The 57,671-nt window shown below is 43.7% G+C and carries 49 protein-coding genes (1 of these 49 running past the window's edge); 12 read left to right on the top strand and 37 right to left on the bottom strand.

Going from position 1 to position 57,671, the window contains the following annotated elements; genetic code table 11:
- Together AC0YOD_RS19910 and AC0YOD_RS19905 are read right to left on the bottom strand one after the other, a co-directional pair.
- Positions 1-693 carry the 5' portion of a mannose-1-phosphate guanylyltransferase gene (locus AC0YOD_RS19910; protein ID WP_475801082.1) on the bottom strand. It extends 384 nt beyond the left edge of the window, so the window shows 693 of its 1,077 coding nt (coding positions 1-693); its start codon is at positions 691-693; its stop codon lies beyond the left edge, outside the window.
- Between the two features lies 1 nt (position 694).
- Entirely contained in the window at positions 695-1,999 is a 1,305-nt protein-coding gene (locus tag AC0YOD_RS19905) for a glycosyltransferase (RefSeq protein WP_475801081.1), read from the bottom strand.
- A 312-nt stretch (positions 2,000-2,311) separates the two neighbouring features.
- Between AC0YOD_RS19905 and AC0YOD_RS19900 the strand changes: the two genes are divergently transcribed.
- The 3 genes from AC0YOD_RS19900 to AC0YOD_RS19890 all read left to right on the top strand — a co-directional run bounded on the left by AC0YOD_RS19900 (position 2,312) and on the right by AC0YOD_RS19890 (position 6,264).
- The gene (locus AC0YOD_RS19900) at positions 2,312-4,573 is read left to right on the top strand and encodes an O-antigen ligase family protein (protein ID WP_475801080.1); all 2,262 of its coding nucleotides are present in this window, start codon (positions 2,312-2,314) and stop codon (positions 4,571-4,573) included.
- A 176-nt stretch (positions 4,574-4,749) separates the two neighbouring features.
- Positions 4,750-5,757: a peptidoglycan DD-metalloendopeptidase family protein gene (locus tag AC0YOD_RS19895; RefSeq protein WP_475801079.1), complete on the top strand. Its 1,008-nt coding sequence runs from the start codon at positions 4,750-4,752 to the stop codon at positions 5,755-5,757.
- Between the two features lie 60 nt (positions 5,758-5,817).
- On the top strand, positions 5,818-6,264 hold the full coding sequence (locus AC0YOD_RS19890; protein ID WP_475801078.1) for a bactofilin family protein: 447 nt from the start codon (positions 5,818-5,820) through the stop codon (positions 6,262-6,264).
- A gap of 87 nt (positions 6,265-6,351) precedes the next feature.
- Here the strand turns inward: AC0YOD_RS19890 and AC0YOD_RS19885 are convergent, their stop codons facing one another.
- The 8 genes from AC0YOD_RS19885 to kapB all read right to left on the bottom strand — a co-directional run bounded on the left by AC0YOD_RS19885 (position 6,352) and on the right by kapB (position 16,693).
- A complete protein-coding gene (locus tag AC0YOD_RS19885; protein ID WP_475801077.1) occupies positions 6,352-7,146 on the bottom strand; it encodes an ABC transporter permease in 795 nt (264 codons plus the stop codon).
- A complete protein-coding gene (locus AC0YOD_RS19880; RefSeq protein ID WP_475801076.1) occupies positions 7,139-8,065 on the bottom strand; it encodes an ABC transporter ATP-binding protein in 927 nt (308 codons plus the stop codon). The genes AC0YOD_RS19885 and AC0YOD_RS19880 overlap by 8 nt, the downstream gene beginning before the upstream one ends.
- Positions 8,066-8,153: 88 nt before the next feature.
- Positions 8,154-8,447, bottom strand: a complete 294-nt coding sequence (locus AC0YOD_RS19875) for a hypothetical protein (RefSeq protein WP_475801075.1) — start codon at positions 8,445-8,447, stop codon at positions 8,154-8,156.
- Between the two features lie 75 nt (positions 8,448-8,522).
- Positions 8,523-8,984, bottom strand: coding sequence for a S24/S26 family peptidase (locus AC0YOD_RS19870; RefSeq protein ID WP_475801074.1), 462 nt, complete (start codon positions 8,982-8,984; stop codon positions 8,523-8,525).
- Positions 8,985-8,995: 11 nt separating this feature from the next.
- Entirely contained in the window at positions 8,996-10,378 is a 1,383-nt protein-coding gene (locus tag AC0YOD_RS19865) for a sugar phosphate nucleotidyltransferase (protein ID WP_475801073.1), read from the bottom strand.
- A 46-nt stretch (positions 10,379-10,424) separates the two neighbouring features.
- On the bottom strand, positions 10,425-10,865 hold the full coding sequence (locus AC0YOD_RS19860) for a PilZ domain-containing protein (protein WP_475801072.1): 441 nt from the start codon (positions 10,863-10,865) through the stop codon (positions 10,425-10,427).
- A gap of 254 nt (positions 10,866-11,119) precedes the next feature.
- Positions 11,120-15,724 carry a glutamate synthase large subunit gene (gene gltB, locus AC0YOD_RS19855; RefSeq protein WP_475801071.1) on the bottom strand — a complete coding sequence of 1,535 codons (4,605 nt, stop codon included), beginning with the start codon at positions 15,722-15,724 and terminating at the stop codon, positions 11,120-11,122.
- Positions 15,725-16,297: 573 nt separating this feature from the next.
- Complete coding sequence (kapB, locus tag AC0YOD_RS19850; protein WP_475801070.1) at positions 16,298-16,693, bottom strand: kinase-associated lipoprotein KapB; 396 nt, start codon at positions 16,691-16,693, stop codon at positions 16,298-16,300.
- A gap of 204 nt (positions 16,694-16,897) precedes the next feature.
- On the opposite strand from kapB, the gene AC0YOD_RS19845 reads away from it, so the two are divergent.
- The 3 genes from AC0YOD_RS19845 to AC0YOD_RS19835 all read left to right on the top strand — a co-directional run bounded on the left by AC0YOD_RS19845 (position 16,898) and on the right by AC0YOD_RS19835 (position 20,450).
- Complete coding sequence (locus tag AC0YOD_RS19845) at positions 16,898-18,013, top strand: MGDG synthase family glycosyltransferase (RefSeq protein ID WP_475801069.1); 1,116 nt, start codon at positions 16,898-16,900, stop codon at positions 18,011-18,013.
- A gap of 96 nt (positions 18,014-18,109) precedes the next feature.
- The gene (locus tag AC0YOD_RS19840; protein WP_475801292.1) at positions 18,110-19,513 is read left to right on the top strand and encodes an NAD-dependent malic enzyme; all 1,404 of its coding nucleotides are present in this window, start codon (positions 18,110-18,112) and stop codon (positions 19,511-19,513) included.
- Between the two features lie 310 nt (positions 19,514-19,823).
- Positions 19,824-20,450: a YqaA family protein gene (locus tag AC0YOD_RS19835; RefSeq protein WP_475801068.1), complete on the top strand. Its 627-nt coding sequence runs from the start codon at positions 19,824-19,826 to the stop codon at positions 20,448-20,450.
- Positions 20,451-20,506: 56 nt separating this feature from the next.
- On the opposite strand, the gene AC0YOD_RS19830 is transcribed toward AC0YOD_RS19835, so the two are convergent.
- Both AC0YOD_RS19830 and AC0YOD_RS19825 read right to left on the bottom strand, forming a co-directional pair.
- Positions 20,507-21,535, bottom strand: coding sequence for a C40 family peptidase (locus AC0YOD_RS19830; RefSeq protein WP_475801067.1), 1,029 nt, complete (start codon positions 21,533-21,535; stop codon positions 20,507-20,509).
- Between the two features lie 447 nt (positions 21,536-21,982).
- Positions 21,983-22,981 (bottom strand): ABC transporter substrate-binding protein, encoded by a 999-nt coding sequence (locus tag AC0YOD_RS19825; protein ID WP_475801066.1) that lies wholly within the window; start codon positions 22,979-22,981, stop codon positions 21,983-21,985.
- A gap of 204 nt (positions 22,982-23,185) precedes the next feature.
- Here AC0YOD_RS19825 and AC0YOD_RS19820 point away from each other — a divergent pair, with 204 nt between their 5' ends.
- Genes AC0YOD_RS19820 through AC0YOD_RS19810 form a run of 3 tightly spaced genes read left to right on the top strand, consistent with a single transcriptional unit; the run spans position 23,186 to position 26,108 of the window.
- A complete protein-coding gene (locus AC0YOD_RS19820; RefSeq protein WP_475801065.1) occupies positions 23,186-24,190 on the top strand; it encodes a FecCD family ABC transporter permease in 1,005 nt (334 codons plus the stop codon).
- Positions 24,191-24,192: 2 nt separating this feature from the next.
- On the top strand, positions 24,193-25,239 hold the full coding sequence (locus AC0YOD_RS19815) for a FecCD family ABC transporter permease (protein ID WP_475801064.1): 1,047 nt from the start codon (positions 24,193-24,195) through the stop codon (positions 25,237-25,239).
- Between the two features lie 56 nt (positions 25,240-25,295).
- A complete protein-coding gene (locus AC0YOD_RS19810) occupies positions 25,296-26,108 on the top strand; it encodes an ABC transporter ATP-binding protein (RefSeq protein WP_475801063.1) in 813 nt (270 codons plus the stop codon).
- A gap of 477 nt (positions 26,109-26,585) precedes the next feature.
- Here AC0YOD_RS19810 and AC0YOD_RS19805 read toward each other — a convergent pair whose 3' ends face one another.
- The 9 genes from AC0YOD_RS19805 to AC0YOD_RS19765 form a co-directional block, all read right to left on the bottom strand.
- Entirely contained in the window at positions 26,586-27,677 is a 1,092-nt protein-coding gene (locus AC0YOD_RS19805; RefSeq protein WP_475801062.1) for a carbohydrate ABC transporter permease, read from the bottom strand.
- Position 27,678: 1 nt separating this feature from the next.
- Positions 27,679-28,761 (bottom strand): carbohydrate ABC transporter permease, encoded by a 1,083-nt coding sequence (locus AC0YOD_RS19800; RefSeq protein ID WP_475801061.1) that lies wholly within the window; start codon positions 28,759-28,761, stop codon positions 27,679-27,681.
- Positions 28,762-29,023: 262 nt separating this feature from the next.
- The gene (locus AC0YOD_RS19795; RefSeq protein ID WP_475801060.1) at positions 29,024-30,403 is read right to left on the bottom strand and encodes an ABC transporter substrate-binding protein; all 1,380 of its coding nucleotides are present in this window, start codon (positions 30,401-30,403) and stop codon (positions 29,024-29,026) included.
- Positions 30,404-30,590: 187 nt separating this feature from the next.
- Positions 30,591-31,613, bottom strand: coding sequence for a LacI family DNA-binding transcriptional regulator (locus AC0YOD_RS19790; protein ID WP_475801059.1), 1,023 nt, complete (start codon positions 31,611-31,613; stop codon positions 30,591-30,593).
- Between the two features lie 225 nt (positions 31,614-31,838).
- Positions 31,839-33,458, bottom strand: coding sequence for an ABC-F family ATP-binding cassette domain-containing protein (locus AC0YOD_RS19785; RefSeq protein ID WP_475801058.1), 1,620 nt, complete (start codon positions 33,456-33,458; stop codon positions 31,839-31,841).
- Positions 33,459-33,504: 46 nt separating this feature from the next.
- The gene (locus AC0YOD_RS19780; RefSeq protein WP_475801057.1) at positions 33,505-34,086 is read right to left on the bottom strand and encodes an MFS transporter; all 582 of its coding nucleotides are present in this window, start codon (positions 34,084-34,086) and stop codon (positions 33,505-33,507) included.
- A gap of 18 nt (positions 34,087-34,104) precedes the next feature.
- Complete coding sequence (locus AC0YOD_RS19775) at positions 34,105-35,535, bottom strand: FAD-binding oxidoreductase (protein WP_475801056.1); 1,431 nt, start codon at positions 35,533-35,535, stop codon at positions 34,105-34,107.
- Between the two features lie 111 nt (positions 35,536-35,646).
- On the bottom strand, positions 35,647-36,714 hold the full coding sequence (locus AC0YOD_RS19770) for a Gfo/Idh/MocA family protein (protein ID WP_475801055.1): 1,068 nt from the start codon (positions 36,712-36,714) through the stop codon (positions 35,647-35,649).
- 133 nt (positions 36,715-36,847) lie between these two features.
- Positions 36,848-37,912: an MBL fold metallo-hydrolase gene (locus AC0YOD_RS19765; protein ID WP_475801054.1), complete on the bottom strand. Its 1,065-nt coding sequence runs from the start codon at positions 37,910-37,912 to the stop codon at positions 36,848-36,850.
- 247 nt (positions 37,913-38,159) lie between these two features.
- Between AC0YOD_RS19765 and AC0YOD_RS19760 the strand changes: the two genes are divergently transcribed.
- Positions 38,160-39,314 carry a virulence factor gene (locus AC0YOD_RS19760; protein WP_475801053.1) on the top strand — a complete coding sequence of 385 codons (1,155 nt, stop codon included), beginning with the start codon at positions 38,160-38,162 and terminating at the stop codon, positions 39,312-39,314.
- Between the two features lie 232 nt (positions 39,315-39,546).
- On the opposite strand, the gene AC0YOD_RS19755 is transcribed toward AC0YOD_RS19760, so the two are convergent.
- The 4 genes from AC0YOD_RS19755 to AC0YOD_RS19740 form a co-directional block, all read right to left on the bottom strand.
- Positions 39,547-40,728: a transglutaminase domain-containing protein gene (locus AC0YOD_RS19755; protein ID WP_475801052.1), complete on the bottom strand. Its 1,182-nt coding sequence runs from the start codon at positions 40,726-40,728 to the stop codon at positions 39,547-39,549.
- Between the two features lie 229 nt (positions 40,729-40,957).
- Positions 40,958-41,590 (bottom strand): bifunctional 4-hydroxy-2-oxoglutarate aldolase/2-dehydro-3-deoxy-phosphogluconate aldolase, encoded by a 633-nt coding sequence (locus AC0YOD_RS19750; protein ID WP_475801051.1) that lies wholly within the window; start codon positions 41,588-41,590, stop codon positions 40,958-40,960.
- A gap of 28 nt (positions 41,591-41,618) precedes the next feature.
- Complete coding sequence (mutY, locus tag AC0YOD_RS19745) at positions 41,619-42,854, bottom strand: A/G-specific adenine glycosylase (RefSeq protein ID WP_475801050.1); 1,236 nt, start codon at positions 42,852-42,854, stop codon at positions 41,619-41,621.
- A gap of 47 nt (positions 42,855-42,901) precedes the next feature.
- Positions 42,902-43,765, bottom strand: coding sequence for an AraC family transcriptional regulator (locus tag AC0YOD_RS19740; RefSeq protein WP_475801049.1), 864 nt, complete (start codon positions 43,763-43,765; stop codon positions 42,902-42,904).
- Positions 43,766-43,932: 167 nt separating this feature from the next.
- On the opposite strand from AC0YOD_RS19740, the gene AC0YOD_RS19735 reads away from it, so the two are divergent.
- Positions 43,933-44,301 (top strand): c-type cytochrome, encoded by a 369-nt coding sequence (locus tag AC0YOD_RS19735; RefSeq protein ID WP_475801048.1) that lies wholly within the window; start codon positions 43,933-43,935, stop codon positions 44,299-44,301.
- Between the two features lie 108 nt (positions 44,302-44,409).
- Here AC0YOD_RS19735 and acpS read toward each other — a convergent pair whose 3' ends face one another.
- The 5 genes from acpS to AC0YOD_RS19710 all read right to left on the bottom strand — a co-directional run bounded on the left by acpS (position 44,410) and on the right by AC0YOD_RS19710 (position 53,006).
- Positions 44,410-44,802 carry a holo-ACP synthase gene (acpS, locus tag AC0YOD_RS19730; protein WP_475801047.1) on the bottom strand — a complete coding sequence of 131 codons (393 nt, stop codon included), beginning with the start codon at positions 44,800-44,802 and terminating at the stop codon, positions 44,410-44,412.
- A gap of 92 nt (positions 44,803-44,894) precedes the next feature.
- The gene (locus AC0YOD_RS19725) at positions 44,895-47,042 is read right to left on the bottom strand and encodes a copper resistance CopC/CopD family protein (protein ID WP_475801046.1); all 2,148 of its coding nucleotides are present in this window, start codon (positions 47,040-47,042) and stop codon (positions 44,895-44,897) included.
- A gap of 9 nt (positions 47,043-47,051) precedes the next feature.
- Positions 47,052-48,116 carry a DUF4198 domain-containing protein gene (locus AC0YOD_RS19720; protein ID WP_475801045.1) on the bottom strand — a complete coding sequence of 355 codons (1,065 nt, stop codon included), beginning with the start codon at positions 48,114-48,116 and terminating at the stop codon, positions 47,052-47,054.
- 111 nt (positions 48,117-48,227) lie between these two features.
- Entirely contained in the window at positions 48,228-51,248 is a 3,021-nt protein-coding gene (locus AC0YOD_RS19715; RefSeq protein ID WP_475801044.1) for an EAL domain-containing protein, read from the bottom strand.
- Between the two features lie 126 nt (positions 51,249-51,374).
- Positions 51,375-53,006: a hypothetical protein gene (locus tag AC0YOD_RS19710; RefSeq protein ID WP_475801043.1), complete on the bottom strand. Its 1,632-nt coding sequence runs from the start codon at positions 53,004-53,006 to the stop codon at positions 51,375-51,377.
- Between the two features lie 159 nt (positions 53,007-53,165).
- Here AC0YOD_RS19710 and AC0YOD_RS19705 point away from each other — a divergent pair, with 159 nt between their 5' ends.
- Positions 53,166-54,305, top strand: coding sequence for an SGNH/GDSL hydrolase family protein (locus AC0YOD_RS19705; RefSeq protein WP_475801042.1), 1,140 nt, complete (start codon positions 53,166-53,168; stop codon positions 54,303-54,305).
- 89 nt (positions 54,306-54,394) lie between these two features.
- On the opposite strand, the gene AC0YOD_RS19700 is transcribed toward AC0YOD_RS19705, so the two are convergent.
- The 7 genes from AC0YOD_RS19700 to AC0YOD_RS19670 form a co-directional block, all read right to left on the bottom strand.
- Positions 54,395-54,784, bottom strand: a complete 390-nt coding sequence (locus AC0YOD_RS19700) for a ribosomal maturation YjgA family protein (RefSeq protein ID WP_475801041.1) — start codon at positions 54,782-54,784, stop codon at positions 54,395-54,397.
- A gap of 1 nt (position 54,785) precedes the next feature.
- Positions 54,786-55,241, bottom strand: coding sequence for an NUDIX domain-containing protein (locus tag AC0YOD_RS19695; RefSeq protein WP_475801291.1), 456 nt, complete (start codon positions 55,239-55,241; stop codon positions 54,786-54,788).
- 187 nt (positions 55,242-55,428) lie between these two features.
- Positions 55,429-56,238, bottom strand: a complete 810-nt coding sequence (gene nadE / locus AC0YOD_RS19690; RefSeq protein ID WP_475801040.1) for an ammonia-dependent NAD(+) synthetase — start codon at positions 56,236-56,238, stop codon at positions 55,429-55,431.
- A gap of 15 nt (positions 56,239-56,253) precedes the next feature.
- Positions 56,254-56,688 carry a BrxA/BrxB family bacilliredoxin gene (locus AC0YOD_RS19685; RefSeq protein ID WP_475801039.1) on the bottom strand — a complete coding sequence of 145 codons (435 nt, stop codon included), beginning with the start codon at positions 56,686-56,688 and terminating at the stop codon, positions 56,254-56,256.
- Positions 56,689-56,768: 80 nt separating this feature from the next.
- Positions 56,769-57,119: a DUF3905 domain-containing protein gene (locus AC0YOD_RS19680; protein ID WP_475801290.1), complete on the bottom strand. Its 351-nt coding sequence runs from the start codon at positions 57,117-57,119 to the stop codon at positions 56,769-56,771.
- 93 nt (positions 57,120-57,212) lie between these two features.
- Positions 57,213-57,353: a hypothetical protein gene (locus AC0YOD_RS19675; protein WP_475801038.1), complete on the bottom strand. Its 141-nt coding sequence runs from the start codon at positions 57,351-57,353 to the stop codon at positions 57,213-57,215.
- Positions 57,354-57,430: 77 nt separating this feature from the next.
- Positions 57,431-57,671 (bottom strand): hypothetical protein (locus AC0YOD_RS19670; RefSeq protein WP_475801037.1); only part of this gene is annotated, 241 nt, incomplete at its 5' end.

Raw genomic sequence — 57,671 nt, 5'->3', positions numbered from 1 at the left:
TCTAAACCCTATTTTCATTGTTTCAATTAAATCATGCATTTCTGGCATTAGTTTTTTGATATATTCACGTATAACTTCAACCTTCCATACAAAAATACCACTATTCCAATAATAGTTCCCTTCTAATAAATACTGTTTTGCTTTTGCTTCATTTGGTTTTTCAATAAATTTATTTACTTTATGTACTAAAGAATCATTAACACGAAGAGAATTTGATGTACTTTCCACATAGCCATATCCTGTTTCAGGATATGTTGGAGTAATACCTAATGTAACTAGTCTATCGTCAACACTACTTACTTCAACAGCTGTTTTCAAAACTCTAATAAATTCTTCTTCATTTTTTATAATATGATCTGATGGAATAACAATCATCGAGCTATCTGGATATTTTTCTTCAATAATTATAGAAGCAAGACCCACACAAGGTGCCGTATTACGTCCTATAGGTTCGATTATAATATTTTCAATCGGTAAGTCAGGTATTTGAGCTTTTATTAATTCTGCATACAACTCATTTGTGATAATAAAAATTTGTTCCACGGGAATGAAAGTTTTTAACCGATCAATTGTTTGTTGAATCATAGACTTGTTACCAGAAATATTTAAAAACTGTTTTGGTAAATTAACTCTGCTTCTCGGCCAAAATCTTTCGCCTTTTCCACCAGCCATTATTAAACAAGTTGTTTTCATACTAGCCTCCGAATTTCCACTTATATATATAGTCTAGTCTTTTTCTAACTAATTCACCTACTATTAATGGTGAGTAATGTTCTCGAATATATGCTTGGCCAGAAGAAGCAACTGTACTATAGAAAGTACGATCAATCACTAATCTGTTCATATATTCAGCAGCATGATTAATATCAGGATTAGCCCAATGTTGATATGCTTTATATGGACCATAATCTCTCTCCAGAGGTACAAGCTCATAATTAACAAGACATGCGTTTGTATGTTTCATGAAATCAGTGTTAGATGACCAGTTAGTCCCAATTACAGGTTTTCCTAAATACATAGCTTCAGCAAAACCAAGTCCAAATCCTTCGCTCCTATGTAATGAAATAAAACTATCTACAACATTAATTAAAGAATTAATATCATTCCGGCTTATCGTACCATCTATAATATAGACGTTTTTGTAATTATCTATAAGTTCACTGAGATAACTATTCTCTTTTAAATTTGCTATAGAACCATTTACTTTCACTACTAGCCCTACACTCATATCATCTGGAGCAAATGCCAGCTTGAAGGACTCTATTGATGCCTTTGGATTTTTACGTTCTTGAACACTGTTTATGTCATACATAGTTAAAAACAAAAAAGATTGCTCAGGTAATCTAAAAGATGTACGATTTCTTTGCTCATGAATTTTCACTTCAATTGAATGAGGGATTTTCACAACTGGGACTGGGCTCTTCATAGATATAGATTCTGAGACAAAAGTAGAAGGAACCCAAATTTCATCTACATAATTAAAGCTCTCAAGCCAATCATCAGGAAAGTCTGGTAATTCCCAATGCCAATAACCAATATTGTATCTATTTGAGAAAAGTGAGTCACCATATATCAAATTAATCTCTGGCATCTGTTCAGCATTTATGTGAAATATATTAATACTGTATAGCGGTTTATCCACTTCATTCTGAATCCACGTTAAGTCCGTTTTCCTTGAGCTATTCGTCCCTGAAAAGTTAATAATACCAAATGGAATATCTGTGTTTTTTAATGTATTAGCAGCAAGTCTACAAGACTCTCCAATACCCATCTCTGCTCTGGCATAACCAATTAAATTTACACCCTTACTCTCAATTTCTTTAAGCGTCTTATTACTACCTTTGTATTCCGAGTTATTTAAATTTAATATTTTTTTTTTTATTTTTTGTAAAGTATTAGCTGGAATTATAGGTGATACAACTCTTTTGAATGGGATTGCTAATTTATATAATATTTTTACAAAATTTCTCTTTATATTATTCACCGCCGTATTTTCCAATTTAACATCCCAACAAGAGTATAACAACTTTGAATGCTGGTATATTCTATTTCATTAAATTTATCTATACTACCCCTGTTATCTTACCAAAGTTCCTTCCATATTAATACCTTATTATGACTCAAATACAGAACAAATTGTAGAATTATTGAAGATTGTGTTAGTTATCGACAAAACCTCCATTCCCACAAAAATGTAAACTTCATACAAATTACACCTTCTAATATAGTAATCTATTCCCTCATTTGCTAAAATACACTTAGTAGTGACATTGTTTTTTATATACATAAACAGGAATGAGGAGTCGTACGAATGAGCGCACGAAAGAATGAAACAAGCATTGACTTGGCTTTAAAATCAGATTTTTCGCTTTTACAGTGGCTGGGAACCATCGCCATATCCTTTTTTCTCCTTATTTCACCTTATAATCGAGCATTATTTAATGGATATGAACTAGGGTTTGACTCTGTCATTTACAGTGCTCTGATCTTTGGATTCTTGCTCATGCTGCTCACTTCTGTCTTTGTACTCCGCAGGTGGCAATTGAACAGCTATCGAAGTATTTTGTCGATTGTTATCCTTATACTTCCACTTCTATATTGGTTGTCTTCTTTTCAAGCGGTTTCTAGCTATTACGCTAAATTTATGACTCTCATTTCTTTCCTGCTCGCCGCTCTATTTATTGGCGGCATGTATTTCGCAGATTCAATACGCAATCGTAAACTAATCGAAAATGCTCTAATGCTGACCTCCTATATCGTTGTGTTGTTCGGTCTATTCAATTTATTTGGACAAACCTACTATAAGGATGCGCTATGGCTGGCTCATGATGGATACCGGCTGACTTCCGTTTTTCAATATTCCAATACATACGCAGGATTCCTAACTGCACTCTTTCTAGTTAGTCTTTACTACGCCGTTCATTGCATCAGACCATCTGCAAGAATGATACATGCAGCAATGCTCGTACCCATTTGGATCTCGTTTATGTTCACATACTCACGCGGAGCCATCGTTATCATTCCGATCATGGTGCTTATCCTTATTCCATTCCTTCGCTTAGCTAAACAAATCACTTTCATTGTATTTATGGTTGTATCTGTTATCGTTTCAATGGTTATCTTAGGTAAATTAACGACTAATGCTGATGCAATCGCCAAAATCGTTCAACCAACGGAAGAGAAAATACAAACTCCAATCTCTTTATTCAGCTCCCTGCCTTTGCAAAGCTGGGGATTACTGCTTTTAGGAATGTTGGTGACAACAGCAGTTATCATGTTATTCCATGCGAAACTTAGTAAGCCTTTAGAGTCAAAAACGGCTAAGCTTCAAGCACGTAAATGGTCATTTGCAGCTGTACCTGGTTTGATTATAGTTTTTACCGGTGCAGTAGTTGGAGCTCTTATGAGCAGCAGCGCCATTCGTGGTCTGCTTCCTGAAAAAATTGCTGCTCGTTTTGAAAATATTAATTTCCAGCAGCACAGCGTTTTGGAGCGATTGACCTTCTACAAGGATGGCCTTCGTTTATCGGAGGATTATCCACTGCTTGGAGGCGGCGGCGGGGCTTGGCAAGCGTTGTTTGAACAATACCAGAACAATCCTTACTGGAGCAGACAATCTCATAGCTATTATGTTCAAGTGCTTGTAGAAACAGGTTGGATTGGCTTGCTCGCACTGATAGCCATTATCGGGTTTATTTATTTCCTATATATTCGCTCCTTCATCCGTTTTCCAGAGAAGAGGGGCAGTCATTTTATCTTTTTCATCATTTCGCTTACTATTCTTATTCACAGTGCCATCGATTTTAACATGAGTTATATTTTCATTTGCGCAATCGTATTTTTATCTCTCGGCTGTATGCTGGCTCCTTATAGCAATAAGCTGATAATTGAAAAGTTAACCAATGTAACGAGCAAAAGCTGGCAGAAACAGATCTATCCGATTGCTCTAGGACTGCTATCCATCCTTTTATTGATTGTTGCCATTCGTGATAATAGTGCTGTGCAAAAATACAATAAAACGTTCTCGCTAGCACTTCAACAGCAAACAACACTTGATAATCTTTTGCCTATGCTGGAGAAATCCATTAAAATTTCACCAAAACAATCCGGCTTCTCCCTTACAAAAGCAAATTGGCTGGACCAAGGTTATACGCAAACAAACAGTGTTGAGCTTTTAGACCAGGCTATAGAAACGCTTAGAGTTGCGAAGAAATATGATCCTTATAACCGGGCAATTATCATGTCATACTATCAGTTGCTTCAGAAAAAGGGGCAATTTGATGAATCCCTTGCTTTGATCGAGGAAGGGGTTAGTAAGTTTCCTTGGGACATTAATATGTATGAAGCTGCTATAACCTCTTATGCTGCGGCTAACAAGACCGCTGTCGCTGAGAAAAATACAGATGCTGCTGCGAAGTATAAGGATCGTATTACCGCTCTATCTGATGAGGTACAACGCAGAATCGATCAGCTTTCATCACTTCCACCAGAACAGCAGCAAGGCCGTGAATTCGCATTCACACCAACGATGGTAGAAACGATCTCTCAAGTTGAGCTTGCTGCCGCTCAATAAACAATCTCAAACCTATACATTCCCTAAGACTGTTCATCCACATAACGAATGTGGAATGGGCAGTCTTTCTTCCTTTTTCGATAAGATTATTGGTATGTTTTAAAGCTTCCAAGAATAAATAGCAATAGAACGTTCTGATTGCTTTTGGATTTATCTCAAAAGAAAGGAGAACTCTATTGAAACAAGCACGGACGCCAAAGTGGTCTGTTGTCGTGATGCGCGGCGCTGACAAAAAAGTAAAGCAGTTTCATGTATCGAAACGTTCTGTCTTAGCTGCACCGACGGTTGCCATTCTTGCGGTTACGGGCTGTTTTGCGGGACTCCTCGTTAAATCGACCTATGATTTACATCAAGTGGAGGGGCAATTATCTCAACAGAATGCCTATCTCACCGATACCGTATTTAGCAAGGATGAAGCCATTCGATCCTTACAGCAAGAAGTGCTCGACCTGTCGGGCCAAGCCGAGCAACTGAATACAAAGGTAAACGAGCTTCAGGAGCTAGAGCTTAAACTAAAGCAATTTATTGATAAATACGGAAAATCGATAACGCCATCCAGCTATGGAACCGCTAACGATTTCACTGGTTCTTCCAAAAATAATCGATCGTCAACAGCAATCGCGGACAGATCTTACTTCTCCAGCCCAACTGATCAAAGGAGCATTACGGCTATAGCGTTGCAAACTAACCTGAATCTGCGCAGTCTAAACGCCATGGTTGACAGTATGGAGCAGTCCATGCAGCAGACCCTAGTTCTTGCGCATGAGAAAAGAAAGACAGTGGACGGATACCCCTCAGGCTGGCCAACACACTCCAAGCAAATGACCTCAGGATTTGGATATCGCAGCGATCCCTTTACTAGACACACCACCTTTCATGCAGGTATTGATATCGTAGGCAAGCTGGGAGATCCGGTATTTAGTGCAGCAGACGGCACGGTATCTGAAACCGGATTTCAGAGCGCTCTTGGCAATTTTATCGTTATTGACCATTTGGGAGGCTTGCAAAGCGCATACATGCATTTGAAGAATATTGCTGTAAAAGAAGGCGACTCCATCCTTCGAGGTGAGAAAATCGGTTCAATAGGTTCTAGCGGGAGAAGCACAGGGCCTCATTTGCATTTTCAAATCTTTCAAATGAATGAAGCTGTTAATCCTATTCCATTTCTAGCGCAAGAGACCTAGAGAAACAAAAGTTTTTATGACCAGTTAGAAAACAATAAGGATAAAGGAGGAATAATCAAAATGTTCAAAGAGAATAAGCGACTTGCCGCAACCGATACCTTAATCGGACAGGGTACACTTGGTGAGGGAAAGCTAGTTTGTGAAGCAAGTCTTCGCATTGAAGGAGAATACCACGGAGATATCGAGTGCAAGGGAGATGTCATCATCGGAGAATGCGGCTTAGTAAAATCGAATATTACAGCCCGTGATGTTACAGTTGCTGGAACCGTATTCGGTGATATTCAAACAAGAGGTCGGCTCATTATTACCTCTTCCGGCCATCTCAACGGCAATATTACTGCTCATACACTTATTATTCAGGACGGGGGCATGCTTAACGGCAATTCCCGAATGGAGAAAGCAATTGATTCGAAAAATCGCGCTCTTGCAGAAACAGAACCGGCGAGTCTTAATACCAAAGAAATGAATATAAAGGAAGCCAAGGAAAAATCGCGTCAGGCAGGGTAAGAATAAATAAAGCCGTTTCTCTACTGTCACACTTCAGAAGAAGCAGAAACAGCAGGAACGGCTTTTTTTATAAACAAGTTTAATGGATTAGGATGCTACATCACGCTTATTGAAGATATACCAGGTTATCGCTATAAATATGACATAATAAACACCTAAGACGCCTAGGGAGTAGCCTAATGTCATCCCTTCACGCATCGGATTGCCATCTAAGTACTGTGTCAAATTCAAGTGAATAAACAATAAATAATCAATCCATTTATATTTCAGCATAGCAATTAGTCCGATAAAGCTGTTAATCCCAAGCATTAAGAACAGTGCCATCCCAATAGCGAGCCCGCCGCTGCGGAACACCGTAGATAGCATAAATGCAAGGGTTACCGTCACAACTAACGATATTAGCGTCAAGCCATAGTACTGCAGCATATAGGAAACAGGATCTGTTCCTTCTTTGCCGACAAAGTTTATAGCTAAATCCGGCGATGCATTAATGCCAAAACAAATCCAATTTACGAGCAAGGTGCTTCCGAACAAGATAACCGCAAGCATTATGGCAAACAGCATAATTGAAATATACTTGGACAGCAATATTTTTGAGCGTGACCAAGGACGAATCAATAACAGCTTAATGGTTCCGCTCGTAAACTCTTCAGCTACGCCGCCGGCAGCTATAACCACTGTAAATATAGTAACAAGCATAAACAGGATCGACGATTCTAATATGGCAACATCCCACATTGAAGTATCTCTACCGCCGAAAATGAGCCATAAAATAGATATGGCTAATACAAGCATAACCATTATACCTGTCATCACCCATGTGCGGGGACGATAATAGATTTTCATATTTTCATTACGAACAAGCTGCAAAAAGTTAACCAATTCGTTCCCCTCCTGTCACTTCCAAGAACTGATCTTCAAGTGATTTCACGTGCGTACGGATGCTGTATACCTTGATGCCAGCAGATACTAGTATGGCGTTAATGGCTGCTGTACCTTCTCTGTTCGTTTCTATCAGAATAGCTTGATTGCCTTCTGCGACTGCACTTATGCCCTCGCTAAGCAATGCCTCGATCGCTCCTTGCTGACGATCAACTTCGATGAGTACACGCGCATTCTCAGTAGAAGCTTCTGCTCCTTTAATGGTTCGCACATCGATCAGCTTTCCGCTTTGGATAATGGCAACACGATCACACATAAGCTCCATTTCGGAAAGTAAATGGCTGGAGACGAATACCGCAAGACCTTCCTCCTTGGATAGCATCCGTAAATAATCACGAAGCTCGCGAATCCCTGCTGGATCTAATCCGTTTGTCGGCTCATCCAATATTAGAAGCTTTGGTTTATGTAGAATCGCTTGCGCAACACCTAGACGCTGCCTCATGCCAAGTGAGTAAGTTTTTACTTTATCACGAATGCGTCCTTCAAGCCCAACCAGTTTCACAACCTCATGCACACGGTGCTCTGTTACACCTGGTATCATTCTTGCATAATGAATTAAATTATCATAACCACTCAAATATTTATACATTTCAGGATTCTCTACAATTGCACCAACATAACGAATAGCTTTCTCGTAATCCTTAGTTATGCTATATCCACCAATTGTTATTTCTCCAGCTGTCAAAGACATCAAGCCTACCATCATTCGAATGGTTGTCGTCTTACCCGAACCATTGGGACCTAGAAAGCCAAAAACTTCTCCTAGCGGCAGGTCAAGCGTAATGCCATCAATGATGGTACGTTTACCGATTTTTTTTGTGACATTTTGTAATCTAACAATAGGCTGATCCAAATCCATCTCCGTACTCCTCCTCATAAAGTCCAAAATCCTTACTATTATAAACCATCAAGGAAACAATTGGAAGTTTCCAAAAAAAAGCCCCCTCCTACAGATGTCCTGCAGGAAAGAGGCAATCATTATCATCCGTTCGATAGGGCTCTACAACATGTTCGGCAATTTTTGCATCTGCACGAAGGAATATTTTATAGTCATAGTTACTCGTCTTTCCTGATGATCCAGCTAATGCGTCTAGTCTATCCTGCTCATGACTGCATGCTAAGCAATAGCCCATTCGATGTACTACTCGAAAAAAACCTGTTCGAAACAATATATCCGCCTCAGGCTTGGAAACCATCTCTCCGCAACTAACACAATAAAAATTGTCCTTTGAACACATCATTCGATAGATCGCTTCCTCTCTATTTCGTAATGATTGTATCAGGCCTATCTAACCTTCATTATACATAATATCATATTATATGGTGGATGTATGATTATATCTTCGATTAGCCATCCATCTGGATAGCTTCGACCAGTATGGAATTTGCAGTACAGCCGCTTCCAATAGACAGGATTTCCAGTGATCCGCATAAACCACTCGTCCATTGCGATGAACAGCTTGCAGCTTCCCAATAATACGAGAAAAATCAACTGGATATTCCGGCTTATCACAGGTATCACCGCGGAATGTATAAAGCGCCGTCTGTTGTTCATTATCCACATCAATAATGCGGTAAAGCAAAAGATTTCCCGAGTTATTTGCGAATAAGCATACATCGCCGATTTGCAATCCTTCTTCTTGAACCCGAACGAATGTCGAAATGTTTCCTTCTCGTAGAAAGGGAAACATAGCGTGCCCATAGCATGTTACATCTATAGAGCCTCGTTTATTAATAATCTTTGCGATAATGACAGCCAGCACATTCCGGTCGACCATCCCATAGTCTCCTACACCAGATTTAATTGACTATTAATCTCTTCCCATGTAAGACCCAGCCTAATAATATCATCCTCACTAATGCTTACTCCCGTTTGTACCTCAATCAGCTCAATATCGGTAACAGCGCGCAGGCTATGTCTGGTACGTTCAGGTATTTGTATGGAATCCCCTGGAGCAACAGCACGATAAATTTCATCCATGATGAGTACCCCTTCTCCTGATAAAATCGTCCATACTTCCTTGCGTTTAAAATGCAAATGATAGCTCATATTTTGTCCCGCAGCTATAAAGATTCTTCTAGTCACCGCTTGATGCCCGGCAGTGAGATTTGAGCAATCGATCACTTTGGTATGGCCCCAGCGCCTTTCCTCATATTTAGGGCGCTCATTCATTTTTTGAAGCTTATCATTTAATATCGAGCTTGCTTCCTTCGTTGTGACAAGGATGCCGTCTAGACTGGCCGCTACAATTACATTTTTCAAGCCAATCACACTAATCGGTATATCCAGTTCATTAAATAGCTGAGTTTGCTCACAATCATCGGATAACTCTCCTATTCCAAGCTGCTGGAAGGAAATCTCCTCCGATAATGTCTTCCAAGTACCGATATCTTTCCAAGCGCCATGATAATTGATAACGGACTTTGAAGTGCATTTTTGAGTGACCTCGGCTTCAAAGCTTGTTCTTGGCAGTTTACTATACTGCTTATACAGCTCATCATAATGAATAGGTAATCCTCGATCCATTAGCATAGTAATCATAAAATCAAGCTGGAAGGCATATATGCCGCTATTCCAAAGCGCACCTTTATCTATCAATGCTTTAGCTTCTACCTCATAAGGCTTTTCTTTAAAATCTCTTATTTTGCGTTCAATTACTTCCTCTTCATTGTAATAATGATGTTTCTCTGGCACGATATAGCCATATTGCTCTGTCGGATAGCTTGGGTTCGTACCAACTAATAGAAGCTCCGATCTGCTTTCTCTCATCAGCTTAGGCAGGCCTCTCACACATTGGAAGAATTCACTTTCTACATAGGCATCAACTGGGATAATAATGACTGTCTCATTTAATGCCACCCCTGCTATGGAATGCAAATAAGCAGCTGCTAGAGCTGCCGCTGGAAAGGTACCGCTTTGCTCCGGCTCTATAATGAGAGGCGCCCTTGCTCCAGCTTGTCGCTGTACCAGTTCAACTTGCTCACTACAGGTTGCAATTCGTGTATGCTCCTGCAGGTCTGCATCGCCAAGCTGTCTCCATAATCGTTGCAGCATGGATTCCTTATGTCCGTCAGGCCCTTCCAGGACAGATAAATATTGCTTTGCCCGTTTGCCATTTGATAAGGGCCACAGTCTTTTTCCAGATCCGCCTGATAATAAAATGATCTTCAACCTGTGTACCCTCCTTTCGAAATTTTATATAGGAGAACGCTTTATATTAGCTGGAATAATAGATTTTATTCGTATAGAGCAGTCTATTATATGATTCATGCATCTTTTGATGTTTTGGTTGCCGCAGTAACAATTCGTGATTCATGACACCTATTATTAATGAACGCATTGCCTCTGAGCATACAAAAACAACACCATGAATATATTCGTCACCATTCGCCGATTGCCAAAGTATTCGACCATGTACGATAAGCTGCACTTTTGAAATGACCATACGGAATTCAACGAGGTAATTCGGTTGAATGGGCAGCTGTAGATTTGACACAAAACATAAACCGTCCTGACTAATATTTTGCAAGTATACGATAGTCATCGAATTGGTCAGCTGCTTGCCCGATTTATTAATTAATCGAAGCTCTGCCTGAACGCCCTCTGTGAATTGCAGCCTATTGTGCGAGCGAGAGCTAGCATTTGAAGAGATCGTCATTCTTCATACCTCCATCGTCATCTCTTACCCTATGACAGGACCTTACTAGAATGATAGTTCTGTAAGGAATAATAACATGATTATACCCGAGTCGTCGGATGGAATTTGTCGGTTAGTGGACGCAACTTTCTTCTATTTTGATGAGATTTTGTCGAAAAATAAAAGGGACTGTCGCCTAAGTGGTTGCACCACTTCGTCGACAGTCCCTTTGTTGTTTAGTAATCGTCCCTGCCATTAGGCGGGGGATGATATCATTATTTTCCGCCTGCGCGTGCAAGCTCTCTTTTGTTGGCTTCGAAAGCTGCTAGCAGAGCTTCTTCACCTTGCAAGCCTGAATCTTCAACCTTGCGAATTTGCTCAAGCATCCGTTTGTAATCCTTAGGAATAACTTTCACAAACTTCACAATCGATGCATCCCAGTCGTTAAGTACACGAGAACCAACTGCGCTCTCCGTATACTCTACATGGCGTTCGATCATTCCGCGAAGCTCAGCAATGTCCTCTGATTCTTCAAGACGCTCCAGCAACACCATCTCCAAATTGCATTGGTTGAAGAAATCGCCTTGCTCATCATAGATATAGGCTACACCGCCAGACATACCTGCTGCAAAGTTGCGTCCTGTACGACCTAGAACAACAACGCGTCCGCCTGTCATATACTCACAACCATGATCGCCTACGCCTTCTACTACAACATTAGCTCCACTGTTCCGAACAGCAAAGCGTTCTCCAGCTGTCCCGCGAATATATGCTTGACCGCTAGTTGCACCATATAGCGCAGTGTTTCCGATAATAACGTTCTCCTCAGCTACAAAGGTAGCTTTCGGTGACGGAGCAACACTTAGTTTACCGCCAGAGAGACCTTTACCGAAGTAGTCATTAGAATCGCCCTCGATGGAAAGTGTTATTCCCTTCGGAACGAATGCGCCAAAGCTTTGTCCGGCAGTACCTACAAAGTGATAAGAGATTGTATCTTCCGGCAAGCCTGCTGCGCCATATCGACGAGTAACCTCACTGCCTAGAATTGTTCCAACAACACGGTTCGTGTTAAGAATCGGGAACGTTCCGCGTACGTGTTCGCCGCTTTCCAGTGCAGCTTGAGCCTGTGGTACAAGCTTCTGCATATCAAGCGACAGCTCAAGACCATGATTTTGCTCTTGAACATTGTAACGTGCAGCATCCTTAGGCACATCTGCTTCGTATAGCATGTTTGAAAGATCAATACCTTTGGTTTTGTAATGCTCAAGCATTTGTTTCGTTTCCAAAATATCAACGCGTCCAACCATCTCTTGAATGGTACGGAAGCCTAGCTCTGCCATAATTTCGCGCAGATCCTCCGCAATGAAACGCAAGTAGTTTACAACATGGCTCGGATCGCCCATGAATTTTTTCCGAAGTTCCGGATTTTGTGTCGCAACGCCAACTGGACATGTATCCAACTGACATACACGCATCATGATACATCCAAGAACGATGAGTGGGGCAGTTGAGAAGCCATATTCTTCAGCTCCAAGCAATATGGCAATTGCCACGTCACGGCCATTCATCATTTTACCGTCTGTTTCAAGAACGACGCGATCACGCAGATTGTTCAGCATCAAGGTTTGATGTGTTTCTGCAAGGCCAAGCTCCCAAGGAAGACCCGCATGCCGGATCGATCCCATTGGTGATGCTCCCGTTCCGCCGTCATAACCGCTGACCATAATGACATCTGCGCGGCCTTTCGCTACACCTGTCGCTATTGTACCAACGCCTACGCCTGATACGAGCTTCACATTTATGCGAGCACGCGGGTTAGCATTTTTCAAATCATGAACAAGCTCAGCCAAATCCTCGATAGAATAAATATCATGATGCGGCGGTGGTGAGATTAGACCTACACCAGGTGTAGAACCCCGAACCTCGGCAACCCAAGGATATACTTTAAGACCAGGCAATTGTCCGCCTTCACCAGGCTTAGCGCCTTGGGCCATTTTAATTTGAATTTCATCCGCATTGACCAAGTAGTTGCTCGTTACGCCAAAACGTCCCGATGCTACCTGCTTGATTGCGCTTCGTCTGGAATCGCCGTTTGCATCAGGAATGAAGCGAGCAGGGTCCTCCCCGCCTTCACCTGTATTGGATTTGCCGCCTAGACGGTTCATCGCAATAGCCAAGCTCTCATGCGCTTCCTTACTGATGGAGCCAAAGGACATAGCTCCCGTTTTAAACCGTTTGACGATCGATTCTAATGGTTCTACTTCCTCGAGCGGAACAGCTTCCCGACCTTCTTTGAATTTCAACAAAGAACGCAGGGTAAGATGCTTCTTATCTTCACCTTGAACAAGAGCAGAGAACTTTTTGTAAAGCTTATAGTCATTGCCTCTTGCAGCCATTTGAAGGGTATGAATAGTTTGCGGTGTAAACAAATGGTCTTCACCGTCTTTGCGCCATTGGTATTCACCTCCGGAATCTAGCTCCTTCTCGCTGCCCTCTTGCTCAGAGAATGCGCGATTATGATGCTTTAATGTTTCTTCCGCGATAACATCAAGGCCGATACCGCCAATACGAGACGGTGTCCAAGTGAAGTACTCATTAATGACATCCTCTTTCAAGCCGAGCGCTTCAAAGATTTGTGCGCCGCGGTAGGATTGAATAGTCGAAATACCCATTTTGGATAGTATTTTTGTAACGCCTTTTGTTGCTGCTTTAATAAAGTTTTTCACAGCTTTATCATGTGATACGCCGCGAATCATGCCTTGGCGAATCATATCATCAAGCGATTCGAATGCAAGATAAGGGTTAACGGCATTAACGCCATATCCAAGCAGCAAGGCAAAGTGATGTACTTCACGCGGCTCGCCGGATTCAAGCAGCAAGGCAACCTTAGTACGAGTACCTTGACGAATCAGATGATGATGAAGAGCTGACACAGCTAGCAATGCCGGAATTGCAGCATTCTCCTTGTCTACTCCGCGATCGGATAGAATAAGCAGGTTATGGCCTTTTGCAATTACTCGATCCGCAGCTTCACACATTTGTGTAAGCGCAGCGCGTAAACCAGCTTCGCCTTCATTCGCCGGGAAGAAGATAGGAAGCGTAATAGAACGGAAGCCAGGACGGCGTACATGACGAAGCTTAGCAAACTCCTCGTTAGACAAGATCGGCGTTGCCAGCTTGATATGACGACAGCTTTCCGGCTCTGGGTTCAATAGATTTCGCTCAGGTCCAATTGTCGTGCCAGTTGCAGTAATAATCTCCTCACGAATCGCATCAATCGGCGGATTCGTTACTTGAGCAAATAGCTGCTTAAAGTAGTTGTATAGGCGCTGTGGACGATCCGACAAAACAGCAAGAGGAGCATCATAACCCATAGATGAGATTGGCTCTGCTCCGCTGCCAGCCATCGGCTCCAGCACTTTGCGAATATCTTCAAAAGTATAGCCGAATGCTTGTTGTCTCATTTGAACTGTTTCATGATTCGGTTCAGGTAATTCAGGCGCATCCGGAAGTTCCTCCAAATCAACGAGGTGCTCATCTAGCCACTCACGGTAAGGATACTCCGTTTCAATCTCCGCTTTCACTTCCTCATCGGAAATGATGCGTCCTTGTTCTGTATCTACAAGCAGCATGCGTCCTGGACGCAAGCGATCTTTATATAAAATATCTTCAGCAGGAATTTCAACCGTTCCCGCTTCAGAGCCAAGAATGATATGGTCATCCTTCGTCACATAATAACGTGCTGGGCGAAGACCATTACGATCTAGTACTGCACCGATTTTCACGCCGTCTGTAAAGCCAAGTGCGGCTGGTCCATCCCACGGTTCCATCAAAGTGCTGTGATATTCATAGAATGCCTTACGCTCATCGCTCATGCTCTCATGATTGGACCAAGGCTCTGGCACCATCATCATCGCCGCATGCGCCATAGAACGGCCAGACAAGAATAGGAACTCAAGCGTATTATCAAACATTGCTGTATCAGAGCCATCCGGATTAATGATCGGCTTGATTTTCTCAAGATCGTCGCCGAATAATTCTGTTGCAAACAAGGTTTGACGAGCATGCATCCAGTTCACATTACCGCGAAGCGTATTAATTTCGCCGTTGTGAATCATATAATGGAAAGGATGCGCACGTTCCCAGCTTGGGAATGTGTTCGTACTAAAGCGGGAGTGAACAAGCGCCATCGCCGAAACGACGGACTCATCATTAAGCTCTGTGTAGAATGAACGAACTTGCTCTGTTGTAAGCATCCCTTTGTAAACGATCTTCCTCGAGGACAAGCTCGAGAAATAGAACATATTGCCGCCTTCTTTGCCGGCGTATCGAATCGCAAGCTCAGCGCGCTTACGAATAACGTACAATTTGCGTTCAAATGCCATGTTGTCCTTCAAGCCCTCGTTCATACCGATAAACAATTGACGGACATAAGGCTTAACAGCTAGTGCAGAATCACCGAGCTTCTCATCGTTCGTAGGAACTGTTCTCCAGCCAATCAGCGATTGGTTTTCTTCCTGCACGATTGCTTCCACTTCACGCTCAATAGCAATGCGCGCAGCTTCATTTTGGGGCATAAAGATCATACCAACTGCATATTGACCTTCCTTAGGAAGCTCAATTTCTTGTTTTTTCAATTCCGTTGCAAAAAAGGCATGTGGAATTTGAAGCAATATACCCGCTCCATCTCCCGTGTTCGGCTCGCTGCCTTGACCGCCGCGATGCTCCATGTTCTCGAGCAGCATCAGCGCCTGACGGATGACCTTGTGCGATTTAATACCTTTGATGTTGGCCACGAAGCCCATGCCGCAAGCATCTTTCTCAAACTGCGGATCATAAAGCCCCTGCTTAGGCGGCAATCCCAAAATATGTTCTTTCATTGTTTGCAACCTTTCTATGAGAAGATTTTTGGGTAAGCGTGAAGCGTGTACGTGTTGAAAATAAGCATCGATGATTACGCATTACACTTCATTTTTGACTTAATTTATCATAGAATGGTAGTCAGCGAGACGCATCGGTCTGCCCTTGCCATTTATAAGTTAAACGTACTTGTTATCCCTAACTAGACATATACGTTTAATCGACTATATACCGACTCGTATACCGCGACAATACGATTAGATTATTATATTATTTTATCATCAGGCCATACTGGAATCAATTTAATATTTTTATAATTGTCGCCTAGATGTTTGTACTTTTTTACGAAAAAAGCGTACATTTTGGTCACATTTTTTGCATTTCGTTTCCCTTTTGTACGTTTGAGAGAAAGTATAGCTCATGGCTTGCTGTTGTATTTTCTGTTTTCATTTTATCAAAAGGACATGTATTTATTGAATAGCAACTTAATGGAAGTTTTACGAGCTAAGCTGCTATATTTCCATACGCACCATGCTATGCTGTGATTGTACTGGGCATAAAAAGAATGCTTTTTGCGCAAAATCGAACGTAAGCTACTTATATTCCCTTTGAAGCTGTTGCATTTGCTCAAGTCCTTTAGTTGCCCAGCGCTGCAAGCGATCAAGATTCGCGATCTCATCTGCAACAGCTGCCTTCAAAGAATCGTTATATTCTGGTACATGACCCGAATAAGGCTTCATATCACGCAAGAGTACATTTGTTTTTTCTGTAAAGCTAAGAGCGCGCCGCTCGTGAAACATAGGAACATCCGGATTGTACGGATTATGTAAATCCCCCTGCTCAGGATGTTTAAGTACAGCAAGCACCTTCACTAGCCCGCGCGGTCCATTTAATTCCAGCAGCTCGCCAACATAATGACCAGAGCGAACCTCCGCTCTCACGATATCCCCAATAGCTAAATTATGATTTGCTTGATTTGTTCCATTCATTGCTTCTCATCTCCATATCTATTATTTATTTATAAATGTAAAATATATGTAAATATAGTGGGATCAAGTCTTTCATATGCTTATCATATTAGTGACTGTAGTTAAGGATAATTTATCAGCCCCTTTATTCGCAAGCCTTGCGGATAAAACTTGTGTTAGTCGCACTTGCATCGTAATATGGAATTAGAAAAGTAGGTGGAATGAATGCGTAAGAAAAGAGTGCTTCTGCTCTCAGAAGGCTTTGGCTCCGGCCATACTCAAGCTGCCTATGCGCTCTCAGTTGGTTTAAAGCAACTGGATCCGGGAATTCAAACTCGCGTTATCGAGCTTGGAAAATTTCTTAACCCCGTACTTGGGCCCTGGATCATATCCGCTTACCGGAAAACGGTAAGTAAACAGCCTAAGATGGTAGGCCTGATGTACCGAAGCAATTATAAAAAATCTTTTAATCGGCTTACGCAGCTGGCGATTCATCGTATGTTTTATACCCAAACATCTCAGGTAATATCCCAACTAAAACCAGATCTGATTGTCTGTACACATCCTGGACCTAATTCAGTTGTTGCAAGACTCAAGCGTCTTGGACTTGATATGCCGCTATATACGCTAATTACAGACTATGATGCTCATGGTTCTTGGGTAAGCAAGGAAGTTAATCATTATTTGGTTTCTTCGATGCTTGTGAAGGATCGTCTCATGGAAAAAGGTGTACAGGCTGATAGCATTGAGGTAACTGGTATCCCTGTGCATCCAAATTTCTGGCATACATACGATAAAGAAGAGGTAAGACAAGAATTTAATCTAAAACCCCTCCCAACCGTACTTATTATGGGCGGAGGATGGGGAATCATGTATGAAGACAATGCGCTGGCTTATATGACCAAATGGCGCGAGAGCACGCAGCTTATTTTTTGCGTAGGCTCGAATGAGAAAATGAAGGAAAAGATGGGAGCTGATCCACTGTTCCAGCATCCAAACATTCATATTCTAGGCTTTACACGTGAAGTAAATAAACTGATGGATGTATCCGATCTATTGATTACGAAGCCCGGCGGAATGACATGTACCGAAGGGATGAGCAAAGGAATACCCATGTTGTTCTATGATCCCATTCCTGGTCAAGAAGAAGAAAACTGCGAATACTTCATTAACAACGGTTATGGTGAAATGCTCGACTCCAATGATACCGTAGACAAATGGTTCTCTCTCATTCATGATTCAGAGGCCTCGGTTAAATTCAGGGATAACTTACACATGATGCGAAACCTACAATATAACCCTACGAGTTGTCCGAAAGCCGTCCTGCGACTAATGCAGTGACGGCTTTCTTCTCCAATTGCAAATGAAGCATAAATTGTATTCCCTAAGTCGCATAGTATAAATGAATGAAGGGAGCTGTTTATCGTGAGTTCACAAATGACCGATGGAAAAACCATTATTCTAAGGCTAGAAATCGATACGAATTTAGCCCAGTTCGGAAAAGCAGCAACAGCCATTGAAGCTGCAAAAGGAGATATCGTTGCCATTGATGTCATACATACGGACAAAAATAAGAGTATTCGCGATCTTACCGTAAAAATGGCAGAGCAAGGTGCAGCGGATCGAATTACGAAAGTATTGGGAGAACTTCCAGGCATACGTTTGCTGCATATTTCCGATCGTACGTTTCTGCTTCATCTCGGCGGAAAAATAACCATTCAACCCAAAACACCAATTCAAAACCGGGACGACTTGTCACGTGTTTATACACCAGATGTCGCCCGCGTGTGCAAAGCAATTCATGATGAGCCCTCCAAGGCCTATACGCTGACGATCAAAAGAAACACAGTAGCTGTTATATCTGACGGAAGCGCCGTACTTGGTCTCGGAAACATCGGTCCCTATGCGGCAATGCCGGTAATGGAAGGAAAGGCGATGCTGTTCAAGCAATTTGCGGAGGTGGACGCATTCCCCATCTGTCTTGATACACAGGATACAGAAGCCATTATTGCTACTGTCAAAAATCTCGCTCCCGCTTTTGGAGGTATCAATTTGGAGGATATCTCAGCACCTCGCTGCTTTGAAATTGAGCAGCGTCTGCGTCAAGAGCTGGATATTCCTGTCTTCCATGATGATCAGCATGGAACAGCTGTTGTCCTCTATGCGGGTCTGCTCAATGCGCTAAAGCTGACAGACCGCAGCTTATGCGATGCACGCATAGTCATATGCGGCATTGGCGCAGCAGGCACCGCATGCACCAAAATGCTAATAGCCGGAGGTGCGCAGCACATTATTGGCGTTGATCGCGACGGCATATTGACTGCAGACCGCAGCTATGACAATCCGATGTGGCAATGGTATGCGAACAATACCAATCCAGAGCGTATTAGCGGAGGATTGGCTGAGGCGCTCAAAGAAACCGATGTATTCATAGGTGTGTCGGCTGGAGGAATTTTAACTCGCGAGCTGATTGGGACGATGAACGCTGAGCCAATTGTGTTTGCAATGGCTAATCCAGAGCCGGAAATAAGACCCGAGCTCGCGGAGGACATCGTTGCCGTATTCGCTACTGGAAGATCAGACTATCCGAATCAGATCAATAATGTCCTTTGCTTTCCCGGCATATTCCGCGGTGCGCTCGATAGCCGAGCTACCACGATTAATGAAGAGATGAAGCTCGCTGCAGCGGAAGCTATAGCATCTGTCATCAGTGATGACGAGTTAAATCGCCTATACATCGTGCCAAGCGTATTCAACACAAGGGTTGTCGAGGAAGTACGCCGCCGTGTCATTCAAGCCGCTCAGCAAAGCGGCGTATCTAGACGACAAATACGAGACTAATCCAATAAAAATGTCGAATATGATTAACAAGCCGCTGAGCTTAGGAAACGAATTCCTACGCTTTGCGGCTTTTTAATATTCGCTTGCGATCTATTAACATTCATTTTTTATTCATACAACCATCTTTTTACAAAATTCATGACACCTATCATCTTTTTAACCGTATTAAATATGCTATAATAAAATATCGAGCGTTATGCGCTTTTTCAACAAACTGAATCATATAATAAGCATATAAAGCAAATTTGCATGATCATACTTTATAAGCAAGCCTTATGTATGGGTATGTTGAAGGAAAGGGAGCCTGGTAATGTTTCAAGCTGTAGTAGATTTTCTTAAGGAATTCGGACCATTGGGACTATTCATTCACGCTTTCTTAGATGCAGTTATTTTTCCCATTCCCGCATTCTTTCTTCAAGTATCATTAAGCATACTCAATCCATCTACAGCAATATGGTTAGCTACTGTTGGTTATATCGCTTGTCTCCTCGGGACGCCAGTTGGATATTATTTAGGTAAAATAATGGGCAAATCCGTTTTATATAAGTTTTTAAAGAAAGAATGGATTGACAGCGCTACGGAAAGATTCCAAAAAAATGGCGAAGCAGCTATTCTTATTGGGTCGTTCACGCCCATTCCATTTAAAGTTTTCACCATTTTATCTGGTTGCTTAAACTTTCCCCTTTGGCGATTGATTGGCTACGCAGCGATTGGCAGAGGCTTAAAGTTTTATACCGTTGGATTATTGTTTTATTTCTATGGTCGTTCAGCCGAGGGCATGGTCAAAAACGTATCCTTATATATTTTCTTTGGCGCTGTGCCGATCATCATTATTTTTCTTCTTGTTCGCAAAAAATTACGCAAGAAAAAAGAACTCCAGGAAAAGCTTGCTGGTGCTAAACAAGCAGATGATTCGACAATACAGGTTGGATCATAAATAATAAAGCAAATAAAAGCCGATCTGGGAAACTCCCTGACCGGCTCTTCAGTTATTTACAGGGCGCTTCCGCCATATAGAAAACGATACTCCCAGTGTGTACCTTCCATGCTGCTAATGGTCACACCACCGCTTTCCTTTGAATAGGTATGCAATATTTTTCCGTCTCCCAAGTAGATGCCATCATGTGAGATGGTTGCTTTGGACTTATTAATTCCGTTATAGGCAGATGCTTTCGAGCCTTTATAATCCATAAAAAATACGACATCGCCTCGCTTGAGCTTGCGCCAATCTGTCTTTGTATTGCCTTTCTCCTTCACGTACACTCCTTGCTGACGCGAATCGGCAGGCAGCTTCAAGCCTACACCATCGATAAAGGCTTGTCTTACAAAGTCGGAGCAATCAAATGTTGTTGTCGTGTTGCGGTCAGAGCCGTATTCATATGGCGTCCCAATATATTTCATCCCCGCCGTTATCAATTTTTCTATTGCATCGCCTGTTGTTCCCTCAGGAACCGTCGTCGTGCCTCCTCCGTTATTAGAAGAGCTGCCGCCACTAGTTGTTCCATTGCCTGGTATATCACCTTTAACATCTAAATAGGTGTCTTGTGTGCTGACGTAGCCGCGAACGCCATTCTCGTCCTTCACTTCATACCAATAGCTGTTCGTCTTGGCAAGAACAGTTACCTGTTCACCCTTTTTTAGGTAGCGAATTCTCTCTCCTGATGAACTTGCCGTTTTCCGGAAAGATACAGATGCCTTAACGACTGCATTTGTTTTAGTTGATTGGACTGGAGCTTGAATTTTCAAGTATTGAGAGGATGACGATAGGTAGCCGGTTTTCCCAGTAGAATCTTTTACTTTATACCAGTATGCATTAACTGTTTCGATAATCGTTACTTCTTCGCCCTTCTTCAAGGTGCGAATAACAGATGACGATGTTGACGGCGCACTGCGAAGATTTACACCTGATTGAACTTCTGCTTCCTGTGCAGCCAAGGCCGCTGGGACGACTGCTACTGATCCAAACAATAATGTTGCTGTTAGCGTTGCTGTTGCCAGCTTTCGTTTCATACTATAAGTCATTATGTATGTCTCCCTCGATGTTCAATAGTATAGGACTATTAACATTGTAAGTTCGAGAGAGGAGGGCAAGCATCATCCCTTCTGCCTAATTACACTTTCGACGAACTGGGAACATAGACATAAACGCCTCTTGTAAAAATAAACAGAAAAGTCATCCATCATTTTTATATGTTTATGATCAACTAACTGCTAAACCTTTATTACACAGGCACTATCTACATCCGTTACCTTCTTTATTGGATTTAAGCGAACTGGAAATACACACAGTACTTTAGACCCATTTATTTTCATTTACCAATTCCTTGGAAATAATTACCGAATACATTTAATGCGCAACTGAGGACATATTAAACATAATTATCCATATTAATTGATTGATATGTGTCTTTTTGTCGAATGTATAAAAAAGAAGCAACCGGGCTGCCCCGACTGCTTCCTGCTTACCTTTTATTTAATTTCGTAAATTTGATAAAGCTCGTCAAGCATAAGGTTAGCTGCAACGACACCGCCAGATGTATTCCAGATCGCATCGCTCACTCTAATTGCTTTATTATTTTTCACAACTTGCAGGCTTTTCCAAAGCGGATCATTTAGCATTTCCTCTTCCATGCCTGTGCCTTTGCCATCGCCTGTCTCATAGGTGAAGTAGAAAAGCATATCTGCATCAACTTCTGGAAGACGTTCCTTTGTAATCTCTTCAACAAATGTATCTGTGTATTTTTGATTATCAGGACGAGTAATGCCAAGTTTAGAGAATGCTATTCCTGTAAAAGTATCTTCTAAGTAAATCCGTGTTTTTCCAGCCATGAAACGAACGACTGATACTTTTTGATTCAGCTTGTCGCCTGCTTTAGCTTTGAAATCGGCAGCACGGCTCTCGTAGTCGGCAATTACTTTGTCAGCTTCTGCTGTTTTGCCAAGCGCCTCGGCATAAAGCTTGAAGTTAGACTGCCATTCGCCGCGAAGTGTTTCGGAGAAAACAGTCGGTGCAATCGCATTGAGCTGGTCATATACTTTCTCTTGACGCAATTTATTACCGATAATAAGGTCTGGTTTTAGACTAGCAATCAATTCCATGTTCGGTTGGCTCTCATCGCCTACGACCGTAACACCTTCCATATCCGCTTTAATGTGATCATACCAAGGGTCGCCAGTCCACGATTTTACTGCTCCAACTGGTTTAATGCCAAGTCCAAGCAATGCTTCCGTTCCTTCATTAGTAAGAACGACAATACGCTCCGGTGTTCCTTTTATTTCAGTCACGCCCATAGCATGAGTGATTTTGCGTGCATCTTCTGTTTTAGGCGCATCGGTTTCTGTTGGTTTCGCACCATTTCCGTTGCTGTTATTGGAATTGCTTTGACCACAGCCTGATACCACAATAGCGATTATCAACAATGCTGCTGTAGTAGTCCATGTAAATTTCTTCTTTAGTACGTTTAACATTTAAATGTACTCCCCTTCATGATGAAAATGATTCTCATTATTATCTCAAAAGAACTATATCAGGAGCTGGATAATAAGTCAACCATTGAATGATAATGATTTTCAAATTCATTGACACTCTGTAATGCATCCCCTAAAATGTTGGAGTAGCATGTATTCGATTTATGCAATGACTGGCACAGTTAGAGAGGAAATGAGAAATTTATGGACATGCTTTTAACAACACGTTCTCAAAAGATTGCAGGGCTGCTCATCGGGCTGATCCTCTTTGCAGCAGGCATCATTTGCAGCATCGCTTTCGGTGTGACAAACATCAGTTGGCGTACTATTATACAATCCTATACCGCATTCGATGGATCGCAAGCGCATCTCATCATTCAGACGGCAAGAGTTCCAAGAGCATTCATAGCCGCTGCCGCAGGCGCAGGTCTAGCCGTAGCTGGAGCATTCATGCAAGGAATTACTCGCAACCAGCTCGCTTCACCAAGCTTGTTCGGAATAAATGCCGGAGCGGCCTTCTTTATAGTAGTTGGCTCTGCTTTTTTTGGAGCAAGCGGTTTATCGACTTTTGCTACTCTCGCATTCTTTGGTGCAGCATTCACTGCCATTCTTGTATATGTACTCGGTTCTATTGGAAACGACGGCCTTACACCGCTTAAAGTTACGCTAGCCGGTGCTGCCATGACAGCCTTTTTCTCATCGCTGTCTTTGGGTGTTCTGCTCACAGGCGGTCAAACCTTCGATCAAGTGCTTTATTGGTTCGTAGGATCTGTCGCTGGACGTGATATGAACATCTTTACAGCTGCAGCACCTTTCATGGGTATTGCGCTATTAGGGGCACTGTTTCTTGCAAGACATATGAATGTGCTCGCGCTCGGCGAGGATGTTGCTGTTGGCCTAGGACAAAAAACAATATTCATTAAGCTAATAGCAGGAATCATAATCGTATTGCTTGCAGGGGGCTCCGTATCAATGGCTGGTCCTATCGCTTTTGTAGGCATTATTGTTCCTCACTTGACTCGTTATTTAGTAGGAATAGACTATCGCTGGGTCGTTCCCTATTGCATCGTTATTGGCGCTGTTCTGCTCCTTGCCGCAGATATTGGCTCACGTTATATTTCATTTCCAAAGGAAGTTCCCGTTGGGGTTATGACAGCTATTATCGGCGTTCCTTTCTTTGTATACATAGCAAGAAGGGGGCAGGTCTAAACATGAATATTTGGATCACCTTTAGAGGCCGGAAATATTCCTTTCAATTTTCGCGTCGAACCATGTTAACGATTATTTCATTGCTGCTTGCCAACTTGGCAGCTGTAGTTGTATGTGCTGGACTAGGGAGTACCTGGATCAGTCCATTTAAAGTCATAAGCACCTTGTTTGGTATGGGGGATTCATCGGACTTCATGATTCTTTTCAATCTGCGGATGCCTCGCGTGGTCATTGCTGTATTGGTCGGATCAGCACTCGCGGTATCGGGAGCCTTATTGCAAGGGATTGTACGCAATCCATTAACTTCGCCTGATATTATCGGTATTACGGGGGGAGCCTCTCTCGGAACGGTTATATTCATTTTATATTTCTCACATGTAAGTATCCGCTTTATGCCTATCAGTGCGATCGCAGGAGCATTTGGCGCTGCATTTCTTATTTATTTATTTGCATACCGTCGCGGTATAACGCCGCTGCGACTTGTGTTGATCGGTATTGGAATGGCTACTGCGTTAACGGCTGTTACCTATATGCTGATTCTAACAGCATCCTTTACGCCAACTGCAGTAGCCGTTAAAGCTTTCACCTTTATGACAGGCAGTATCTATGGCGTCTCCTGGAAAAGAGATGTATGGACACTGCTGCCATGGATCATCGTGCTTATGCCTATTGCCCTTATTTATGCAAGACATTTGAACGTACAAGAACTTGGAGATGAAGTAGCAACTAGCGTCGGCAGTTCTGTAAATACGAAACGAACAATTCTTCTCATTATAAGTGTCGCGCTTGCTGGCGCTGCAGTCGCTATCGGCGGGGCAATCAACTTTATCGGTTTAATGGCTCCCCATATTGCTCGCAAGCTTGTTGGACCTGCTTATGGCGGTGTTATACCCGTATCTGCCTTGATCGGATCACTTGTATTGTTGCTGTCTGATCTTGTCGCTAGAGTCGCGTTTATTCCGCTGGATATTCCTGCTGGTGTCTTCACAGCGGCGATTGGAGCACCATTCTTTATCTACTTGCTATATCGTCATCGCAACGGCGCTTAATTGCCATCACGCATTGACTTTCCTTATACCAACAATGAAAAAAAAGGAGTGTCCACATGTCCACCATTCAAGCACAAAACCTTACCTTATCATACGGACAAAAAGCGATCTTCTCCAATCTTGATTTAGCTATCCCACCCGGTAAAATAACGGTGTTTATTGGCAGCAATGGTTGCGGCAAATCGACGCTGCTTCGTTCGCTTGCCCGTCTCTTGAAGCCAACGGAAGGCTCTATACTACTCGACGGCAACCAAATCGCTAAGCTTTCAAGTAAGGAAGTAGCGAAACGGCTTGCCATCTTGCCGCAAGGCCCCATTGCACCAGAAGGTTTAACCGTTCATCAACTGGTCAAACAAGGGCGTTATCCCTATCAAAGCTGGCTGCAGCAATGGTCTCATGAGGATGAGAAGCTAGTTAAAAAAGCGCTTCAAGTGACGCATATGGATGAGCTGTCCAACCGCTCCGTAGATTCCCTTTCCGGAGGTCAGCGCCAACGAGCTTGGATCGCGATGACACTCGCCCAGAACACACCGACAATTTTGTTAGATGAGCCTACGACATACCTTGATATGACGCATCAAATCGAAATTTTGGATTTGCTGTTTGATTTAAATGAGCAAGAGAACCGGACGATTGTCATGGTTTTGCATGACATCAATCTCGCTTGCCGCTATGCGCATCACATTGTAGCAGTCAAAAATGGCCGTATTCATGCACAAGGTGCACCAGAGACCATTATTAATGAACAACTCATTCATGAAGTTTTCGAAATGGAATGCCAAGTAACGGCAGATCCGTTATTCGGCACACCGCTTTGCATCCCTTTTGGCAAAGGCCGCAAGTTGACTAAAGTACTTAGTAAGGTATAACAAATAGGGGTTGCCCAAGGAGTGGATTTATCTACTCCTTGGGCAACCCCTTTTCATTAAACCCATAGACAAGTTAGCTGATGAAGTTGATTTGAAATAGAGCTAGTTCCTAGCTCTATTTCTTTACGATCACCCACTTAGAGGTGCCGAAGCAGCAAATGGGGAGCAATAGAGCTAGTTTTTAGCTCTATTGCTGGTTTTTAAACGTGGAGCGAGAATATAGAGCTAGAAATTAGCTCAATTCCTTTGGTATCAGCCCTTTAGAGGTGCGTAAGCAGCAAATGAGGAGCAATAGAGCTAGTTTTTAGCTCTATTGCTCCTCATTTACATGATTTTTAGAAAATAGAGCTAGTTTCTAGCTCTACTGGAGTCTCTGTTACAAGTTAAGCATTTCTGCTTCAAACTGACAGTTATTCAGTTGTTCAGCCAAATAGTTCAGTCGAACAGCTCAGTCAAAATGTAGATGTCTCACTCCGCTTACCCCTTAACGGAACCGCCAAGCATTCCGCGAACGAAATATTTTTGCAGAGCGAAAAATACAGTAAGTGGCATTAGCATAGATACGAACGCGGCTGCTGTGAGCAGATGCCAGTCATTCCCTCTTGAACCGACCATATTCGCAATATTCATAGACAGTACCTGTACCTCTGGCTGACTGCCGAGAAAGATAAGCGATACCAAATAATCATTCCATACCCATAAAAATTGAAAAATACTGATTGAAGCAAGCGCGGGCACCGAAAGAGGCATAATGAGCTTGCTGAAAATAGTAAAGTTCGACGCCCCATCCATAAACGCTGACTCAAACAAGTCCTTTGGCAGCTGACTGATGGAGGTATACATGAAATAGGTGATTAAAGGCAAGCCAAACGCAGTATGTGCCAGCCATATCCCGAAGTAGGTTCCATTAAGCCCTAGTGATGTGTAATCCCTTAGAATCGGAATGAGAGCAACCTGCAGCGGAACAACAAGCAAAGCGATGACAATAACAAATAGTGTTTTTCGACCAGGAAATTTAAGCCAAGCGAAAGCATACGCAGCGAAGGAAGCGATAAAGATCGGAATAACCGTGGCAGGTACAGTCACCGCGATCGTATTCCAGAAGGAACGTGACATCCCGCTGCCTTTTTCCGTTTTTGTACTCCCGTCTGGCATCGTGATGGAGTAGTTTTTCCCTCCTAGTACAGTCTCATAGTTCTGAGTCGTGAATTCACTAATAACTGTCCATTCCTTCTCCTGTATATTCAAGAGCCTTGCACGTCGATTCTCCCAAACGATACGCTCACCATCAGCCACTACGCCTTCACGCAGTTGATCATCCGTATAGGTTACGCCATTAACAACAATTGCTCCCTTGAGATCTGTTTCCTTCGGCAGCTGTATTTGCTCGGATGTTTTCCAATCACGATGCGGCAGAATGTTCCACCAGCCAGTAGACAATATGTCCGCTGCTGGCCGAAAGGAGGATACGAGCAGCCCTATCGTCGGGATCGTCCAAATGAGGCAGATGATAGCTAGCACAGTATTCACGAGCCATTTCGACTTGCGAATTTTTTTTGGTCTACTCATATTAGAAGCCCCCCTCTCTACGGAACTGACGCAGGTTGACGATAATGACCGGAATAACGGCTATCAGCAATACGATTGCCAATGTTGAGCCATAGCCCGCATTTTGATACATGAAAAGCTGTCTGTAGAACTGTGTCGCCACAACATCCGTTTCATACTGACCACCAGTCATAATCATAACGACGTCGAAGATTTTGAGTGTAAAAACAATGATCGTTGTCGTTACAGATAAGAGCGTCCCAGCGATATATGGAATCATAATTTTAAAGAAAATGCGAATCTCTCCTGCTCCATCCATCCGGGCAGCCTCCAGCATATCCTCTGGAATACTCTTAATGGCAGCAGAGAAGATTACCATCGCAAAGCCTGTTTGCATCCAAATTAAGATAGCGATAAGAAATAGATTATTCCAAGGCTGAATCATACTGAGCCACGCCTGCGGCTCTCCTCCAAACTTCACGACAATGGCATTCAGCAAACCAATTTGCTCTTGTCCAGGCTGGTAGTAATAAATAAACTTCCAAATTACGCCGGCGGCAACAAATGAAATTGCCATAGGCATAAAAATGAGCCCTTTCGCAAGCTTCTCGAAGCTGCTTCGATCAGCCAATATAGCGATAAGCAAGCCTAAGCTTACGCAAGCCAATGTGCCAAAGAAAACCCATAGCAGATTATTTCGCAGCGCCATAACGAGAAGGCGGTCCGTAAATACAGCTACGTAATTGGCAAAGCCGACAAAGTTTACCGATCCTGCATCAAAAAAGCTCAAGTAGAGTGTTCGAAGAGTAGGAAAAACAAGCAGCCATCCCAGCAAAAGGACAGCTGGTCCCACAAATACAAAAGGCAATATTCTTCGCTTCCATTTATCCGGGTATTGCTCAACCACCCAGTTGAATGAGTAGTAAATCGAATAAATACCAAGAGCACCCCATACGACAGCAAGAATGGCATTCATGACTGACGGAAGACTTGAATCACGAAAAAACAAAAAAATGCTCCAGTGAATGGCAATATTCAAAGCAGGTACCAGCACCGATATCAACAGTAGACGCAGAGCATTGCCCTTCCCAGCCTGTAATTCCATAACGAATCCTCCTTAAAGCTTTGTGAAGCAAAGCTACTTCGTAAGCATAACCTTAAGCTTTGTGAAGCACAGCTACCTCGTAAGCATAATCCTAAGCTTTGTGAAGCAAAGCTACCCCGTAAGCATAATCCTAAGCTTTGTGAAGCAAAGCTACTTCGTAAGCATAACCTTAAGCTTTGTAAAACGAAGCGAGAGGGGCTCTTCTCTTTGCAGAGCCCCTCCATCGATTCGTTAATTGTTTTCTCAGATTATTCGTTAATTCTTATTTCCAGCCTGCTTGAATTTCCTTCAATGCAGTATCCAGATCAACTGTACCGCTCACCCAGTCAGTCATACCTTTCCAGAACGTACCTGCTCCAACCGCGCCAGGCATCAAATCTGAACCGTCAAAACGAATAGTATCTGCTGTTTTAACGAATTCCGCCATGCGGCGCTCTTGATCATTTGGATACCATGCTGCGTCTGCATCATTCATAGGCGCAGTTACGCCGCCTGTTTGTATCCAAGTTTTAAGCGATTCGCCTGTTGTGAAAAACTCCATTACAGCGCGAACTTCTGGACGATCATTAAACATTGCGTAAATATCACCAGAAATAAGTGCTGGTTGACCATACTTCTCATCAATTTGAGGGAATGGGAACCAATCATAATCATCTGAAGTCAAGCCTTCAGGGAAGAAACTTGTAATAAACCCAGCTTGACGATGAAGCCATGCTTTTGGCGGATTGTCGAACAATGGTTTAACAGCATCGCCGAAAGCAGTCGTAGCGATCGATTTGCGTCCACCGTATACATAATCTTCGTTGAACCAAATCTCACCCATCTTTTCAGCTGCATTTTTAACAACTGGATCTGTGAACGGAAGCTCCCCAGAAATCCATTTGTCATAGTTTTCAGGAGTAGTCGTGCGAAGCATGATATCCTCCATCCAGTCCGTTGCCGGCCAGCCTGTTGCTGTACCGCTCTCGATACCGATGCTCCATGCTGGATCGCCATCTTTGGCAATGTCATCCGTCAACTTCATAAGCTCTTCCCATGTTTTTGGAACAGTATAGCCTGCTTCAGCAAAAGCTTTTTTGTTGTACCAAACTAGGCTTTTCACAGAGCTGCGAGCCCAAACGCCAGCCATTACATCGCCGCTAGTTCCCTTCATAGTGCCCATATCAAGCCAGCTTTGGTTGTATTGCTTCTTTAAGTACTCATCGCTTAAGAATGATTTGATATCGATAACTTTTCCTGCTTTTACGAAGCCGCTAAGAAGACCTGGTTGCGGGAAATCCGCGATATCCGGGGCGTTTCCGCCGTTTACTCGAACGGAAATCGTTGCCTCAAACTCCTTGGAGCCCTCATATGAGATATCAATTCCTGTTTTTTCTTCAAATGCTTTGATGCTCTCATTAAATTTCACTTCATCCGCATCCGTGAACGGACCGAACATCGTTACTTTTTTACCTTTGAGGTCGCCTTTCATCGCTTGCGCGAGTGCGGAATCTGAAGAGCCTTTTGTTCCCCCATTATTGCCTTCATTGCCTTCATTGCCTTTCTTCCCATTACTGTTTCCCCCGCAAGCGGTAATAGACACAATAATAACAAGCATTAGAATAAAGGTAGTTAATGTTTTCTTTGTTTTTTTGGTATGCACAGACCTCATCCTTTCTTAGTTAAGAAGCTGTTTCCAAAAACCTACACTTCCTTCAGTCATTTGAACCAAACATCACCTCCTTAAAATACGAATGCAAACGACCATTGCCATTTTCCAATTAATCTTTCAAAATCAATTAGTAAGCGTTTACAATTCGAGTGGGATAAGTGTTGGTTTATTACTGACTCTATTTCATTTTTTCAGGCTCGTATCGCTTCGTAGACTCTCGAATAACTAAACGATGAGGCATTTTCTCTCGCAGCACCTCTACCGAGCCATTAGTAATAAGCTCATGAAGCTTCTGAACGGATCGAAAGCCAATGTCATAAGTCGGTTGATCCATCGTTGTCAATTTCGGAATAAACATTTCCGCCATCCGTATATTATCAAAGCCGATGACAGATACATGCTCCGGTACTGATTTACCATTTTCACGCAAATACGAGATTGTCCCCATTGCCAATTCATCTGAAGCCGTAAAAACGGCTGTAAGATCCGGGTAGCGCTTGAACAGCTTCTCAGCTGCAGCATGAGCATGCTGGAAACGGTACTCCGCATGTTCCACGCAAGTCTCCATCGCTTCCAAACCAAATTCGCTAAGCGCGCGTTGGAAGCCCTTATACCGAGGCACGCCAGATAAACGATCCGTCATAGCAAAGCCAATCATTCCGATTTGCCGGTGGCCCCATTCAATCAAATGCTTAACCGCATCATAAGCCGCCCGCTCGTCATCAATATCAACGGAAGGAATATCATATTCCGGGGCATTTGCTGATGCTAGAACAAAGGGAAGTCGAGAACTCTGCATCTCAGCATAATACTCCACCTGAAGGGTATCACTTACAAATACAATGCCGTCTACTTGCTTCTCAGAGAAGCTTTGTATATAAGCAACTGTCCGCTCTTTAACACCATCTGTATAACAGATCATTAAACTGTAGTTCAGCATAATTGCTGCATCCTGCATCCCGCGAATAACTCCCGCATAATATGGATTCTCCACATCCGGGATCATTACGCCGAGTGTATCTGATTTCTTGAATATCAAGCCTCTTGCAAAAGCATTTGGTTGATATTGCAGTGCCTCAATAGCTTCAAGAACCTTGGTACGTTTCTCCATACCAACCGTCTCCGGAGAATTCATCACACGTGACACTGTACTTATGGAAACGTTTGCACACTTGGCTACATCGTGGATAGTGGGTTTCATGCCTACACGCCTTTCTTGTTCCTTGATGCTAAAAATCACAAGTAATCAAAAGGGTTGATTCATCCCATCATCTTGAAAACCTTTTCAGAAAACCTTTTCAACGATAGTATAGCCCCTTTTTTTACATTCCGCAACCAGTTTTTAACTTTTTTTAATTTAATTATTGCATAAAAAAACACCGATCTATGGTTGCCCATAAAGATCGGTGTTCCTATTTTATGCGGCTTAAACCGCGTACATACGCTGACGAAGCTCTTTCACTTCTGCGCTTTCCAAATACTCATCATAAGTCATCATTCGGTCAATAATACCGTTTGGCGTAATCTCAATGATACGATTAGCAATCGTTTGAACGAACTGATGGTCATGCGAGGTGAAGAGAACCGTACAATCTGTATCTGTAAGGCCATTATTCAATGCCGTAATGGATTCGAGATCCAAGTGATTCGTCGGCTCATCCAAAATAAATACGTTCGCGCCCTCAAGCATCATTTTGGATAGCATGCAGCGAACTTTCTCTCCCCCGGACAATACGCTGGCTTTCTTCATCGCATCGTCACCAGAGAATAGCATGCGGCCCAAGAAGCCGCGAATGAACGTTTCATCCGGATCCTTCGAATATTGACGCAGCCATTCCACCAAGTTCAAATCTACACCATCGAAATAAGGAGAGTTGTCTTTCGGGAAATAAGCTTGCGTAGTCGTAACACCCCATGAGTAAGTGCCGGCATCCGCTTCAACTTCGCCAACCAAAAGCTGGAATAACAATGTTTTTGGAAAGCTATTCGGACCAACAAAAGCAACTTTATCGCCTTTGTTGATTGCAATCGTTAGGTTGTCGATAATTTTCTCGCCTTCAACCGTTTTCGTCAAGCCATCAACAAGCAGCAATTGCTTGCCCGCTTCCCGCTCCCCTTTAAAGAGGATGAACGGATATTTACGGTTGGACGGACGAATATCATCAAGTGAGATTTTCTCAAGCAGCTTTTGACGTGAAGTCGCTTGCTTTGCTTTTGATTTATTTGCACTAAAACGTTGGATAAACGCTTGAAGCTCTTTAATTTTGTCTTCCTTCTTCTTGTTCTCTCCACGCATGAGGGAAAGAGCAAGTTGACTTGACTCATACCAGAAGTCATAGTTACCTACGTACATTTGGATTTTACCGAAGTCGATATCCGCAATGTGCGTACAAACGGTATTCAGGAAGTGCCTGTCATGACTGACTACAATAACAGTACCTTGGTAATCAGCAAGGAAATCTTCTAACCAACGAATGGACTCAATGTCCAAGTGGTTGGTAGGCTCATCGAGTAGAAGAATATTCGGAGTACCGAACAAAGCTTGTGCCAGCAAAACGCGAACTTTCTCGTTACCACCAAGCTCAGCCATCTTCTTGTCATGCAGGTCAGGCGTGATACCGAGGCCATTGAGCATCTCTGCTGCTTCTGACTCCGCCTCCCAGCCGTTCATGTCCGCGAATTCAGCTTCCAACTCGCCTGCACGCATACCGTCTTCATCAGTGAAGTCCGCTTTTGCATACAACGCGTCCTTCTCCTTCATCACTTCATAAAGCTTCTTATGGCCCATCATGACCGTTTCAAGTACAACGGACTCATCATAGGCGTAATGGTTTTGACTCAGAACCGCAAGTCGTTCACCCGGTGTTATATGCACTTCTCCGTGCGATTGCTCAACCTCACCGGATAGTATTTTCAAAAATGTTGATTTACCTGCGCCGTTGGCGCCAATCAAACCGTAGCAGTTGCCTGGTGTAAACTTAATGCTTACATCTTCAAAGAGCGCCCGCTTCCCGTAACGGAGCGTTATGCCACTAGTACTAATCATTGATTTAATCCCGTCCTTCGCTAGAAAATCGCAATATATCGTTTCATTATACCACAGTTTGCTCGGAAACCGAACCCTGTTTTGCCCGAGGTGATACTGTCCGCCTTATTCGCCAAACTGTCCATGCACTGAGACCATATAATAAGGCGCTCATATAAAATAATATGTTGATCGTGAGGCTGTCGATCAAGAATCCTCCCAAAATAACCGCGAACCCTGATGCGACCGATGTCCAAAAATGATAGGACCCAATTCCAGTCCCTCTCATGCCACGTTCCGTAAAATCAGCAAGTAATAATCTTTCGCTCATTTTTTGCATTGCGTTGCAGCTGCCCATTACAAGCTGAATGATGAGAACAAAAGCATAGGACGAGGTCCAAGGGAAAGCCAGCATCGCTGCCATCATGCCAAGCGAGCTAATAATCAGGATCGAGACGCCATGTTTGTCGAGCCTCGGAGCCAGCCACTGCGATACGGCAGCGGAGCTGATTGTGAATACTGCAAAGGCTAAGCCATATTTGGAGTAGCTATTCCCTAAATTTTTGAGAAACAATAAATAATACGGATATATCATGCCAGCCGCAAGCGTTACGATACTTTGCGAACGAATGAGCCATTTTAATCCCATACTTCTGGTTCCTCCCCTTTATTCGCCATATTTTTCATAAAAATAATTCATAAAAAGTCCATTGGGATCGTATTGCTTCTTCTTTTGGAAAAAGAGAGCTTGATTAGAATAAACGGATTGAAACTGCTCCAGAGTCGGGTATGCTATGTATGGCAAGTAATAAGAACCGCCGTAATCTATAAGCTCATCAATAATTCGCTCAACGCCCTGCTTCATCTTCAATTGGCCCTTCTTCGACAGGGGAGCATGAAATAAGCATACTAACCCCAGCATATCCTCCTTCGCATAAGAGAGTACCGCCTCATTGTCCTTATTCACATACCTGATTGTAATATTGAGTAGGTTTAAATCCTCCTCGCGCACTATTACGCCTAATCGCGGCACGAAGTTATTAAACTGATCAATTGGTATAAAATATTCCTGAAGGAGATCGTTAGCCCCAGGCTCACTGTACTCCATAAACGCTGACGCAGCCCGCATGGCATTATTACGGCTAATGATTTTATCCTTCTGCTCTACGAAAAAATAGGTCTGCAAATTCCATTGCAAATTTTTGCCCCAATCACTGCTTCTGTTCAAATTGAACAATAACTTCCCAGGCGCGACCCAATTATCATTGCTTATCAATTTATTATGGTCAGCAAGTGAAAGCGAACTGTCGATGGCATAGTTTTTAGCAAAGGCCTCCGTAAAATAACCATCTGGCGCTACCGATATTCGCCCGATATGCATTCGAATGTCTGGATTGGGCAAAACCTCATTTTGAAAATAATCGCTATACTGGTCCAGCCTCATCAACACCGTTGTCTCCCGGTACACTTCATCATCAATTAAGTCCAGTGTGACGTCCAATATAATGCCAAATAGGCCGTATCCGCCAAGAGCAAGCGGAAATAAATCCTTATTCTCCGATCGGCTGACGTTCAAAATAACACCCTCTGCCGTCAAAAGACGGAAAGACTGTACGCTTTTTATAAGCGAGCCGTTGCGAATATCTCTGCCATGTGCATTGATGCTGATAGAGCCGCCAATCGTGAAGGTATTCAAGGATTGCATCGTTTTGACGGATAGTCCATAGGGATTAATAGCCTCTTGAACATCCTCCCACGTCGCCCCAGCCTCCGCCACAATCGTCTTCTTCTCAGGATCGACAGCTATAATCTTGTTATAGCTCGTCATATCGACAACAATGCCGTCCTTGTAGTATGTATGACCACCCTGGCTATGTCGCTGCCCGGCAATGGAGATCGTAAGCCCCTTTTCCTTTGCTTCCTTCACAAGCGCCGTCAGCTGAGTCTCCGCTTCTCCGCGAACAACACGCTCCACTTTTACAGGATGCAACCGACTGTAATCTGTTACTAAATAGGGATCTTGATCAGCTGAGCTTGTCCTTGCATATTGAAAAATACTCAGTGCAACCAGTAACAACAGGACGATCCCTTTTTTCACATGCAGCCCTCCCTTCTATAAAAAAAAGCCTCTTTAGTGAACAACATATCGTTATCACTAAGAAGAGGCTCTTGTCATTTATTATATTATCGAAAGACCGGTAAGGATTGCTTAATCCCAATTCAACTTTACCTCATTGCCTGTACGCGAAGATTCGTAAATAGCATCTAGAATCCGATTATTTGTATAACCTGAAAGCGCAGAAGTAATTGGCTGTCTGTTCTCACGTATGCAATCTATAAAATGCTTACTCATCAAAACGCGGTCCTCTTCGCCTTCGAGCGGAGTGATTTCGCTTTTGACAACTTCATTATTGGCATGTGTCACATACTCACCGCTGCTGCCAACCATCCCAATACCGCCGTGTGTACCCATCAAATGTATGAAAGGCTCCTCTGGCAGAAATGCCGCATGCGCCGCCCAACTTACTTCCAGTGACAACGTTGCACCGTTATCAAGCTTAATAAGAGCGGAAGCAAGATCTTCTACATCATAATACCCATCCCAATTCGGCGTTCCCCAATTGCCAATACCTTGACGATTCGGGCCAAATTCCGCATAGGTAGAGCCATATACAGAGACAGGCTTAGGATTGCCCATAAGGTATAGGGATAAATCCAACATATGAACGCCGATATCAATAAGCGGTCCGCCGCCTGCTTGATCCTTGCGCGTAAACCATGATCCCCAGCCTGGAATGCCTTTTTTACGGAACCAGCCTGTTTTCGCATTATAGATATGCCCTACATCGCCATTATCAATATGCTGTTTCAAGGCGCGGCTTATGCCAGTCCATCTCATCTGATGAGACATCATTAATATTTTGCCGGACTTTTCAACTTCCTCTACAATCAGACGAGCTTCTTCGGAATTCATAGCCATCGGCTTCTCCAGCAATACATGCTTGCCGCGCTTCAATGCTTCAATCGCAAGTGCTGAATGGAAGCTATTAGGGACACCGATGACAACCGCATCAATAGTCTCATCCTCAAGTAAAGCCAGCGGATTTTCATGAACGGTCTCTATCTCATACTCCACTGCACGCTGCTCCGCAAGCGGCAAGTAGACGTCTGCAACTGCTACAACATCAATACCTTCAAGTTTGCTGAATGCTTTCATGTGTATGCTGCCGATCGCTCCTGCCCCAATAATACCTAGACGAATGTTAGAGTTAATCATCAATATCCTCCTTATAGTGTTGTGGAGCAATGCTAGCTTGGTCATTAGATGTCATATTTATCAACTCATTCAGTATACCTTTTGCCATTCATTTAGTCATTGCGTGTTTTTGGCTCACTCTTGTTCTGTTTTGTCATTTTCCCGACAGATGCCAGGTTTCTCCCTGCGGCAAAACAAGTACTCGTTCATTCGAAATGTTCCGTTTGATCCGGTCAGCCTCCAGCCGATTCAGCGCATCGCGAGGCGTATCATCAGCAAGCTTGAATGCGCCATAGTGCATAGGCACAAACCATTTGGAGTCCGTGTCCAGGAAAGCTTGCAGCGCTTGCTCCGGCGTAACATGCTGCGGTCCCATAAACCACTCTGGCTCATAAGCACCGATCGGCATAAGCGCCACATCAATAGAGAATCGTCGGCTTATATCCTTAAAGCCCTGGAAGTAGCCGCTGTCTCCCGCAAAATAAATAGTCGGTGTCTCTGATACAAAAGGACGATGAATGCGGTGCTTCTCATGAAGAGAGTCATTCTCTACCTTCACTGTATCGAATGATTCCTTCTCAGGCGTCGATTTATGACTAATATGGCTGACGAGCTTGCCGCTCCGTGAAGGTGACTGCTCGATAACAAAGCCTCCCCAGTGAGATCTATTGTTATCCCATGGGTTGCGGCGCGTCGAATGCTGCGATGGAACAAAAGTGAATTTGACTCCATTAATGTTGACAGACTCCCACCAAGACAGCTCTTTGACATGAATAAAGCCCTTCTTACGGAGCTTCGTCCCAAGACCAGCAGGAACAAGCAGCTGCCTTGTGCCGATGAGCTTGCGAAGTGTATTAATATTCAGATGGTCATAATGAGAATGAGAAATAAGGACAACATCTATCGGAGGCACATCCTCAATGGGAATGCCCGGTGGCGTTAGACGTTTTTGAAATGCCATCTGGCTTGACCAGACAGGATCAGTCATTATATTAAGTCCGCCAAGCTGTATTAGAAATGTCGAATGTCCCACCCATGTAAGAGTAGGCCACTTGCGATTGTTTTCCAAATAAGCAACATCAGGCTTGGCACTTGGAACGGTGTATGAATAATCATTCAATTTCAGTCTGCGAATTCGCTCTTGACGCCACCTTTTGAATTGTTTCAGTGATGTATGATGCTCGATAGGATCAATGTTTGCAAATCGTTTAAACCTCAACCGTCCATCCTCCCTGCCATTATTTATTATTTTACTAAGATACAATCCCAAGGCGCTGATTGCAAATGACGATTTTGCAAATTGTTCCTAAACATGACAAACCTTTTACGGTTCGCATCATCATTTAAAATCAGGTACACTTAGTTATATATGTTTTTACACACAAGACCCTGTATTCGAAGCAGGTTTAGTTCTTTATAAGCAAAATGCAAAAAATTGTGACTACAAAAAAACAGGAGGTTTCCCCATGAAACTCATTTCAATAGAACCAACACCAAGTCCCAATTCCATGAAGCTAAACGTGGACGAAATGCTGCCGCGCGGTCGCAGACTTTCATATAAGTCCAGCGAAGCAAGCGAAGCGCCGGAGCTGCTGCAGCAGCTCCTTGGAATAAAAGGAGTCAGAAGCTTATTCCGCACTGCAGATTTCATTGCGCTAGACCGTATTTCCGGAGCAGACTGGAGTGCTATTCTGGCAGAAGCCGGACAAATTTTGCAGAAGGATACCGCTAACAGTGAAGGCGTAGGCACAGGAATCGGTTCGGCTGCAAGCTTCGGAGAAGCACAGGTTTTCGTGCAAATGTATCGCGGCATTCCTATGCAAGTTCGTGTACGCATGGGGGATAGCGAGGCTCGCTTAGCGCTTCCTCCGCAGTTTGGTGAGGCTGTAGGACGGGCTGCCGGTTCTGGAATGATAAGAGAACGCAAGCTGGAGGAGTTTGGTGTGCGGTACGGAGAGCCAGAAGAAATTGCGGCTGAAATCGTACGTGAGCTGGAAGCCTCTTATACGCAGGAGCGTCTTGAAACGCTCATTCAAGCAGCAATTGAACTAGGACAAACTGCTGGTGCTGAGACTTCTCAAGTAGCAGTTAGACCAGCTCCTTTAACACTTGAAGAAGCACAAGCACAATTTGAATCACCTGAATGGCAGGTGCGTTATGCTGCATTGGAGCGCTTCGTCGCTACAGTGGAAGGAATTCCACTGCTTGCAGCAGCGATCAAGGATGAGAACACCTCCATTCGTCGGCTAGGTGTCGTTTATTTAGGTGATCTACGATCACCGGAAGCCATGCCGTATTTATTTACCGCACTGCGTGATTCCTCTACCTCCGTTAGACGGACAGCAGGCGATACCCTCTCTGATCTAGGCGATCCTGCTGCTATTGGACCAATGATCGAATCGCTCGGTGACAAGAATAAGCTCGTCCGTTGGCGTGCGGCACGCTTCCTCTACGAGGCAGGAGACGAGTCGGCAGTTGAAGCGCTGCGCGAGGCAGCTAAGGACAAAGAATTTGAAATTCAACTTCAAGCGCAAATGGCGCTGGAGCGAATCGAACGCGGTGAGGAAGCTGCCGGGTCCGTATGGCAGCAAATGACTGCTGCTCGGAACAAGGAGCAATAAGCGCATTCTTCAGTGAAATGATTGCCGTAGAATGTCCGTCCCAGAGAGCGAGCGGTAAGTAAAAAAAGAGTTCATCCTAGGATGAACTCTTTTTTTCTATCTGTTGTGTGGAATATACTAGGTATTTCCTTTCTTTTCATGCTTGTCATACTAAACCATTTTCAACTTCTTGAGCATACGGTATAACAGTTCAATGCCAGCTAATACCAGCTCTACGTCATTCGATTCCAAGTTACTGATACTGCAGCTGAATGCGAACAAGCAAAGAGGTGTCCCCCGCATAGGGCTCATAGCTGGCCTTGTAGCCGACTGCTATTTGGGAGCCTTGGAAAGCGGCCTTTAACGCAGTCGCAAACTGATCGCCTTGCTCATATCTAAACTCCAAGCTGGTCGTTCGTGAATCCAGCGCCGACTTTATCATTTGTTTTAATTGCTCAGGGCTAGATACCGTATATTCCGACTCAAGCCAGTGCAGCCCCAGTGAAAGCTTCAGCTTAGTAAAACGATTACGCTCCGAGGACGTACCGTTCTTCTCAAGCTTACGAATCGTATCGGCATAGGACACATTGGCAGTTGGATATGTTTTAGTCCATTTATGATCCGTTCGGAGCTCCTCATCTGTTCTCAAATAATAATTGTAGCGAATAGAATCATTTGCAGATTTGGATGCTGGTGCAGATTGGACCTTGCCCCCGGCAGACGAAGCAACGGGATCATCCCATGTCAAATCAAGATGGTACCATACACCGTCCAGCTGTACCATATTCCAAGCATGCTCACCTGTATTCACTGAACCCTCGGCAATGCGCACCGTAATACCGACTTCCTTAAGCATCCTATATCCGAGAAGAGAGTAGCCCTGACATACAGCCTCACCCAAGGTTACCGCTTCATAAGCCGTATAATGAGATAAGGTTTGGTCATATTCAACATGGGTTACAATCCAATCATGAATAGCTTTGATCTTCTCATGGTCGTTCATGCCTGGCTCAATGATAGCTGCCAGCGCCTTCTTAATCTCACGATCAACAACGGCAGTTTGCTCTAACGATTCACGATAGCGCGCTTCGAATGAGATCGTCGATTTATTTCCCCAGCTGCGGATCGTATAAATATAGGATTCAAGAACGTAGGCAGAGTAATCATCATAGGAAAGCGATGTTCGAATAATAGCAGGCAGCTGATTCGACAACTCCTGCTTGTCCCCCGCATAGGATACGGAAAAACGATCCGAACGAGCCTTAAATTCTTTGGCCATTGCCCCCTCTAATTGTGTCAGCTGATTGGAGCTCTCCACCGCAGTCACCCCTTCCGACTTCGCAAAAGCGGGGAATAAATCCAGCTTCATATCGAGAAAGACTACAGCAGCAATAATGATCCCCACCGCCAACAGCTTCGAAGCAACTCTACGCATAAGAACCTCCTAAACATGTTGTGAAGTTTACTTGATTCAAAAAATGAGAAGAATTGTCTTTCCTATGTAATAGAAAATCCATGTAATCAAACTGTAATATTACGCTCATCTTCGTTTCATCTTATGCTTATATAATAAATTCATGACCCCCCTTTATTATATATTCTCTCTTTTAGCCTGCTGCCTCGTGCTGCAGGCTTCTTTTTTTGGGAGTAAACTGTTCTGAACCTTATATATCCCGCACAGCATCTGCGAATTGTCGCGCACGCTCCGTTACCTGATCCAGCTTGCCCTCTCGCACCCATTCCAAATTAACAAGCTTACTGCCCATACCGACAGCATTAGCCCCTGCTTTAAAATAATCGGCTATATTATGCAGGTCAACACCGCCTGTCGCCATCATTGGAATATCGTTTAAAGGTCCGCGAATCTCCTGCAAATAGGTTATACCAAGCGTGCCCATCGGGAATATTTTCACTGCATCCGCTCCCGCTTTCCAAGCCTTTACAATTTCCGTAGGTGTCATAACGCCAGGCCACACTGATAAACCACGTTCTCGGCCATATGCAATGACCTCTTCATCCAAGTTGGGAGAAATAAGAAATTGCGCTCCTGCATTGACAGCCTGCTCAGCACGTGCCAAGTCTGTTACTGTACCTGCGCCTACCGCTGCTTTCCCATCAAATTTCGTACGCCAGCGTTCAATCATAGCTGCCGCACCATCCGTATTCATCGTAATTTCCATCATATGAATGCCGCCGTCTATTAAAGCTTGTGCCGTTGCATCCGCGTGCCGATCTTCTATTCCCCTTAAAATAGCTACGATCTTATGCTGCAAAAGCAGCTCCAGCATAGTGCCCATTACACATCTCTCCCGCTTATAGATTCATTTATTCCCAATATTGCTTTAAAATCTTCAAAAATAAATTAGGAAACGGTAATGTATTCATATCTTCTTTGCCTATCCACCGGTAATGCGGAGGTAAACGATCATCATTGTTGGCTAACTCGGTACCATGCAATGGGTTCGCTTCATATTCAGCAGCCGCTTCGGCAGCTAGGCAATTTTTCCCAGAAGCTGCAATCTGTGACATAACAGCCTCCATATTGGAATCATCACCCATATCTGCTAGGTAAAAACGCATATGCCAGTGAATATGGCTAAAGATATGATCAGCATCCGTAAACCAGCTTCGCGGACGAATCAGCAGCGCTGCTTCCTCTTCCAGCATGCGGCTTACCAGCTCGGCTAATTCCCCTTGCTCTTTCGGCATCTGCTCGTCCAGCCATTTTTCCTTATCAGATGACAATAATAAATGCGGCAGCTCCCACATTTGCGCAAGCAAGCCGGTAGCAGGACGCTGTCTCACAAGGATCTTATCCTCATTTTCGCCTTTTCCAAGTACAATCACTGCTGCTCTGAATTCTGGACGAGGCGGTTTTGCCTTCGTTTTAATTGGCAGTTCCGTTTCACGTCCAGCAAGTCGTGCCGCGCAATGCTCCATGACTGGGCATGGCAAGCAGCTGGGAGATTTCGGTGTACAAACGAGTGCCCCCAGTTCCATAAGTGCTTGATTAAAATCACCGGCTGCCCCTTCAGGAATAAGAGAAACGGCAAGCTTTTCAATTCCTTTTCTTGTAGCCGGTTTGGCAATATCCTCTTCCAAGCAGAAGTAACGAGAAAGCACTCGCATAACATTACCGTCCACTGCCGGTTCTGGGCGATTGAAGGCAATGCTCATAATGGCACCGCTCGTATAAGGGCCTACTCCCTTCAGACCTTCCACTGAAGCCTTATCATCTGGCACTATGCCGTTATAACGCTCAACCACTTCCCTCGCCCCTGCCTGCAAATTACGAGCCCGTGAATAGTAGCCCAGCCCTTCCCAGCATTTGAGCACCTCTTCCTCAGGCGCTTCAGCGAGCGCTCTCACCGTCGGAAACTTACTCGTAAAATTATTGAAATACGGAATGACGGTATCTACCCGCGTCTGCTGCAGCATAATTTCTGATACCCACACCCGATATGGATCACGACTCGTTCTCCACGGCAAATCTCTTTTAATTAACCGATACCAAGAAAGGAGCTCTTGGCTGAAATAATCCTTAATCTCTTGCTGTTCCATTCCCTGTCCCCATCCTTAGAATTTTTCATTGAATCTCTGTAAAATTTTCATTGAATTTCTGTAAAATTGCCGGCGCCATGCTTCGAAATTCGGCGATACTGAATAGGCGTAACGCCAGTATAGCGCTTAAACAATCTAGATAAATAATGATTCTGCATGCCGACGTGCTGCGCAACTGAGGCAATTGGCAAGCCTGTTTCCGCGAGCAGCTGCTTCGCTGTCGCGATACGTCGATTTGTTACAAATTGAATAGGCGAGCAGCCCATTCTGTTTTTAAAAGAAGAGATAAAATAGTTGGGATGAAGGAAGGCAACCTTCGCAAGCTCCTCAACTTGAATGTTTGTATGCAAATTCATTTCAATATAAGCGAGTACTTCATTCCACTTCACACCTAAGCTTGAATCATTTCCGCTGGATGGTTGAACATCTTGAACACGGCTCTCATCTAAATAAAAGGAAATCATCTCAAGCAAAACAGACTTCAACCGCAAATCCTTCGTTATAGAGCTGCAATTCTGAATTGTGATCATTTTGGTAAAAAGCTGCTTTATCATTTGCTCGTCTTTTACTTGAACAAATGGGGGGAGCTGCAACGAATGGATAAACTGGGTGTCGACCAGAGATAGACGAAAGTTGCACCAATATCGTCCATATATTTCCTCTCCTTTCGTCCCGTAGGATTGAATGGTGCCTGCTGGAATGAAAAAAAGCTTGTTGGGTTCGAGGGTATGTTTTTCATCTTCTATTTCTAACCATGCTTGACCTCTTTCAATATAGCAAAAACGATAAAACTCCGGTTCGGCTTTTTGCTGCATCCACCCGGGGTCATTTTCCATGTACGCTGTCATGAGGACTTCAGCATGAAGGTGATTCAGTTGATTTAACAAAATACTATCTATTGTCGGTTTCATGAAGTCTCCTGTTGTTAAAATGCGTTATAATGTTAAACATGTCGACTGTTTTTTGCAATCTACTCTCTATTATACGAACTAAAGCCGCAAATTCATATGGAAGACCCGTGAACCGCAATAAATACTAAATTATCTAATATAATGAAAAAAGAAGAGAGGACTCCAATATGAAAAAATTCGGGCTCTTATCCCCTGCTTTGAAAACAAAAATGAAAGTCGTACATTGTTCGATACTGCTCCTCTCGCTGCTTGCTCTAACAGCATGTGGCGAAGCTTCAAAGGAAAGTAAAGGCAGCCTAGACGGTCCCAAAAATGTCGTAAGTATATATAAAGCCAACTGTGTTAGCTGTCACGGTACAGATCTGCAAGGAAGAGTTGGACCGTTAACTAACTTGCAAACGATTGGCGCTAAAATGAGTGCCGAAGATATTATTCAGCAAATTAATGAGGGAGAAGGAACGATGCCCTCCTTTAAGGATCGTCTAACAGAAGAGGAAATTGCCGGACTGGCGGATTGGCTGGCAAGCAAGAAATAAACCTATAACAAAAAAACAGGATGGTCGGAGGCAACTTGCCCCTGACATCCTGTTTTTTCGCTAAGACTCTGTATGGAAGCCTATATAAATTTTAAAAATCGATTCCATCTATATACGCTCAACAATTACAAATGCAGAAGCTAGTTCACGCTCATGCGTAATCGTCACATGGATGCGTATCTCACTTGGCAACAGCTCAAGACGACTCCAAGCTGATTCCGATAAGCTGCATTCCGGCTTCCCCTCGCTGTCACGCAGGACTTCAATATCTAAAAAGCCCATTACTTTACCAAATCCGCAGCCAAAGGCTTTCACTACCGCTTCCTTTGCAGCAAATCTTCCTGCTGTAAACTGAGCGAGTCTTACGTCCCCATATGTGGAAGACAGTTCTCTCTCCCGAGCTGAGAGCACGCGTTCCAGAAAGCGCCCCTTCGTGTTGCCGTTTACTATTTTAGCTATTCGCTTTATATCCGATAAATCATGCCCGATGCCGATGATCATGCTTACACCCGCCTTTTCATGAAGGTGACATTAGCAGATGAGCGGGATGAAGTCAAGCATTTGAAATGCTTTAGATGTTATCAACCACCCTATTAGCTGCCAATCGCCTTCTCAAAATGGAAGCTATTCCCCTCTGCATCAATCACGTCTATCGTTATTACACTTTTCTTCGCGTAATCTATATATTCCCCCGTTGCAAGGTACGTATATTTCTTGAAGTTTGGAAATTCATAAAGCTCCTCTACAGGGGCTTGCAGTTCAAAAGGAATGGTTAGCTCCTCATTTGAAGGATCTGATGACTCACTCGTTTGGCTTGTAATAATCGCAACGACGGATTTCGGCTCTGCCTGCTCTTCAGGCAGCCACAGATAAAGCTTTGCAGCTTGTTCATTGGATGATTTATCCAAAGAAACACGCAAAGTCATATGCGCTTCTTCCCCCATTACATGCCAATAAAACGGTTCAAATGCCTCCTGCGAAGCGGTATCTTCTGGAGGTGACGAGGTGGATAGCCAGCCTGCAAATAGAAATAATCCAATTGCCAGCAGCACTTCAATCCGTACACCAATTCTAAGCCCTTTGACCGCTCCCTTTTTGGTTAGGTTAGCTTGAGGAGTATCGGTTTGCGCACTCATCTCTTGCTCTATTCTCGGCATGAACATTAGCTTATGAAACGCAGCAATAACAAGAATGAGCAGCATAAGAATGGATTTGACTAGAATGAGACGACCATATTCCGATGTTACAAGCTGTCCCCAATCAGTCAATCGCGCAGCGGAGAGCCATATTCCGCTTGCTAAAATAATGAGCATACTCGGCACAGCCCATAAGGAGAAACGCTTTGCTACATCATTTAACGAGGGATTCCCCTCTCGATAGAACGTAAGTGAAAACAACCCAAGCAGCCCGCCAAACCAGACAGCTGCGGCACCCATATGAAGCACATGAGCAACAATCGCCACCATAACATCATTCTGTGAGGCGTAAGCATGGCCAGTCAGAGGAAAGGTAACAATTAAAGCAGCAACAATAATCAGCTTAAGCGGATTTGCCCATATTCGTTCGCGAACCGGGGCGAATGCCAGCAAAAGAATCAGTATGGCTCCCGCTGGTCTAAGCGCTGCAACTTTCCCCACCATCGTTCCTGTGGCTATCGTATAAAGCGACAACCCTTCAAACTGCTCGGACAGCATAGTTAATCGCGCAAGTCCAGAGAGTATCCATATGAGAGCCGCAGCCCCAATTACAATTCGCTCTACCGATAACGAAAACCCATATGGCGCTGCCTCGTTTTTATCTCGCCAAAGTGCATAGCGGAAAAATAATATGCCTGCCAGCACAACACCGGATAAGATATCGAGTACTCGCAGCGTAACCATAAACCAGTGCTCGCCTTTGTGATTGTACTCATCGGCTCCTCCATGGTTATGTTCGCTCGCGCTAGTGGGAGCATTTTCTGCTGCTGAAATAGATGCAGCAGGGACTTTCTCAGATTCAGGTACAGGTATAGTTGATAACTGATCGTCATTTGGATTGGAAGTGATGGTTGGCTCATTGGTTTCTGCATCTAACGCTAAAGTGCCCCCGTTAGGTTGATTTGAAGTTGCCTCATCACTAGCTTTTTTTGCATCAGTCGAGGAACCAGTTTCCGTTTTCTTCTCCACTGGCTTTGCAGCTGCATCATTTGAGCTTGCTCTTGGCTTTGACGAAGGCACCGGCTTCACTGATGCAGTTTCTTTCGCACCAGGCGTTTCACTCGGCTTCGTTGCCGCTGTGTCATTTTTCCCTTGATCGCTGCTGACATTTCCAGTAGTGTTGTCTTGCTTATCCGAATCACCGTCAAGCGAAATGGTATCACTTGGCTTGGTAGCCTTTAGCTCCACGCCTACAGCGAATCGATAGGAGCCCTCCGTCGTATGCGAATCCAACGAAAGCACCTGCCAGCTTACTTTATAGATGCCTTTATCCAGCTTTGGAATTGTAAACACGAGTGTTGAATCCCCGATATTGCTGAGCTTACCGGCAATTAGACTGCTGTCCTTACTGTTTTGGAGTGATATCGAGCTTAGCTTGGTATCGATCTTTTCGGTGAATTTAATTTTTATGAGGGATGGAGAATCAGCTAACTCCTCATCCTGGAACGGTGTCGATTCAGAAACATAGGCATGTGCCGAGACAAAGCCCGGCACACACGCCCACACTGTAAACAGTAATGCTATTCCGATAATTAGTTTTTTCATAAGCACCCTTTATTTCGTATAAATTGCAATTGCAGCTTGCGTTTGCCCAACAGACGGGAAAAATTCAATAAATTTGCCTCCCGTTTCCACAGCGGTACGAAGTGCTACAGAACCAGTACCTTCATAGGATGCGTCAACATACTGACGGATGAATGAGGCATCTACCATTGTTACACCCTTCTGAACCGTCAAGCCTGCTGCGCTAACAACATTATTATTAACATAAATTTGCGGTTTAACGGATATTGCTGTTCCCGGCAGCTTTGTTGATTTATTTTGAACCGTATAGGTCATCGTTGCCTCGTAATTCGTTACACTATATTCGCCCTCTTTAGCTTCCGTTGTGCTTGGTTTAGCACGTACTAAATAATAGTCCGCCGCTCCTGTCGTGAACGTCACTTTGCCCATACCATCAGTCTTTAGCTCAAGCGCTTCAGAATTGCTGCGGCGAATGACATCAACAGCTGTGTTTGCAAGCGGCTCACCCTTTAAGAGCAATAGAATCGACACCTTCTCATCCGGCGTAATCGCTGCAGGATTGAATAGCGGTACCAGCTCTGCTCGATCCGCACTTACTACCTTAGAGAAACCTGTAAGTGCTTTGACGCGATCTAACATAGGAATATCGCCTACGGCTACAAAAGCTTTGGCGCTGCGGAGTGTACGGCTTGCCGATGTATCGCTCTTATAGATGCTATCGCCCTCTGTTGAAACGATATATGCTCCCGGTACATTTGACTTAAACGAAGCTGTAAAATAATTGTTTAAAGCTGGCGTCTCTTTCGTTGCAGGCTCTCCCGCATAGAAACGCGTACTCGTAATATCCGATTTCACTCCAGCAGGTGTTGTAACGAAAACTTTTGAGGAATCAACGCCCCATTGCCCTTCAATGCGGTAGCTCTTATGCTCATTGGAGTGATTGCCATACATAAGGTCTATGTAGGACACCTGACCCTGCGCTACGATCGGTGAATTGGTTTGCGTCCAGCCGTCATGAGCAAATGCTGGAATAGCTGCACTTAATGTTAACACGGCTGTTAAAGCTGTAACGACTAGTTTCTTACTAAATTTCATACAAAAAGCCTCCCAAATTTGATTTATTGACCAAATTGTATCAATGGAAGGCTGCAAGCACATGACTCAATAGAGCTACTAAGCTATGAACAATATGTGAAAAAGGATCGGCTATACGGAGACGAGTATGCTCGTTTCTAGCTCATCCGCCGATAATGGCTTGCTAATATAGTAACCCTGCATATAATCACAGCCGAGTTCCTGCAATAACTCATATTGCTCTTTTTGTTCCACACCTTCTGCAACGATCTTGAGCTTTAAACTGTTGGATATGGATATGACGGCTTTAACAATATCAAAATCCTGATGCTCATGCGTCATTTCGCGTATAAAGGATTTGTCTATTTTCAGCATATTAAGCGGCAGCTTCTTCAATACGGACAGGGATGAATAGCCTGTTCCAAAATCATCCATCGACATTTGAATACCGATCTCAGCCAGCTGTTTGAACATGGCAATCGTCGTATCCAAATCATCGATTACGATGCTTTCTGTTATTTCAATACATAAATAATTAGGATCCATGCCCGTCACTTCAATGATTCGTTTCACTCGGTTAACGAAATTAGGCTGCTTCAGCTGTTGACCAGAAATATTGACCGATATTTTTAGCGGCTTATAGCCTTTGCTCAGCCACACTGTACTCTGGCGACAGGCCTCCATAATGACCCATTCACCTATAGGAAGGATAAGACCTGTTTCCTCTGCAAGAGGAATGAAGGTTAAGGGGGACATAATACCTCGCGTTGGAGAATACCACCTTAGTAAAGCCTCTACACCGAACAGCTCGCCTGTCTCCATATGAATTTGCGGCTGATAATGGAGCACAAACTCCTCATTGGCAACGGCATCCTTCAGCTCATTTTCTGTATTAATCCGCCACATCGTCTGCTCTATCATCTGCTCGGAAAAGATTTCAAAATGATTTTTGCCGTTCTGCTTCACCTTGTACATTGCGATATCGGCTTTTTTGATCAGTGTGTCGGGGTCCGATCCATCGCGCGGATACACACTAATGCCTGCGCTCATCGTAATCGTCAAATTTATGCCTTCATCAAATAATAACGATGACAAATGGTTGGACATTGAATCAGCCAACGCTTCAACCTCGGCAATCTCATCGAATTGATACATAATGACAAACTCATCCCCACCGAACCTAGCGATATGATCATTTTTCCGAACCAAAAGCTTTAATTGTTCTGCAGCCAGCTGCAGCAGTCGGTCGCCCATCTGATGGCCGTAGCTGTCATTCACTTTTTTGAAATGATCCAGATCGAGGACGATAACGGCAAAAGATTGGTTATCAATTTCTGAGGCGGCTGCAATTTCTTCATAGAAACGCCGTCTATTGGTGAGACCAGTCAGCGTATCATGATAAGCCAAATAGCGCATTTTGTCCGCTGCCTGCTTACGTTCCGTGATATCTCTAACTGATCCCACCATCCGAGTGAAGTGTCCATCCTCATCACGCAGTGCTTCTCCAGAAATGACAACCCACATATACTGGCCTCTACTCGTAAGCAGGCGCGCATCCAGCATAAATGGTGTTTGTTCATCCAAATGGGATTTCAAAGCAAGCTGATAGGCAGAAATGTCATCCTCATGAATAAGCTCTACAAAGAGACAGGCATCATTTCTGCCTAGCAGATCATAAAATCGTTGATTCCAAATCATCTCATTTGTTTTAAGATCCATTTCCCAAATGCCGTCATTAGAAGTTCTCGACACAATTTCGAGCTGCTCTGCAATTTTTCTATACTGCATGCCTTGCTCCTTAAGCTCTTCCTCCAGCGCTTGGCGATCCAGCGTAGTCGCAATAAGGTCAAGATAATGAACGATTGACATATAATCATCCAGCTTGCTCACAGCATTGCTAAACGAGGTGCCTACAGCAATTACGCTCCAATTATCCTGAAGCGTGCGATAAGGAATTAAGTATGTCATTTCGCTCTCTTGTGCGAGATGTTCACTGCCTACTCTTTCGAAAGGCGGAAAGCTAGTGATATCCATTTCCCTCTGATTATCGGTATTCGAATGATAAGGGATTTCTTCATTTCTATGAAAATGAAACCATTCACTTATCAATAAAGAACGAGATGATTGGGAATTGCCATCCCATAATCCAAGGCATGCCCAATGGAAAAAGGGTGCAAGCACCCATGACAAATCCCTTATTCGCTCTATTTTATAGTTTAGTATAAATTTATTAAATTCATAATGGACACCAAGCTGCGTAATGCGACTGCGATCAGGATCATAAGACTGAAGAATTTGGCTGGATTCATCAAGAGGCAAATGATTTGTGTCGCAGCCGCAGGATTCACGAGTTACCAGCGTACAATCGATGAAATGTCTCTCTGTTATGTAAGGCCATTGACCAATTTGACTTAGTAATAGCTTAACTGCGCTGGCACCTGCTTTGGAAATATTTTGATCTATGCTCGAGATGCTCGGCTTGTACGATTTGGCTGTCTCTGTATTGTCAAAGCCTATTATCGCTAGATCATGGGGAATTCGGTAGCCCAGCTCTGTTAACCGTTCAATCATACCAATAGCCGTCATGTCTGTGCATACAACAGCAGCGTGAAAGGGAAAACCGGCATCTACAATTTGCTGCGCTGCGTCGCGTCCCCCAAGCACGCTCAAATCCCCGCAATCTATCATATAGTCAGGATTGAATGGCAGATGACATAGCTCAAGTCCTTTTAAATAACCATTCAATCGAAGTCTCATATCATCTAAACTTTGATGCCCAACGAAACCGATTGAACGGTGACCATGTTCAAATAAATGTTGGACCGCTTTAATAATGCCATCCTCATTATCGCATTCCACCATTTGGCCGTTAATATGTAAGTTTGTTATATCCTTCGCTATCGTTACAATTGGCTTCTTATAACGCTCTGACAGCTCTCGAATATACTCATCAGTGACAGCAACATTCAAAATAATCCAGCCGTCGACATGGTCCATCGCAATGGGGCAATCATACTGCTTTCCCGCCGTTCGAATAGACACTAATCTCGCATCACAGCTTTGAGCAGCCTTTTGGATGGCATTAATAAGCTCACCAAGGTAGTTGCCGCCTAAAAAGGGCGTAAGCAAGCCAATAGTAGGTTTTCGTTGCATATGTAACAGCTCCCTTTATGTCATCGAAAGGTTTAATGAAATCATATCATTTCGACATTGAAAGCGATACCATTCCCTGAAAATATCATCGAAAGCTGCCGATTTTTGCGATTAAGGGTTTCTCAACTATAGCTTATATGTTGAGAAATCAACCGATTTTCCATTTATACTTTTGTGACTGACTGCATGACTATCCAAGCTTAACTCTAGCAAGCTCTGATCTTGGCTTGTATATCGAACACTCAGCCTTTCATTATTAGACCATACCGGAGCATTGCGCTTAGCTTCCGACACGAAAGCCTCAAAGCTGTTCAAGCCTCTTTGCTGTGCATCTTGGACACGAGTTGCTTCCATAATAATACCGTTTTGAGAGCCTTCGCTTGTCACAATGACACGATCTGTTTGCTGTTCGAACACATATGGCTGCATGAGATAGACCGTTAAATAGACATCTTTCGTCTTTCCTAGCAGTATACCAGCCTCTTTCTGCCAATTGATGTTCGGCAGTATGCCTATGATTTGATTCACTGTGTCAGATGGCAGCGGATAAAGCGCGACGATCGTATTTTTGTAAAAAAGAACATCTGTATGCTCGGTCTGATGTCTCGGATCAGCCTGTGAACCCGGCTCAGACGGATGATAGAAATAGGCTTGGTTCACGCCTTCAAGCTGACCGAGCGGGAATGAAATATCCCATCGCTGTTGTTCATTATCAAACTCAGCAAACCGCTCCCACATTCCTCCGACTGCGTAATCAGAGGTAATATAAGCATAGCTGTGAAGGTGTGTCGATCCCTCTTCTGAGAACTTCGTAATAACCTTCTTCACTTCCACAGGCTCGCTTCTATTAAGCGCTGTTTGTCTCGTCGATTGTGGCGCTTCGTAATAGAGGAAGCCCGCATATTCCGTACGCGGCATATCCGCAGGCAGCTCAAAATCACCGAATTGTACATAGTCAAACAATACATTGCCATCAAGCGGAATATCATGCTTCTGACCGCGACAGTGCGCGCCGACCCATGCTCCTTTTAAGTAAAAAGCAGCTCTCTCATTCCAAAGATAATCCAGTAAGTCACTCAGCTCATCCCTGATTGCTGGATCTTTTATAAGCTGCCATGCGCTTGTGAACGCTTGCACCCAATGCCAGAACCATGGCAAGCTGCTGTATTCAGACATTCCATTGTTACGAACATGGGCTAACGTAAGCTTTAGGTTGTTGTTCCCATCTTCTATCAGCTCTGCATCCTCGTATAATTGCCCAAAAATAAGCTTCGCCGCTGTATATTTGGCATCATGGTGTCCGAAGATGTTATTTTTACGATAGAAGCCGCTTCGATAAATAATAGCAAGCGCCGATTCAAAAGCTTGGGCGAGTGCTTCACTAAACAGTTTGCTGTATTGGCTCGTAAAGACAGCCATCAAGCTCCCCATGAGCTCAACCGGCAATACATGGGGTTTTGCTTGCTGTGGAATTTGTCCAAGATTTAACGGCCAATGACCATAGGTGACACTATCGACATTCTGATCTTGCAGAAGGAGCACCTCTAGCAAAACACTTTCTGCCTTTTGCTTAGCGGCCTCCGCCTCAAAGGGGAGCTCCTCGGAAAAATCTACTGCAGCTGCGAATAGATAGGATGCATAGTAAAAGTTATCGCGAATATCATGATGAAACCACAATCCACTGCTTAGAAGGGGCTGGCGCTCAGCTAGTAATGCTATTTTACGTATGATTTCCTTTTGTCTAGTCCTGTAGGTCATTTCACAAGTCTCCTTGAATTGCCATTTTTTCTTACTATCATATATAATTTCTATTGCTATGAAAACCTCTTCATTGCCTTCTGAACTTTAAAATGATAGTTTTGAGAGAAATGAAATCTCTATTAGGAGAGAACTTTATAAAGACTTAAGGAGCTGAAGATGTTGCACAACAGGTACACATCCATTACATCTCTATCCAGCGCAACAAACTTTATATGGAAAGTAGAAAAAAAGACAACCGTAACTTTTCGAACGTACATAAAACCGCGAGAGTATGGTCAACTGCAATTTAAGCTCTGGCACAGCAATATCGTTGATTCGACTTGGGCAGACGGTGCCGAATCCAAAGCGAATGATCTTGGGGGACGCTGGCGGATTGAATCCTGCTTTGTGGCAGATGGCGGTCAACAGCCTGATGGCAGTATGATTGAGGGGACTGTGGAAGCGGTAACGTTTGCTGGTTCTCCCACAAAAGACGTTCAGCAAGGCGAGAAGTTTTGGAGTGATGCAGTCACTATAACCATACCAGAAGATCATTTTCTAGCATTCAGCTGGGCACTTACAATTGACGCTTTAGAGAACGGCATCCCGTTCAATACCGAGACCTTGCTTGCGAGCGCGTTTGAAGCAGAAGGAGATCTTGCTGGACAAGTGTCATCGCTGGGTTACACACCAGCGGGCAACCGTCAGGTGCTTCCCTCTCTTCTCGCTTATGAGAAATCCATAACGAAAAGCATCGTATTTCTCGGAGATTCGATTACACAAGGAGTGCGTACGGAGCAGGATGGTTATTCCTTCTGGGCTGCAAAAATTGCGAAAGGTCTAGAACCCGGCATCGGTGTATGGAATATTGGCAGCGGATGGGCACGTGCATATGATTTGGTGAACGACAGCGCATGGCTTGCCAAAGCGAAGCAAAGCGATGAAGTTGTCGTTTGTCTAGGCGTTAATGATATTGGCACCGCTAATCGCAGTGCTGAGCAATTGATCGCTGATTTAAGCTCCATTATCAAACAGCTTAAAGCGGATAAACCCGAAAGAAAGATATGGCTGAGCACACTGCCTGCTTTCAACTTCACTGGCGAGCAAGAAGTCATTTGGCGTACGGTAAACAAATGGATTCGCAGCCTATCCGCTGTGGATGTAGCTGGCATATTTGATATCGCCGCTGTACTTGGTCAAGCAAAGCCTAATGATCAACTGCTTCGACCAGAATTTATGAGTCCTTATAACGATCCTCATCCTAACGGTCTCGCGGGAACAGAAGTTGCCGATGCCTTTCTAACGTGGTATCGGTAATAAATGAAAGAAGCAGTTAGGGAAGCCTATCATCCGGCTTCCCTAACTGCTTCCACATTTTCATTCAGGATGCTCGATTCTTAATCGAATTAACCCCTACCACTACGAATAATTAAGTATCTATCCACTATCAGTGATATGACGATTCCAAAGCTGTACCTTATCAAATCAATCGTCAAAAAACCATGCCCCAGCACTAATGCCCCCAGGAGCGTGTCTCGTATGCTATTGATCCAGTCTGCTTGATACAGCTGACTAAATTCAATTCCAAAGCAAAACATGAAGCTAATGAGCACCGCTAGCTTTAAGCTTTTATTTACCCATAATGTACGTACTCCAAAATAAATCATACTCGCCCAAAGTGCATCACCGAAATGGCTTGCTACAAATGGCGGCAAAGAATGGGCAAACTTTCTTGAGCAAAGGCCAAGCAGTATAGCAACAATAGCAGCAATGAGGTAGGGTATTCTCTTTTTCAAATTAATTCGAATCTCCAATGTAACAAGGCTTATAATTGCGTTCCTGCAACTGCTTAGTCAGACCCTTTGGATAAACTCTGATCTCATCCAACTGCTCCAGCGCAATCCATTCAACACCAATTTGATCACCATCTGGATTATGTCCAGTAAGCGAAGCTTCCTCCTCTTCGATGGCACATTCAAAATAAAACTCAACCTGATGCGTATCGGAGTCCCATTCTGCAAACTCATGATTTTCACCAATATACTCTCTAATAAATAGGAGATCCTTCACACTTACCATACATCCCGTTTCCTCTAGGCATTCTCTTATAACAGCATCCCGCAGTTCCTCGCCCTTCTCTTGACCGCCGCCGGGATATAAATAAAAATAACCATCCGCATCCATGTTTTTTGTCAAAAGAATCTGATCGTTTGCAATGATGACTGCCTTGGCTGAATTTCTAATTGGTTTAATGGTTTTCATATGCAATGCTCCTTCATATTGATTCGTTGATTAAACTATTCTCGCAACAGTAGTCGTCTCCCTTTTTTCTAGCAAATTAGGAGTGACTCCTAGAAACAAGTATTTTACGCAAAAAGACCGCCCCTGACTGATTTCTCAGCCTAACAGGGCAGTCTTATCAAATGAAATCACACAAGCATTAAATACCCGGAATTGGGGAACGCTTATGCTCGGTTTTCAAATATTGTTTTTCTAGCTTTTCGCGTGATTCGTCGTTAATTTGTTTACCTTCGAGGTAGTCGCTGTTATCACCATAAGTGATGCCAAGCTCATCCTCGTCCGTTTGACCATCCCATAAGCCGGCAGTTGGCGCTTTATCGAGGATGCTCTGCGGCACACCAATATGGGAGGCTAACTCACGTACTTGACGCTTGTTAAGCGAGCTAAGCGGCGTAACATCAACGGCTCCATCGCCCCATTTTGTGTAAAAGCCAGTAACAGCCTCAGACGCATGATCCGTACCGACTACAAGGAGATTAAGGTCAAATGCGAGCGCGTATTGCATAACCATACGAGTTCTTGCCTTAACATTGCCTTTGCCGCCGCGGCTCAAATGACGAGGGATACCTAGAGATTTAAAGCTATGCTCCACCTCTATTGCAATCTCATCCACCGCTTCTGCGATGTTTGTTTCTGCGCGATGCTTCAGCTGAAATGCATCCGCTGTAGCATAGCTATCTGCAATGTCGGATTGATCCCCATAGGGTTGGAACACACCAAGAGTCATATACTCGCGACCTGACTCAGCACTTAGCTCATCTGTTGCGCGCTTGCAAAGTCCAGCTGCAACCGCACTATCAATGCCGCCGCTGATCGCGATAAGCAGACCTGTCGTACCCGATTGCTTTACATACTGCTTCAGGAAATCTACCCGTTTGCGAATTTCCGTATCAGGGTCAATGTTCGGCTTCACGCCAAGCCGTTCAATAATTTCACTTTGTAAGCTCATAAATACCTTCCTTATTTAGCGGCAAAACCGATCAAACGCATCAGACAAATCAGCTGAGATGTCTCCTGCAGAACGGTTTTCGATTTGATGACGCTCGATAAAGTATACTAGCTCTCCGTCTTTCATCAGCGCGATGGAAGGAGAAGATGGCGGGTATGGTGCGAAATATTCGCGAGCTTTAGCAGTCGCTTCTTTATCTTGTCCAGCAAATACTGTATATAGGTGATCTGGTGTAATGTCGTGCTGCAATGCTTCAGCTACGCCTGGACGACATTGGCCCGCTGCGCAACCACAAACGGAGTTTATAACAACAAGTGCAGTTCCTTTTGCATTTGGCAATTTTTCTTCAACTTCTTCAGGTGTGCGAAGCTCCTGGATACCGATGCGAGTAAGATCATCCCGCATAGGTTGCACCATATCTAACATGTATCGTTCGAATGACATTGACATCGAAACACACTCCTTTTTAATTACTTTAGTTTAGCTACTATTATACCTTCCGTAATCAAAATAAAGCAACCGGAGCGTGATTACTCCGGTTGCTCATTTTCCGACATTTCAGAAGAATCATGGGTAGTTCCAGCACTGTATGCCACATTTTTATCAGGATGCATGAATACACCACTTTGCGGAGCGATTCCCCGTTCGAAAATATCCCTGTTTTCAGCCGTTCTAAATCCAACATCCTTGAACGGGTGAACCCATTGATCGCCTGCCATAATGGCAGGATCAGTATCCTCGCTCCATTGTTCCAAAGGGGAGTTGGCTGATTCATACTGATGATCCCCAATGATTACGCCCCATTCATTAACGAATGGCTCTCGCTCTCCTCTGCCTTCAAGAAATTGCGGTAAAAATTCAATCTCATAGGGATCTAACATCGGATCATCCACATGCTGCTTTTCCGATTGGTTCTTTTCATGCTTCGATAAAAAATTGCCCTCTAGGTTCGACATAAAATCATCTCCCCTGAATTATGTAGACGGCCGGTTAGGTCCATCCAACTTCTTATCAAAACCGTCACTCTCCGGCGTTTTTCCCTTTTGAGCCGCATTTTTAGAAGCTTGCTGCGCTTGTTCCGCCGAACGACCTTTTTCCTCATTATGCTGTGTCAATTCTAACGCCTCCTTCCAAGTTAATATTAGAAATCCAGCTTAAACCTCATTTAACTTCATTGATTTGCACTCCCGTATTATGCGCCATGCTGGTGAATATTATGTTTAGTTACTTTCATTGCAAAAAAAGAGACAGTCTCATAAGGTCTACGGACCTCATAATAGGACTGCCTTTTTTCTAATGAATTTATTGTGTGTTTATTGGAATTGGGTTGGGTTGGGTTGGGTTGGGTTGGGTTGGGTTGGGTTGGGTTGGGTTGGGTTGGGTTGGGTTGGGTTGGGTTGGGTTGGGTTGGGTTGGGTTGGGTTGGGTTGGGT

Source organism: Paenibacillus sp. J31P13 (assembly GCF_056269295.1).
The sequence above is the reverse complement of the archived record's forward strand: the minus strand, read 5'-3'. Positions and strand labels throughout refer to the sequence as shown.

Excerpts from the sequence above, each read along its gene's own strand:
- AC0YOD_RS19870 (WP_475801074.1), bottom strand. The coding sequence starts at position 8,984 with ATGGTCGACCGGAATGTGCTGGCTGTCATTATCGCAAAGATTATTAAT.
- AC0YOD_RS19875 (WP_475801075.1), bottom strand. The coding sequence starts at position 8,447 with ATGATGTGTTCAAAGGACAATTTTTATTGTGTTAGTTGCGGAGAGATG.
- AC0YOD_RS19835 (WP_475801068.1), top strand. The coding sequence starts at position 19,824 with ATGTTTCAAGCTGTAGTAGATTTTCTTAAGGAATTCGGACCATTGGGA.
- AC0YOD_RS19740 (WP_475801049.1), bottom strand. The coding sequence starts at position 43,765 with ATGAAACCGACAATAGATAGTATTTTGTTAAATCAACTGAATCACCTT.
- AC0YOD_RS19755 (WP_475801052.1), bottom strand. The coding sequence starts at position 40,728 with ATGCGTAGAGTTGCTTCGAAGCTGTTGGCGGTGGGGATCATTATTGCT.
- AC0YOD_RS19715 (WP_475801044.1), bottom strand. The coding sequence starts at position 51,248 with ATGCAACGAAAACCTACTATTGGCTTGCTTACGCCCTTTTTAGGCGGC.
- kapB (WP_475801070.1), bottom strand. The coding sequence starts at position 16,693 with ATGAATGGAACAAATCAAGCAAATCATAATTTAGCTATTGGGGATATC.
- AC0YOD_RS19780 (WP_475801057.1), bottom strand. The coding sequence starts at position 34,086 with ATGGGATTAAAATGGCTCATTCGTTCGCAAAGTATCGTAACGCTTGCG.
- AC0YOD_RS19810 (WP_475801063.1), top strand. The coding sequence starts at position 25,296 with ATGTCCACCATTCAAGCACAAAACCTTACCTTATCATACGGACAAAAA.
- AC0YOD_RS19680 (WP_475801290.1), bottom strand. The coding sequence starts at position 57,119 with ATGTTAGATCCCTATGAGATTGAATTTTTACCGCAATTTCTTGAAGGC.
- AC0YOD_RS19725 (WP_475801046.1), bottom strand. The coding sequence starts at position 47,042 with ATGAAAAAACTAATTATCGGAATAGCATTACTGTTTACAGTGTGGGCG.
- gltB (WP_475801071.1), bottom strand. The coding sequence starts at position 15,724 with ATGAAAGAACATATTTTGGGATTGCCGCCTAAGCAGGGGCTTTATGAT.
- AC0YOD_RS19845 (WP_475801069.1), top strand. The coding sequence starts at position 16,898 with ATGCGTAAGAAAAGAGTGCTTCTGCTCTCAGAAGGCTTTGGCTCCGGC.
- AC0YOD_RS19815 (WP_475801064.1), top strand. The coding sequence starts at position 24,193 with ATGAATATTTGGATCACCTTTAGAGGCCGGAAATATTCCTTTCAATTT.
- AC0YOD_RS19805 (WP_475801062.1), bottom strand. The coding sequence starts at position 27,677 with ATGAGTAGACCAAAAAAAATTCGCAAGTCGAAATGGCTCGTGAATACT.
- AC0YOD_RS19685 (WP_475801039.1), bottom strand. The coding sequence starts at position 56,688 with ATGTCAATGTCATTCGAACGATACATGTTAGATATGGTGCAACCTATG.
- mutY (WP_475801050.1), bottom strand. The coding sequence starts at position 42,854 with ATGGAACAGCAAGAGATTAAGGATTATTTCAGCCAAGAGCTCCTTTCT.
- AC0YOD_RS19830 (WP_475801067.1), bottom strand. The coding sequence starts at position 21,535 with ATGACTTATAGTATGAAACGAAAGCTGGCAACAGCAACGCTAACAGCA.
- AC0YOD_RS19750 (WP_475801051.1), bottom strand. The coding sequence starts at position 41,590 with ATGGGCACTATGCTGGAGCTGCTTTTGCAGCATAAGATCGTAGCTATT.
- AC0YOD_RS19890 (WP_475801078.1), top strand. The coding sequence starts at position 5,818 with ATGTTCAAAGAGAATAAGCGACTTGCCGCAACCGATACCTTAATCGGA.
- AC0YOD_RS19790 (WP_475801059.1), bottom strand. The coding sequence starts at position 31,613 with ATGAAACCCACTATCCACGATGTAGCCAAGTGTGCAAACGTTTCCATA.
- AC0YOD_RS19800 (WP_475801061.1), bottom strand. The coding sequence starts at position 28,761 with ATGGAATTACAGGCTGGGAAGGGCAATGCTCTGCGTCTACTGTTGATA.
- AC0YOD_RS19770 (WP_475801055.1), bottom strand. The coding sequence starts at position 36,714 with ATGATTAACTCTAACATTCGTCTAGGTATTATTGGGGCAGGAGCGATC.
- AC0YOD_RS19900 (WP_475801080.1), top strand. The coding sequence starts at position 2,312 with ATGAGCGCACGAAAGAATGAAACAAGCATTGACTTGGCTTTAAAATCA.
- AC0YOD_RS19825 (WP_475801066.1), bottom strand. The coding sequence starts at position 22,981 with ATGTTAAACGTACTAAAGAAGAAATTTACATGGACTACTACAGCAGCA.
- AC0YOD_RS19880 (WP_475801076.1), bottom strand. The coding sequence starts at position 8,065 with ATGGATTTGGATCAGCCTATTGTTAGATTACAAAATGTCACAAAAAAA.
- AC0YOD_RS19860 (WP_475801072.1), bottom strand. The coding sequence starts at position 10,865 with ATGACGATCTCTTCAAATGCTAGCTCTCGCTCGCACAATAGGCTGCAA.
- AC0YOD_RS19735 (WP_475801048.1), top strand. The coding sequence starts at position 43,933 with ATGAAAAAATTCGGGCTCTTATCCCCTGCTTTGAAAACAAAAATGAAA.
- AC0YOD_RS19720 (WP_475801045.1), bottom strand. The coding sequence starts at position 48,116 with ATGAAATTTAGTAAGAAACTAGTCGTTACAGCTTTAACAGCCGTGTTA.
- AC0YOD_RS19705 (WP_475801042.1), top strand. The coding sequence starts at position 53,166 with ATGTTGCACAACAGGTACACATCCATTACATCTCTATCCAGCGCAACA.
- AC0YOD_RS19820 (WP_475801065.1), top strand. The coding sequence starts at position 23,186 with ATGGACATGCTTTTAACAACACGTTCTCAAAAGATTGCAGGGCTGCTC.
- AC0YOD_RS19840 (WP_475801292.1), top strand. The coding sequence starts at position 18,110 with ATGACCGATGGAAAAACCATTATTCTAAGGCTAGAAATCGATACGAAT.
- acpS (WP_475801047.1), bottom strand. The coding sequence starts at position 44,802 with ATGATCATCGGCATCGGGCATGATTTATCGGATATAAAGCGAATAGCT.
- nadE (WP_475801040.1), bottom strand. The coding sequence starts at position 56,238 with ATGAGCTTACAAAGTGAAATTATTGAACGGCTTGGCGTGAAGCCGAAC.
- AC0YOD_RS19785 (WP_475801058.1), bottom strand. The coding sequence starts at position 33,458 with ATGATTAGTACTAGTGGCATAACGCTCCGTTACGGGAAGCGGGCGCTC.
- AC0YOD_RS19710 (WP_475801043.1), bottom strand. The coding sequence starts at position 53,006 with ATGACCTACAGGACTAGACAAAAGGAAATCATACGTAAAATAGCATTA.
- AC0YOD_RS19760 (WP_475801053.1), top strand. The coding sequence starts at position 38,160 with ATGAAACTCATTTCAATAGAACCAACACCAAGTCCCAATTCCATGAAG.